The organism is Helicobacter bilis (genome assembly GCF_900198365.1).
GTDB classification, from domain to species: domain Bacteria; phylum Campylobacterota; class Campylobacteria; order Campylobacterales; family Helicobacteraceae; genus Helicobacter_A; species Helicobacter_A bilis_B.
Map to the genome: position 1 here is coordinate 1 of NZ_FZMS01000023.1, position 57,671 is coordinate 57,671.

Sequence of the window (57,671 nt, forward strand, 5' to 3'; positions counted from 1 at the left end):
AACGGATTAAAGGGTTTTTTGAGTATCAACGCTTAAGACTATCAACACAAACACCGCTTAAAATCTATCCCTTGACTGATTTTCAAAGCCTCTTTTTTTTTATTTCCGTAGACTGAAAGCAAACAAAAAGTAAAAATTTTTTGTTTGTGTCCTTAATGTATTCTTTAAAGCAATTGCGTTAGTGTATTATGTTTTGGAGTAATTCAAAATATCGGTTTAAGAATAGTTATGTTTTTGTTACTTTTTTCCTTGTCATGTTGAGCGTAAGCGAAACATCTACCCTTTAATACAAGTAAAGATTTTTCGGCTAAAGCCTCAAAATGACAAGCATAAAGCCCCATTCCGTGCGGCAAGTCTTTAAAAAACAAGGTTTATGCCCTTGCGTTTAAAGATTTTTTAGCAAAGCACACAAGCCCATATTCTAGTATTTGCATTATAGCTTTATGAGTTTTAGCCTTTAAAATAGCTAGGAGTTACCTAAATGCGTAATGACTAGCTATTTTAAAGGCTAATCTCTTAAATGTATAATCAAAGACGAATATCTAAAAAATTAAGCCTTGAGTCCATACTTAAATATCGCATACACTCTCACCGAAGCATACAAAACAAACCGAGTAAAAGCATTCACTTTAATAGCTTTCATGGAATCTAAAAATAGCTTATCCGCCTCACATCTTCTTACAAAGCGATTTTGCAAAGCAATAGGCAATTTATCTTTATCAACAGCTACTTTATTCCATAACTCTTTATTCAAAAAAGCTACACATAATCTATCATGCAATACTGCACACTTTGTATATCTGCCAAAAGGTGGATATATACTCCAAAATATACGAGGCACACTTGCAAAGTCTGTAATAAAGCCTTTTTCTACTTTTAATAACGCTTCTTTATTGCTATCTAAATAGTATGTGAAGGTATCTAGCACTTCATAATGCCTTCCATCATCTCTCACTCTTACATCTAAAGGTTCTCTAAAACTAGACATACATTAACCTTGTGTAGCTTGTGTGCTTGACATGCTTTGGAGGTGTTGTAATGCAAAGTCTTTATCAAACTTTGCATTACGCAAGGAAATTACATCACTAGCACTCTCTAAAGTCTTTATAACCTTTTGTCTATAACCGATTAAAAAGCTACTTGCCATTCTATATTTTTGTGCTTTTTCTATAATCTTATTTGCAAATTCGCTAATATCTCTACCTTGAGTTGTTGCCATGATTACAATATTTGGTGCTTGTGCTACATCATTATTTGCTAAATACGCCTTAGCTTCTTTTTCTTGTGTCTCCCAAGAAATCATTTCGCTTAAAGGTGTATTTTCGCCCATAATGATATTAATCACAGCGTTATAACTCTCATTAGCTAGATTGATATATAAATTACGCACATATTCTAAATCTAGCACAAAGCTTTCAGTGTTCTCATCATAAATATTACCATTACAAACTTCAAAAGATTGATTAGTAGGTATTACAACGACTTTTTCATCATCATTATAAAACTCTTTTTGTTCTTTTGTAAAGCTATATAATAGCTCGTTATTTTCCCCAAGCACACCATAAAGCACATTATCTTTTGTTGCAATCTCTTTTTTAATCACAAAGTCATTATTTATATATTCTGTGCCTATTTTCACTTTATTTATAAGCTTTTTAGGAATGCTTACGACATGCAAATCGTTCTCATTCCATTCAGGCATATCGTTTTTAGTGAAAATCCATACAACCTTGTTGCCAACAATATTGGCGTAAGTGGTATCATCTTTTGCAATCATTTCTTTACCTTTATTGCGTTGTCTTTTTGCAAGTGTGGGCTAGTGCTTCGCACGAGCGGTCGCTTTTAAGTGATTCAGCATAAAAGTCTGCGGCTTATTCTTTTGAAGTAATATATCCAATCACTCCAAAATCTTTCCCATGATAAATAGAATTATGATTTCCACCGCTTTTAATTGCATCAAATACAGCCTTTCTTACACCGATAATCTTATCTGCTGCAACAAGAGTTTTTCTATTCATGTCTGCTTTTTGTGTAAGTAGCCTAATGTTTCCATTATTTGCATAAATACACGCACTAGCACCAAGCAAAAAGCCAATAGAAGTCGCTTGGTTGTTTCCATGATAGTCATTCACGCTCATAAGTTCAGCATCTTTATTGACATACTTTGCAAATTGATTATTATCTACTTCACTATGGAGTAATCCTGCTTGTTCTTTACTCCAAGTAGGAAGCTCCACAATCCAGCAGTTATCAATCTTACCTAAAAAGCCAGTGAAAAACGCATGTTCTAAACCTTGATTATGATTTACTGCTTGCATTTCCCTCCATTCAGGATCGCTTTTTAGTTGTTCTGCTTGATAGCTATCGATAAATAGTAAATACACCTTGCTTGAGAATTGCGTATCGCCAATAGTTTTTACTTGCACTTTAGTAGGTTTGACTACAAAGCTTTCTTTACCATCAAGTCCAATACCATTTTTAGCACAAAAGATAAGCCTACGAATAGACTGCACAGAACACACATCGCCTTTGCTTACCTTAGCACACATACTCTTAACGGTATCATTTTGCGTAAAATTATGCACTCCACCTTGAGCTTTAGCTGCAGCACATACAACATTTGTAAGGTTATTTGTAAGATTAGCAATAATAAATCTATCACTTCTTTCAGCAAACCATTGAATAAGATTTTCTTTACACTCTTTCACAAAGTCAATATTCTTTGTGTTTGAGTAAATATCTATCTCACTTTGAAAACCATTAGCAATAACTTCAGGGCTTAGTGTCCTCGCATACCAATCCATTTCATCTAAGTTATCAGCAATATTTGCATTACCAGTAACACCATCGCCATAACTTTTGCCTTTAAGCCTTGCAGTAAAAGGGCTTAAATCAGTAATTTTATATTGCCTTATCACTCTATCCGCACCACTTCCAGTGTAAAAGTCAAAAAGACTATCAGCCCAATAACCTTTTTCTATATCACTTGCAATCTCTTCATTTACATAAGGGTGTTGTCCTAGACTATTATAGTCGATAAAATCATTAGCCATTTTAATTTCCTTTCAAATTAAGATAAATATTCGCACTTGATTATACATTTTGCAAGTTTTTAAAATTTTGACTAGTCATTATCGCTTAGATAACTCCTAGTCAAAATTTTAAAAAATCACGCACATTGCGTAAGCAATTTGCCCTGCAAAAAGCTATAATACAAATACTAGAATCTGTTTTTGTTTCCACTTTGTCATGTTGAGCGTATAATCCGCAAAAAGCAGCACAAAACATAAACGCACAAAGTAGATTCTCTGTGCGGAAGTATTGCGAGGCAATTTTAAGGGTTATTGAGCTTTTTTGAGAGAGAGTGTATATATAATACATGACCGAACAAAAAAGCGATGATTCCCTTAAAAGTGTCCGCAAGACAACGCACTCATAAGAGCTATACACTAAGTGTATAATCCTTCATTCTCACTTCATTCCCAAACATCTGCATTCTAAACACAATCTTTCCTTTTGTTTGAGCAGCTTTGACATCAAGCACAATAGGATATAACCTACCCTTACTACTCAAACGCACAGAAGAAGCATTGTTTTTAACCACAGTTAAACTCACACCGCCAATAAAGCGATTAGAATCACCTTTTACGCCGACATCAAGCGTTCCAGTCCCAGCTTCTAATACTTCAATATCAATGCCCATACAAATATGATTTTCAGGTATCGCACTGATAATATTTACACCTTGTTTTAAATCTGCTAGATTTATTTCTTTTTCTTCTAAAAAAGAGTTACATCTAACGAATTGTTCCACATATTCTGTAGCCATCTTTTAATCCTTTCTTTTAAATTAAAACGAGATAGAATCTAATTCCTTCTTACTCTGTGCTTGCTTAACCTTAACACTAAGATTAATAAACTGCGTTTCCAAAATCCCTTTAGCCTTAGCAAATTCAACAAGTTTCTTTTTAAACTTTGTCGCCACGACTTCCACGCCTTCACCACTTGCCCCAGCTAAAACCTTAAGTATGGGTGTATGCTCATCATTAAATGTGCCTAAATAGCTTCTAATCTCACTATCTAGCGTGTTTTTCATACCATAATAATCAGTTCCTAAAATCTCTTGTGCTTTATTGAGTTTCCTTTGATATAAATCACTCTGCAAAGCAAATAGCTTTTCTTTACGCTCTGTATCAGTGATAGGCGTAGGCGTATCAAGTGAGATAATAGGGTCTGGCACATTTTGTTTTACTTCAATGACAGGTGTTTGTGCTAAATCAATATTAGCTTCTCTATCTTTATCCAATGTTACCACTTTAGTATCATTATCAATCTTTGCAATCAAATAATCATTACCTAAGATATTTACACTATGTGCGACTTCTAGTGGGTCTATTGTATTAACAACAATTTCTTTTGTAGCATTATCGCCAATAGATTCTATTCTTTGTATAAATACACTAGGTGTATAACTTTGAACAGGCATATATTCTCCTTATAAAATTTAGTTTGAGTGCCTTTATGTGCGTAGCAAAAAACAACAGCAAAATAAAACTACGCACACAAAGACACTCATAACACGCATAAACTACCTTCTGTTAATAGGTAAATCACTATCTCTTAAGTCTAAATCCAACCCTTTTGTAGTGCCAAATTGTCCGCTTGTCTGCTTTGGTAAATCTCTCTTTTTACCGCCTTCTTCAGCCCCACCATTCATATATTGATATACTTTTTCATAGGCTTTAAACAAATCTCCTTCACTCTCTAACTCTTGTTTTTGCTTAGGGCTTAGATTTTCATTATAAAACTTTAATAGGCTATCTAAATCAGCATCAGGGTAAGCCTTAGTAAATGCAGCTTGTGCTTCCCAAATAGCTGCTCCTTGCTTATTTTGCTCAATATTTTGTGTTAATTCCTCTTTTCTTTGCTGCATTGGTGTGATTTTTTCTTGTATATATTCCATTTTAGCTTTTTCTACTTCCATTAAAAAAGCTGCTCTATCTTCAAAAAACAACTCTTCTACATCATCAGGCATATTTTCAGCATAAAAGTTTGCAAAATCACTATCTAAGGCACTCAAACTCTCATTTAATTCAGTTTCTAACGCACCAAGCTCACTTTCTTGCTGTGTTGTATCAAATGGATTTGTAGGTGCAAGGTTAGGTGCAGCTTGTCCTGCCTCTTGCGGTGGGATAATAGGCTCTTGTTCTGCTATTCCTTGTTGTGCTAACATTTCGTCCATTATAAAATCCTTTCTAGTTTATCATTTCTTAGCATTGCATTACCAAAGCTATCTTTTTGTATATAAATCACTTCATTTTGCTTTATTTCATAGATTTTTCCATGTATGCGGATATCTACATTTTCTTTTGCCCTAAAACAATAGCAATTAATCCTATGTATAATCGTATCTTTATCTCTAAAGAATGTTTCTAAATAGGTTATAAAACTATCAAACACAGGACTTGACATAAATCTTTCTAGTATCTTTTTTTCTTGTGGATTTAAAGAGTTTTTATAAGACTCAAGGCTTTTATATTCTTTTTGTGTGTTCTGTGCTATATTCTCATTATTGTCTTTGCTTTCTGTCTTATTGTCTTGTTCTTCTTCTTTGTCATGTTTGGCGTGTGCTGAAACATCTTGCGTATTCTCTACATTTAATAAATTCATCTCTTTTTCTTTTGCCATAACTTACTCCTTATCCTATTTGTGCTATAAGCTTACTTATGGTTTCTATAAAGCTATCATGTGTAATATGTGGTTCAAAGTTATTAATCAGCTTAAACTCATCAACAGCATTTTTAAAAAGCTTTGTATTGTATTTCTCACCCACTAAAGCCTTATCAAGCTCATTTATAAAGCATTCATGTAATAAAGCTTGTTTTAAATACAATAAAGGCTTTAAGGCTAAGTCTAGCGGCAATTTTGTGCTACCATTATGTATATACAAGATTCCTAAATTACTCTCATAGTAATCTCTACATGTATTAATAGGTAGCTTGCTCGTGTTTTCATAAGTGCTTATTTCAGTGCCATAAGCATTTTTTAACACTGCTTTGGTAATGGTAAAATCTAGCTCACGCATTGCAGACATTTCTAGCCTTTTTGTATTTTGCGTGATGATAGCATTATCTATAAATAAAAAAAATATCGGTTAAGAATTTGCTATTTTTCTATAATGTTATGCTTTAATAATCTATAAAAATAATAAAAAGTAGGTTATTATGAAGCGTTTTATAAGCTTTATCGCAAGTTCTGTATTAGCGTTTGGACTACAACAAGATATAAAAACACCATTGCAAAATACAAACTATCAAATATATGTAAAGCAAAGAAGCAACATCACAAAAAGTGATATAGAAATGCTTTGCAATATTATCTATGAAATAAATCAAGCCAAATGTAAAGACATAATACAGCAAAACTACACATTAAATAAAAGCCAAAAACAAAACATAAAAAGCCTATTAAAGATATTAGACAAAGTCATTTTAATTGCAAAAAACGAAATGACAAATAAATACGATGAAAAAGTATATTATTCAAGTCTAGCGTTAAAAAACCTTTTAGAATCTTTGATAAATGATACATATATGCAAATAGTAGGCAACTTTAACGCACTGAATACAAACGATTTTAATTGCTTAGAATATGGTAAAAAAGTCCATGAAATAAATGAGTTATTAAATGTCTAATTTGTATCATATTCAAATTACATTAGCCCAAATCTGTAAAAATCCACACAGAGATAATCCTACAATATTCCAGCGTTATCTATGTGTGCTAATTTTTCCTTATTGGAGTGATTTTTGCAAGTATTATAATGAGTTTTGCAAAGAAAAACACGACAATATAGAATCCTTTTTATCCGCTTTATTTGAGATTGATAACACAAAAGTAAAAAGCATATTGCAGCAGCTAGATATTTACAAAAACTACAAAATAACCGAAAAACAGAGTATGCAAGATTGTTGTAATTTTAAGTTATCTTTGTAACAATTCTACTTTCCCTTGTCATGTTTCCTTTTCCTTGTCGTGTTGAGCGGCAGCGTTACATCTCTAGCTTACTTAAAGTTTAGATTTTTCGTGCTACGCACTCAAAGCGATTTCAAATAACTCACCTTCTCATGTATTGTAGCATTACTCCTTAAAAATCTCTTTTTCTCTCTGTCCCTTGCATACTTAATAATATCATTCAAATCAGCTATAAACTCATTCAAACTTCTATATCGCATAACATATTCATCATTAAATACAATATGAGCTAAAGTATGGTTTAATCTATCTTGCATACAATCTACATAGCTTTCTTCTAAAGGATGAAAATAACTTGCATTTGTATTCTGTCTTAATATCTCTTTATATTCTCTATTATTATAGGCTTCTTTTAGCACTCTTGCCATAGTGAGATTATAGGCTATTATGTTAGGATTATAGCTTGTGTTATTATTTGATGTTGTGTTTATATGTGAGATATTAAAGCCAAATAGCTTGTTTGCGTATTTATTATATTCTAGCCTTATGTAGCTATCTTTAATGCTATTTAAAAATAGGCTTACTTCCTTTACTATCTTAGCCTTATTTTCAATGCTATTTCCTTGTTGCAATCTTTTATATATCTCTTGCAAACTATACGCTATTATAGGCACTCTTTTTACTCTTTTGTTATCTTGTTTTAAGTGAGTAAATATCTCTTTATCTCTTAAAAGCATATCGTTAAAATCTTTTTCTTGTGTGTCTATACGCAATACAAATCAAAAATAACTACTCACACTTAAATACAATGGAAACAATTCAAAATACACAAGCTTTTATTTTTTTCTCCATGATATTTTATACAATGCTAGAATCTAGCCTATATAATCACACCGCCACCCAGCACAATATCATCTTTATAAATCACTAAAGCTTGTCCTTTTGCTACGCCATATACAGGCTCTTTTAATGTCGCTACGATTTTATCATCTTGTATAGTAATGGTCGCATTGCTTGGTGTGCTACGATAACGCACTTTTGCTTTATATTCGCCGTTTCTAAACTCATTTGGTAGAGATTTGTTTAACGCGGTTACACAAAAGGTCTCTAGCTCTTCTTTTTTGCCAACTATGATTTCATTCTCTTTTGGGTTAATCTTTAGCACAAAATGCGGCTCATGCGCACCCTTAACACTAAAGCCTTTGCGTTTGCCAATAGTGTATTGCATGTAACCCTTATGTTCGCCAACGATGTTTCCCTGCGTATCACGCACAACGCCCTTGTTTTCCACGCTGACATGCTTTTTTAAAATATCAATATAATCTGTCTCAACAAAGCAAATCTCTTGCGACTCTTTATAAGATTCCAAATCTCCAAGTATTGGCAAAGCCGCAAACGCCTTAGGTTTCACCTCCTCTTTTAGCATATCGCCAAGCGGGAAAATAAGGCGATTAATCGCATCTTGACTAATGGCGTATAAAAAGTAGCTTTGATCCTTGCTCTTATCCCTTGCCTCTTGTATCCGCTTTATGCCATCTATGCTTGTAATGCGTGCATAATGTCCCGTTGCGATATACTCACAGCCATAGCCAAGTGCCGCATTTAAGGCTAGTCCAAACTTCATTAGTGGATTACACAACGCACAAGGATTGGGTGTCTCACCACGCTTATAAGATTCTACAAACTCATTATAGACTGCTTTTTTAAACTCTTCTTTTGCTTCTATAATCTTAAATTCTAAGCCCAAAAACTCACATACTTTCTCGCAGTTTCTAATAAAAACCGCATGCTTCTCTTCTTTATCATGAAGTTTTAGATAGATTCCCAAAACTTCATAGCCTTGCTGTTGCAATAAGTAAGCAGAATATGAACTATCGACGCCACCACTCATTAATAATGCAACTTTTTTATTATTTTGTTCCATAAAATATAACCTTAATATAATTTAGTGTAAGAAATGTATTCTATCGTATAAAATTGAATAGCATGTAATGCAATGGGCTTAGATTCTGACAATATTAGAATTTACACCCATTTACACCCTCACTCATGCGTTCTAATGTATTTATATAGCACATGGATTTCAGAATCTGTTAAGTAGTATTTTGGCATAACCGCATGTGTTTTACGCAAGGCTTCTGTAAATCTTTGCAAGTCAAGTCCTGTAATATCTGGTGCATTTATCTCTATCGCTTTACCCCTATGCGTGTAGCTTACAAGCTGTTTGCCCTTGCCATATTCTCCATGGCATTTTTTACAGCTAATACCGCGTGGTTCTTGATACAGATATTTGCCATACTCTTCTTCTGTCATAAATTGCTCACTTATTATAGAATCTTTTGTATCAGCTTCTTGATCGAAAGCATATATATACTGAAAACACACAATACATAGCATAAAAGCACAACAATATCTTATCATTTCTCACTCCATAGCTTAAAAAAGGTGTTATTGTAACAAATTATTGTTATGCAATATCACTTCTGCCATTTTTTAATATTGACTTAAAAATGCCTGTAAAAAAGATTCTATATTTTTTTGCAGCGTTTTTAAATCGCTTGTGTTTTCAATGACAAAATCGCTTTTACTTCGCTTTATCTCAATATCAATTTGTGAATCCACTCTTTTTATCGCGTCTTCAAGGTTTAGATTGTTTCTGGCTTGTATGCGTTGTATTTGCATATCCCTTGTGGCATATACACAGATAACAAATCGCTTTTTATACTCATATTTGCTTTCAAAATAAAGCGGAATATCTATGAAGTATGGGCTTTTCTTTTTCTCTAAAATCTCGCACTCTTGTGCGATATACTGCTGAATGAGTGGGTGAAGTATAGATTCTAACTTTGCTTTTTTCTCAGCATTGTTAAATACTATATTGCCTAATTTTTCACGACTAATTATTATTGCTTTAGTATTAGATTCTAAATTGTGTTTTTTGTCATGTTGGTCGTTTAGAAGAGGTGGAATATCTTTATCTAAAATTGTTGCGGATTTTAGAACATTGTCATCTTGAAGTTCAAGCAAAAAATCTGCTTTAGATTCTATACTAGATACTTTGCCTAAAGGCTTAGTGCGATAAGTTATCTTAGAATCAAGATTCTTTTGAGTTTCTAAACACGCTTTGCCTTTACTCTCTAAGTCCGTGCTAGATATTTCCCCTTCGCTTTGCTTAAGGTTGATATGACAATCTTTAGATTCCTTGCTCTCTGCTACTTGAGCGGTAGCAGATTGTATTGAATCTATGAAATCTAACTCCCTTTCATTTTCCAAACACGCTTCATTTTGAGATGAAGTCAAAATAGTGGCTTTAGAATCTATGCTAGATATTTGCTTACGCATAGCATAGCAATCACTAGATTCTAAAATCTCATCACCAAATGCCGCCACAACGCTACTTTTAGCTGCCTCCAATGCTTTTCGTGCGATTATATCCGCATCAATAATCTTAAATCCATGCAATGCTAAAAGCCTTGCTGTTGTGCTTTTCCCACAACCTATACCGCCCGTAAGTATATTTGCGTAATACATTGTTGTCCTTTTTAGATTCTATACCCTTATTATTTTGCACCAAAAGCTCTGCATCCACCCTTAGAAATGTGGCAACCGCTGTGCACTTTGTATGAGATGATAAGTTCTCTTTGAATGTTGCAACCATATATTTTGCTATACTTAAAATAACGCCTACTGAAATCTAAACCTAACTATACACACAAATCATTAAAGCTTATAAGTTACGACTCGCCCATCATGCGTGTTACAAGTCGTTTCATTTTTTCATCAACTTTTTTGCTCGCATTATGAATTTGTGTAGTCATTCTCTCCCATGCTTCTTGCGATGAGAGTCCGCCATCTTTTGCTGGGACTTTTTGATATTCACCATCGCTTTTCAATTCATATCTTTGCATAGTGTCATTTAACTGCAAGGTTAGAATCTGCATGAGTTTTTCTGCTACGCGTTTATTTATCGCTGGTGTGAGTAGCTCCACTCTACGCTCCAAGTTTCTTGGCATAATGTCTGCACTTGCAAAGTAAATGTTTGTTTTTGCATGTTTAAAATAATAGATTCTAGCATGTTCTAAATATTTGCCAACGATTGAATACACATTGATATTTTCGCTCAATCCCGCAACTCCGGGTTTCAAGCAACATATACCGCGTATGATGAGATCTACTTTTACGCCCACTTGTGATGCTTTGTATAACGCATTTATAATGTCAATATCCACACATGCGTTTGCTTTCATAATGATTTTACCTTGTTCTTTATGTGCGATTTCATCATTGATTAATTGCAAAAGGTGCTTTTTTATCTGCGTTGGCGCACTATATAGCGTATCAAGTGTAGCGCGTTTAGAGCTACCTGCAGAGAGTGAGTGAAAGAATTTTACCGCATCTTTTGCAAAGGCTGGATTTGCACTAAGCAAACTCACATCTGTGTAAATTTTTGCAGTTTGTGCGTTGTAGTTACCAGAGCTTAAATGCACATATTCATGCAATTTATCCCCTTTTTTGCGAATGACAAGCGCTATTTTTGCATGCACTTTTAGGTTTGGCACACCATAGATTACATGTGCTCCAGCAGCTTCTAAAGCCTTTGCCCAGTGAAGATTGTTTTCTTCATCAAAGCGCGCCTTTAACTCAACGAGTGCGGTTACTTGCTTGACCTCAGCGGCTTCGGTTAGGGCTTTAACAATGGGCGATTTTGCCCCTACACGATAAAGTGTCATGCGGATAGATAGCACATCAGGGTCTTTTGCTGCTTGTTGTATAAACTGCACGACAGGATCAAAGCTCTCAAATGGGTGAAATAGCAATATATCCTCTTTTTCAATGCAATCAAAAATATTTACAGAATCATCAAGTGGTGGCAGAGTCTTTGCTACATATTGTGGCAAGGTAAGATATGCATATTCTTTTAATCCTACAAGCTCCCAAAAGGCATTCATGCCAATAGGCGTCTTATATGTATAGACATCTTCTTTTGGCACTTTTAGCTGCGTATTAATAAAATCTAGCAATTTTGTATATTCGCTCTCTTTGTTCGCACTGCCGACTTCAAGCCGCACAATCTCGCCTTTTTTCCTTGCCCGTAAGCCCTCGCTCATAAGCGCGATAAAGTCATCTGCCTCATCTTCTTCTATCTCCATATCCGCATTTCTTGTAACTCTAAATGGCAGATACGCAAGTGTCTCATAGCCCTCAAATAGCTCACTTGCAAACTCGCCAACAATGCTTTCAGTAAATACAAAAGAGTCATGATTCACACGCACAAAACGCTTCAAAACGCGTGATATACGCACCATGCCATACTTTATCTCATTTGTTTCCTTATTTTTTAATGTTAGGGCTATGGCAAAGCTTAGGTTATTAAGATGGGGGAATGGATGCACAGAATCTACAACGATAGGCACGATAATGGGATACAAATAGGTCTTAAAATATTTATGCATCTCCTGCTTTGTTCTAGAATCAAGCTCATCAAAATTACGCAAAATAAGCTTTTCTGCCGCAAGTGATTTCTTAATATCATTATACAGATTTGCAATAATATCTTTTTCTTTGTTGATGTATGTGCGTATGGCATTTAGCTGCTCTAAAGGCGTGAGTTTATCAGCCCCGCTCTCAATAACACCATTTGCAAAAAGTCTCTGCAAACCAGCTACCCTTATCATATAAAATTCATCAAGATTTGTGCTATAAATCGCTAGAAACTTTAGTCGCTCAAGTAGGGGCAACTTTGTATTCTTTGCCTCATTTAAAACGCGCGTGTTAAATCTTAGCCAACTTAACTCGCGGTTAAAATACATGTCTTTTTTTGCGATTTCTGCGTTTGTCTGTTTATCCTTTTGCATACCACTCTCCTTGTGTCTTTCTTATATTTTACATTATTTTTTGAATTTCACAGAGATTTTATGCAATTATGACTATTTTATAAGCATATAGTTATAAATTTTGATATGTATTTTAAGAAAATGTGGTAGGGATCGTAGATTCTAAATAGTTAGAATCTTGATGTTTATTGTAAATTTGTAGAGATAACACAGGATTAGAATCTACAAAAAGATTTTACAATTTCTAATTTGCATACTAAAATCTGCTTACACTAGATTCTAAGCATGGAATCTAGTATCATGTAAATATTCACAAGGGACTTATACAATGATGCTTTGCACTAATGCAAACTAGCAACTATAAGTTGAGATAAACTCAAATGGGTGTGGTCTTGCTTCCCAGGGCCAGATTTCTGTTTCAAACTTATATGCTTTATATACTTGTAAAAAGTCTTCGCTAAAGACATTGCCCTCTTTTAGATACTCTCTATCTGTAAGCATTTCTTCAATAGCACTACGCAATGTGTGCGGTAATTGCTTGATGCCTTTATCTCTAATTTCATCAAGGCTTAATTCAAAAAGATTAATATCCATAGGCTCACCCGGATTTGTCTTTTTTATAATGCCATCAAGTCCTGCCATAAATAGACTAGCAAAGGCTAGATAAGGATTACTCGAGCTATCTGGGAATCTAAACTCCATTCTTTTTGCTTTCTCCCCTTGATTGTATGGAATCCTAACACTTGCACTTCTATTTTGCGCAGAATATGTTAGAATGCTTGGGGCTTCAAAGCCCGGTATCAGCCTTTTGTATGAATTTGTGCTAGCATTTGTAAAGGCTGCTACACTTCTTGCATGTTTCAACACACCGCCTAAAAAATGCAATGCCATTTCGCTAAGCCCTTGATATTTATCACCTGCAAAGCAATTTTTACCATCTTTCCATATACTGATATGCACATGCATACCGCTGCCATTATCGCCATATAAGGGTTTTGGCATGAAGGTAGCGGTTTTGCCATTTAGATGTGCTACCATTTTTACGACATACTTTAGCTTTTGCACATTATCTGCTGCTTCTATCATATTGCCAAAACGCACACCGATTTCACACTGCCCTTGTGCGACTTCATGATGCACAACAAATGTTTCTAGCCCCACTTGATTTAGCACTTTTACCATTTCTGCACGAATATCCACTAAGGAATCCACAGGGGCAACGGGAAAATATCCACCTTTTAAGCCGGGTCTATGTCCTATATTACTCCCACCTTCAAATGTCCTATCTCTATTCCATTCTCCATCTTCTGTATCCACCTCATAGTATTGACAATTTACAGAATCTCGCATTTTAATGCTATCAAATACGAAAAATTCATTTTCAGGTCCAAAATACGCACTATCGCCAATGCCTAAATCAACTAAATGTCGCATAGCTCTTTTAACGATACTTCTAGGGCATTTCTCATAAGGCTCATTTTTATAAATATCCCAAATATCACAAAATACCACGATTGTTGTATCCGCAGTAAAAGGATCGATAAAATATCGCACAAGCTCTGGGATAAGTATCATATCAGATTGATTAATAGGCTGCCATGCTGCAAGGCTTGAGCCATCAAATGGAATACCTACTTTAAAAGTATCAGAATCAATAGCAGACATTGAGAAGCTTATATGATGCCAAGTCCCTTTTATATCTGTGAATCTAAAATCTACAAATTCTACTTCATTTGCTTTACAAAAATCAAAAAAAATCTCAATAGATTCTGGTGTGTTATGTGTGCTAGTCATGCTTAAGACTCCTTTTTTATTGCTAAAGCGGGATTATAGCATTTTACATAGAATAAAAAATAAATAGCCTATAAAATGCACTAAAGCCCTAGCAAATAGAGAATTAGACCCTATGATAAAAACTTCTCTTTGAAACTAGCCACAAAGACAACTAAAATGATAATAGGGATAATATATTTCACATATAAGAACCACACATTTACAATACCCGCATATTTTTCGCTTCCTTGCAATATTTCTTGCTTTGCTTCATCTTTAAGCACCCAACCTACAAAGATAGCACAACCAAGGGAAGTAAAGATAAAAAAGATAGTCGCACTAATATCATCAAAGGCATCAAATATACTTTTTCCTAGAATCTTTATATCACTCCATGCGTTATCACCCAAGATTGAGGGGATATTACCAAGCACAAATACCACGCTTAAAACAAGGAATACCGCTACTTTTTTATTCATACCAAATTTCTCTTCTAACACAACGATTAAAACTTGAAAATTTGGCAATGAAGTCGTAAATGCCGTAAGCATAAGCAAGCAGAAAAATGCAACCATAAAAATCGTGCCACCATGCATTTTAGAAAACACAATAGGCAAACTCTCAAATACAAGGCTAGGACCAGCAGCAGGATCTACACCAAAGCTAAAGAGTGATGGGAAAATCATAAAGCCAGCTACAACTGCAATTAAAGTATTAACAACGCCAGTGATGACAGAGGTTTTAATAAGCTGTTCATTCTTATGCAAATGCGATGAGAGCGTAATCATAACGCCAAAGCCAAGCGATAAGGCAAAGAATACTTGCCCCAATACTACAATGAATAAATCAAGTGTGATTTTACTAAAATCAGGTGTTAAGTAGTATCTAATGCCCTCCATAGCACCATCTAAAGTAACATTTCGTATAACCATGCCAATCATAAGGCAGAAAAGAAGCGGCATGAGAATCTTTGCGGCTTTTTCGATTCCATTAATAACACCGCGAGTTAAAACAATGTAGTTTGCTAAAACAAAAAAGAAGGTAGCAATACTTACTGCAAGTGGTGCATGAACGACACTAGATTCCCAAAATGCCTTTGTCTCACTAGCAGAAAGTGTATGCGAGAGAGAAAGTGAGCCTGTTATACTATTAAAAATATAGTTTAAAACCCAACCGCCAATCACCATGTAATACGCCATAATACCAAAACAGCCAATAAGCCCAGTAATGCCTATAATCTTCCAAAGTGGTGATATGGGTTTGCCATTTGCAGTGCCGCTAAAGCAGTCAAAAGAGTTTTTATGCATGCGTCTGCCAATCGCATTTTCAACAAGAATCATAGGGATTCCGATTAGAATCATCGCTATACAAAATGTAAGCACATACGCACCACCACCATTTTGCCCGACCATATAGGGAAAACGCCATGTAGCCCCAAAGCCTATTGTCGCACCAGCAACGGTTAAAATATATGCGAGTTGAGAACTCCAAACAGGTCTTTGCATACTAATCCTTATTATGTAAAATGTCAAATCATTTAAGTAACTTGGTAATCAATCATGATTCATTTATGTAAATAAATATGATAAACAAGATTATCAAAAAATAACAAAAAAGCTTATTTTTACAAAAAGTAACATAATAGAATCTATGTCATAAGAATAATGTTTTATGTAAAAGCAAATCGCTTGATTGCTATCATAAATGTAGAATAAAGTAAAAACTGCATGTTATAAACGCCAATAAGACAAAAGTAATAGATCTATAATATTGTGAATATTGAAAAAATTATTACCAATTTACACAGACAGAAAATATAGATTCTGCAACAAATAAAAATATTCCATCTTCCCAAAGGGTCAATATGGCAATAAACATGTGCTAGATTCTGTAAATTAAAAAATCTATTGTAAAAAGACTTATTGCACATAACCATAATAATCAAATTTTAAACATATGCAGCAAGAAATGTATTCCCATTTTTCATCGAGTTTAATTTTTGACAGCATATAGAGATTTAATAAACTAGTATTCCATAATTTAAAGCTAAAATATCACTTGTTTTAGAATCTCAATTTTACGATTTTTAAAGGAAAGTAACATGGCAATTAAAAAAGTCGTTTTGGCATACAGCGGTGGGCTTGATACAAGCGTGATTTTAAAGTGGCTTGGGGATAATTACAACTGCGAGGTGGTAACTTTCACCGCAGACATTGGGCAGGGAGAGGAAGTAGAACCCGCAAGGGCTAAGGCATTAAAGCTTGGCATTAAGAGTGAGAATATTTTCATTGAGGACTTGAGAGAAGAGTTTATCAAGGAATTTGTATTCCCTATGTTTCGTGCAAACACCATTTATGAGGGTGAATATCTGCTAGGCACAAGCATCGCACGACCCCTAATAGCAAAGCGACTTGTAGAGATAGCAAAAGCCGTTGGAGCGGACGCAGTAGCACACGGAGCAACGGGCAAGGGCAATGATCAAGTGCGATTTGAGCTTGGAGCGTATGCGCTAAATCCTGATATAAAAGTCATCGCCCCTTGGCGTGAGTGGGACCTAAACAGCCGTGAAAAGCTTCTAGCCTATGCGGAATCTGCTGGTATTAGCATTGAGAAAAAGCCAAATAAATCGCCCTATTCAATGGACGCAAACCTGCTTCATATCAGCTATGAAGGGCAGATTCTAGAAGATCCAAATGCTGAGCCTGAAGAGGATATGTGGCGTTGGAGTGTCTCACCGATGAACGCACCAAATGAACCTGAATCTATCAAGCTTGAGTTTGAAAAGGGCGATGGCGTGGCGATTAGTGGAGAGAGATTAAGCCCGGCAAGATTCTGGACGAAACTCAATGAGCTAGGGGGCAAACACGGCATAGGGCGGCTTGATTTGGTAGAAAATCGCTATGTGGGTATGAAGTCTCGCGGCTGCTATGAAACGCCCGGTGGCACGATATATCTAAAGGCTCATCGTGCGATAGAATCTTTATGCCTTGATAGAGAGGAAGCGCATTTAAAAGATTCTATTATGCCTCGCTATGCGGAGTTAATCTACAATGGCTACTGGTTTAGCCCGGAGCGAGAGGCACTTCAAGCCTTGATTGATAAGACACAAGAGCGTGTGAGTGGCGTGGTGTCTTTAAAGCTGTATAAAGGCAATGTGATTGTCGTAGGAAGAGAGTCTAAAAACTCACTCTTTAACGCCGCATACAGCACTTTTGAGGAAGATTCTGTATATAATCAAAAGGACGCCGCAGGGTTTATTAAACTCAATGCCTTAAGATTTATCATCGCAGGGAAAAGCAGGGGGTAGTAGGCTACCTTGCTTGATATATGAAATAAGAGTGGCATAATGTAATGCAATCTTTAGAATCTTGCACTTGTCATACAAAAGCCTTGCCCCCCCCTGCCATACTGATTATTCTTGTCATACCGACTCTCCCCCTTGTCATACTGAGCCTTTAGGCGAAGTATCTAAAATGTATAACGGAGTGTAATAATGGAATCTTGTAATACAAAATCTAGCTTAGATTTACCTTTAGAATCTCTCTCTTTACAACCCTTTCTACAATCTGTCCATAAAGAGCAATGGCAGGAAGTAGGGCTTGGGGAAGTTGCAGAAATCACCTCAAGCAAAAGAATTTTTTATAGCGAATATGTAGAATAAAGGATTTTTTTAGCTTTGCTTTTTTTGTTGCCATTAAAATTTGTCATGTATTTTACCTTTTTTGCTATTTCATAGTTAGTAAAAATCTAGCTTAATATAAATTTTCAATAATTGTTTGTGTCTAATATGTTAAACCAAAAGCTGTATGACAGCATCTCAGCTTTATCTCATATCTCCAATTCACCACAACCAAAAAAATAGATTTTAAATGTATTGCAAAAAAGTATTTACACATATCATTTTAACATGGATATTTAGCACCCAACTACCATTAACTCATGCAAAAAAAAGAGAAAGGATTGCCATCCTTACGTAAGTCTAGTTAAAAGTCAATGTTTAGACTGACATAATATCTTCTGCCTTCTTGAATGACACTATACATGTTAAAAAAGTAGGGTAACCCCTTTTTTGTCGAAGCGTTTGGATAAAAATCAGCATGTCTAAAATCTATAAAATTTATATCAAAAAGATTATAGATGGCAAAGCCAACTTTTAGATTCTTATTGAATCTATAAAGTCCTCCCAAGTGCATGAGAAAAAAGGGTTTATAGTAGTTGCCCAATATGGAATAACGCACAGGGTTTTTGCTAGGATCTAACCCGCGAAATCTCCCTGCTTGTGCCTCTGTCCTCATATATACATGCAGGTTTTTATAATCCCAACTTAGTTTTGAATGAAAAAGGTGTGCTAGCGTGTTTTCCAAAGGATATCCTTGCATACTACCACTTAATTGATTGCTATGAGTAAAGGTATAGTTCATGTCAAAAGCAATGTTGTAAATAGGCTTCATACTTAAAAATAACTCTAAACCCTGAATACTACTTTTATCAACATTTTCTCGTCTAGCACATGCATTACTATACGCATGAGTGCATATCTGGCTATCTTTTGTATAGCTTACATTTGTAATCTTATCCCAAAAGAATGTGTAAAAATATGTGGCTCCCATTTCCACATAATCATTGTCGCTCAATAGAGTTAGCTCTTGACTAAGGCTTGTTTCTGGTTTTAGGTTTGGATTGCCAATTGTTACCCTGCTGCCTTGATTGCCAAGCCCTATTGCTCCATCTACTAGTTCATTAAGATAGGGTGCTTTATAGCCTGATACTATGCCCCATTTTATCGTAAGCCAATCTTGCAGTGGCTCATATACTATATAGGCTTTTGGCGTAGTATGAAAGGAAAAGCGAGAGTTATAGTCTTCACGCAAGGCGAAAGTAAGCTTTAGATTATCCCTTGCCTCCCATTCATTTTCGGCAAACAAAGATATGGTATGTTGTGAAAATGTGCTAGGATTGCCGATTAAATCCTGCATATACGCATACCAATATTGCATACCAACACTCAATGTGTTGTTAAATGCCAAATCCATAAATGCCCTAGATTCTAATATCACATCTCTACCCTGAATATCCCTTGGTGTTGGTGGTGTTGTGAGTGAATTCAGTCTGCCATCATTGTATGCTTGATTGAGTTGTATGGAGTTTTGCATACTCCAATTATGGTATTTTCCCTCATGGGCTAATATTGAATTATTACGCATGATGATATAATTGCTTGCTACACTTGTATGTGGTCCCCACTGCTCTTTGCTGTTATCATATAATTGTTTTGCGAATTGTGTATCAAAGTAAATGTGATTTTGTGAATCTAGATTCCATAAAATCCGTCCACCAATATCAAAGATTAACCCCTCTGTTGTGTTTCCTATCCCACCATCTGGTGTGCTTGTAACAATTTGTCCTAATGTGTAATTATTAAGATTGTTGCTATTGTCGCCTGTTGTTGTTTGTATTGGACCTGATAGCATTATGCTTGATGGACTATGATAATAAAAGCGACTACGCAATTGTATCCCCAATACATCTTTAATAATGGGAATAACACCAAACATATTAGCAACATAATGCCCTCCAAAATACCTATGCTCATTTTGTATTGTCTCAATATTTAAATTCAGTCCATATTTGTTGATATGCCTTTTTGTGATAATATTTATAACTCCACCCATTGCATCACTGCCATACAAGGTGCTTAATGGTCCCCTTATAATCTCGATTCTTTCAATCGCATTTAATGGCGGTAAAAAACCATTATCGATTTGCTGATAACCATTATTGAAAGTGTTTATTGCCCCGCTTACACTTTGTCTTTTGCCATCTATAAGCACTAATGTATAATCGCTAGGCATACCTCGCACAGATATTTCTGCATTGCCACTTCTACCCATACCGCCTCCAATATCAATACCGGGTATGCCTGATAACACTTCTGCCAAATCTTTGTGCGGTTTAGATTCTATCTCTTCTTGTGTGATTATGGTAATTGAAGCTGGTGCATCTTTTTGTAAATGCTCTTTGCCTGTGGCAGTTGTAACGACAGATTGCAGTGTATGTGTTTTTATATCGCCTTTGATTTCTTCTTTAGTTGTATTGCTATCCATTAATGGATAAGCTAAAGCATAACCCAAATGCAATGTTGCAAAAAACGCAAATGTATATAATCTCATTTTAACCTCATATTATGATAATTAATATCATTAACAGGTGGAATTATATACATTATGAACAATTATGTATTATTATAATGATAAATTATATTAAAACTATATGCGATGGTTACCATATTCTACATTATATTTGAAAGCTTTTATAAAAGTTGCTTCTTTGTGTATTTAATAGGAGATTATATAAAATAGAAAGTATGATCAATCGTAGGATTTGTAAAAGATTTGGATGATAGCAAAAAACCAATGATAATGCTTTATATTCTTTATAATCATTTGTATAGAAAATACTTTGTGCTGTAATTGCAAGGTTTTATGTTCTCGCATTGGTTTTACATTTAAACCACCAAACATTATATGTCTTTATCGGTTTGGTTTATACTTTGCATTATTTATGTTAGAATCTGAAAGATAGAAATGGAGCATAAATGGAGTTTTTTACCGCAGTTTTTGATGCACTCACCACTACGCAAATTGATTTAAAATTACAAAAAGTAGAATATTTACAGGCAAATTTCTACACATATAATATGCAACATGATATTGAAATTAAGAGTATAACAACACCTTCTTATTCCCCTTTTTGCAAGGTTATACACCCTACGCGTTTGCAAAGACCAAAGGGCGGAAACTCAAAAGAAGCTCTAGCAAAAATCCTGCATTCAGTCGCACATATAGAATACAATGCGATTGATTTAGGGCTTGATGCGGCATATCGTTTTCGACATTTACCGCTTGAATATTATTATGATTTTATCACTCTTGCTGGTGAAGAGGTTTTGCATTTTAAGCTTTTAGAATCTTTGCTGAAAGAGCTTGGATATGGCTATGGGGATTTTTTCGTGCATGATAATCTGTTTTGTGCTATGCAAAGCACACAGACTTTAATTGATCGTATGGCACTCGTGCATAAGGGCTTAGAAGCCTTAGGACTTGATGCAAATCCATTTGTAAGAAAGAAGATAAAACAAGCACAAACACCGCTAAAATCACAGATTCTTGCTGCACTTGATAGAATCTTATATGATGAAATAGGGCATGTCTCAAAAGGCGTAAAATGGCTCAATTACGCACAAAAGCTTTATAACGACAATCGCAGTTTATGTGAGATATTGCAAGGCTATGACTTTAATATCATAGGCAAGATTCCAAATATAGAGGCAAGACTAGAGGCTGGATATAGTATGCAAGAAATAGAATCTTTGCAGCAAACTTTAAGGTAGTCTAAGAATCTCTAGAGAAATAGCCAAAAGATTCTATAACAATCTATACCAAGCATATAGAAGCAAAAGTTAGGGTTATTTTTCGCCAATATTTTGCATTTTCTCTACTTGTGTTTGTAATGATTGCACTTTGCGTTCATTTCCTGCCACACCACCTGCAATAGTGAAGAGTATGCTAAGATTTAGCGCAACAAAGAAAAAGCAGAGTATGCCAACGCCTATGCTAAGTTTCAATGCATTTTTTGTAGTCTTTTTCTGTGTGTCTAGCTCATTTTGCAAACTCTTTACTTGCTCTAGCAATGCCTTTATATCAGAATCCATATCTATCCCTTTTGTAAATATCCCAAAAACCATCTACATAAATGCACCAAAATAATGCAAATCGTGCCAACAAAGGTGATAGCTGCACCGGGCATAATATTATAAGCATAAGCAAGAAATAAGCCAACAATCATAAACAATAACGCAAAGATTCCAGCAAAAAGCATTTGAGTTTTGAGCGTTTTTGCAAAAATATTGCCCATATACGCAGGGATAGAAAGCATGGCTAATACAAGGATTAAACCTGATATTTGCATACTAAGAATAATCCCAATGGCAATAAACACAAAAATGCTTTGTGTAAAAATATTTGTATGAAGCCCACGAAGCTGACAAAACACAGAATCATAACTCACACTTAGAATCTCTCTATAATACATACCAACAAAAAGCAGCAAAATCACATCAAACACGCCCATAAGCAGCAAAGATTCCATATCCACACTAATAAGTGAGCCAAAGAGATAAGATTCCATATCGGCATTTGCGTTTGGACTAAGATTCATAAACACCACGCCCACAGACATGCCAAGCGCCCACAATATCGCATTAAAAGTATCAATATGTGTATCCCATTTCTTCTGCACAAACGCAAGGCTAAATGCCACAATAATCGCACTGATACTTGCCCCAAGCAACACAGAAAAGCCGAAAAATAGGGCAATGCCAATCCCACCATAAGCACAATGGGCAACACCGCCACCGACAAATACAATGCGATTTGACACAAGCAAAGAGCCAATTATCCCAGCAATTACACTAATAAGCACAATGGCAAGTAAGGCGTTTTGCAAAAAGCTATATTGCATAATGGCTTGCAGAAAAGATTCTAAAGTTGTTAGCATAATGTCCTGTATTTTGTAAGATGTGCGTATTATAATCTTTTAAAGCGAATTTTTATCCGCAAAGATTTATTTTAGAATCTTGTGGAAAGTTTTAAGGGAGTTTTTATGGTAGAATGGACCTGCAACCCAGTTGTTTATTTAAAAACAAGCAAACTTCTTTCTACTACGCCATCAATGCCAATATATTTGTTGGAATTTTTTAAGAAGTTATACATAAAGTCATGATATGTAGACCACGAGGCAATATTTTCAATCTCCATATAAGAATCTACGAGTCCTAAAAGCTTTATATCAAGTAAATAATGATCTATCCATGTTTGTGCCACAGGTAAAAAATCGTAGTTTTGCTTATCAAGTATAAAAAAATTTGCACCATGCTTTGCAAACATAAAAAGCAGTGTTCGAAATGGTAAAAGACTGCTTATATCTTCACTTTTATACTCCTCATCGTCTGTATCAGTAATATCGCCTCTATATCGATATATATGTTTTTCCCACTTTGACGAACCATCTTCTGTTTTAGTATGACCACAATACTGAAGCACAGCCGGGCTATCAAGCAACACGGCATAAGGGATATTATGTTTATATAGTTCTTTGCCAAGCGTAAAATAAGATTCTAACATTTCTTTGCCTGCATGTTTTATACATATAAACGCATAGCTATCAGCTTCTAAAGTATCACAATCACTAAGCCTTTTTACTTGCATAAACTTTTTGTCATTATCAAAACTACTGAATATAATCATGCGCTATTCCTTAAATCATAAATTGAGATTGTGTATTATAGCATTATCATTGGCTTTACTTAGTATTGTTTGGCTATTTGAATCATGCGGTCTTAAAAAGTCTTTATAAACTAAAGTCTAGATTCTAATCTTTTAGAATCTAGTTGGTAAAAACATTTTTACCATGATAGCTACGCAGTTTAACACACAAGAAACTAATCCTTAGCATAAATCTCCATAAGGTCTAAAAGTTTATGTTTATTGGAAAGAAACTCATCTTTTGTAAGCTCAAAAAGATAGTCTATATCGGTTTCTCCAATAATGCGTGATCCACAAAATTTGTGATATTGCACGACTTTCTTATTTGCTTTACGCACTTCAAAGCAATTTTTATTAAAACCTAAGACATAATAGGCATAATGCTTCAAAAGGTATTCACCTTCTAGAGACTGAAAAGTGGTTGCAGACTCCAACATAAGCCAGCTTCCACCTTCAAACTGCTTGCCAGAAACATTATAGATTCTAATCGTCCCAAGTGCCTTGCCTTGCTTGTCTTCTACAATGAAATACCATTCATCATTCTTTTTAAAATAGTTTTCAATGTATTGCTCTTGCAAACCCACATCATTTTTAGTTGGATTTAAAAACTTTGCCTTTGAACTACAACGAAGAGCAACGACAAATGCCGCATCAGCCAAAGTAATCTCGCGTAAATTTACATATTTTCCTTGCAATTCTTCTTCTCTAATGATTTGTGCCATAGTTTTCCTTTCTTCATTTTTAAACATGTCATACTACAAACTCCCGCCGCCATCAATGACGATATTTTGTCCCGTTATCCACCTGCTAGATTTACTCAATAAAAGCACACAAGCGGCGTAATATCACCCACTTCCCCTATGCCTAGCGGGTAGGCTTTATCCATTGCTTCAATATATTCTTTATCATAGATTTTACTCCAAGATTCTATCATCTCCGTTTTGACAAAGCCCGGGTTAATGGCGTTTATGCGGTATTTTGGGGCGATTTCTAGCGCGATTGATTTAACCGCGGCATTCACCCCCGCCTTTGTCGCAGAATAGCTAGATAAGCCCTTTTGTGCTTTTACACTTGCATTTGAGCTAATCCACACAAAAGACGCCTTATCCGCACTTTTTGCCCTTTTATCTAGCAGCCCTTTTAGAATCTGTAAGTTTCCAAAATAATTGACATTAAAAATTGCGGTGGCGTTTTCCACAGACAGCACCGCGCCATCAAAGCTGCCATATTCTTTAGCAAGATTCAAAGCCCACTTATCCAAAGAGACATATTCGCTAATATCCTTTGAAATAGGGATAAACCGCTCTTTATATAGAGCTTTTCCCTTTTAGATTCTAGCTTTTTGCTATCCCTTGCTAGTGCTACAACCTCTGCTCCAAGTGCGTTTAGCTCTAATGCAATCGCCGCACCTAAGCCGCTACTAGCCCCTGTGATTAAAAAGCGTTTATCGCTAAAACAATCTTGTTTAAACATATTTAGCCCTCTAATTTATCTTGTGCTAGAGCGATTATATCGCTTACTCGTTTGCAATTATGCAGGGTATTGCCGCTTACTTGCATAGCAAAGAGATTTTCAAATAGGGCGATGAGTGAGACAATGGCTAGGCTGTCGTATTCTTCAATAGAATCTAAGGGCATATCTGGCGTTAATGGCTCATCTCTTTGTATCGCATCAGCGATGTGTGTCAAAAACTCTTGTTGTGTCATTGTGTATCCTTTAATGTTGAAATTTGAATATTGTTTTATGCAAAGTTGCATAATCTTTAAAGTCAGCTTTTGTAAATCTTTGACTGCAAAGATTATGTAACATTTTTAGATTTTGTGTAGATTGTGTGTTTTTGGATTTTAAAATTTTAGATACTTCGTTTCGCTCAATATGACAAGAGGTAGAATCGACTTGAGAAGCTGCGGCTTTGCCTTGTTTTGCTGCGGTCGCTTCGCCCTCTCGCAATGACGGAGTTAGGGCATTTTTATAATTATTGTGAGATTCTAGGCTCACAGAATCCACGATTCTAGTATTTTGCAAGTATGGACTAGTGCTTCGCGCGAATGCGGTGTGGCTAGTGGGGCTTTTTGTGGATTTTGGGGCAGAGTCTAGGTCAAAAAGGTCTGCGGTTGCCCTAAAACGAAGTTTCTTTAGAAAATCCACAAAATCGCTGCTATGACTACCCAAAGACGAATGGTTATTCGGCATAGATTCCAACCTTTTGACATTTAAATCCTTTATCTAGCGTTACCACCGCATTCCCCCACGCTAATCCCGCACCAAATCCAGCTAAATGCACCCTTAAAGGAGTTTCTAGCCCGTTACTCGCTAACTCTGCTAGAGTGTCGCATATTGTCGCTGGGATTGAACAGCCGCTAAGATTGCCGTATTTATTAGTCGTGGTATTTGGGACTTTCTCTTTTGGTAGCCCTAAACTTCGCGTGATGTTATCTACAATATATTTATTTGCCTGATGAAAAAAAGAAGTAATCAATCGCTTCTTTATCACATTGTGCGTAATCTATAATGCCCTGAAATGTCTTTGGATAAGCAGAAACCGCAAAGCTAAAAATCTCTGCTCCGTCCATATATAAGTCTTTAAGACTTCGGCTCTCGCCTGTCTGCCATACTTTAAAATCTGTGATAATCTCTTTTGTTGGGATTCTACACGCACCTTGTGGGATTATGAGTTGGTGAAATTTAGAGCCATCGCTACCTAACTCAAAATAATGCTCTTTTGGCAATTCAGCTTGCTCTAAAGAAACTTCGTTTTGCGATAAATGTGAGAGCTGCGAAAAATCGCACAGGTCTCCGCTTAGGTAACTCCCTTGTACTTTTTCTTGCAACCCACATTTACTAAAGAAACTGCGGCTTTGCCTTGTTTTCTCATCAAAAATCTTAGAATTGCTGGAATCTAGCTTTGTAGAATCTGCTTGAGATTCTGGGGTCTTGTCATTTTGAGCCTTTGAAAAAGGCGAAAAATCTCTTTTGGATTCTATGTGAGATACTTCGCCTAAAGGCTCAGTATGACAAGGGGCAGAATCGGCGTGAGATTCTGTATCGCTAGAGTCTTGGCATTCTAAGATTGTGGATGAATTTTTGGGGTTATGCAAGGTAAGCGAATGAGGCGATGTAGCCGTAGGCGAAATCCACACTTGCAAATTAGACATACGCCGCAATGAAGTGGGCGCAGCATTCCCCAAAAAGTCGCCACAAGCTGAATGCCTAGCTAAATTGCGTTCTAGTAAAGTCGCACTCACCCCATCCCCCATTATCGGCGCTAAATTAGAATCTAGCGGATTAACAAACTTGCTTAAAGTATCGCCAACGATAAGTAGCACACGATTTGCCCCGCCGCTATCACATAAACTATGCGCCACATATAGGCCATAGAGATAGCCCGCACAGGCTTGATTTATATCAAAGCTAAGGCAGGATTGACTTAAGCCGAGTTTGCCTTGCAAATAGCACGCACTTGCTGGGCAGGAGTAATCAGGGCTTTGCGTTACAAAAATAAGCGCATGAATACTCTCTCTTTCCACATTTAAAGATTCTAAAAGCCTTGTAGCCGCTTACAGTCCTAAATCACTCGCGGTAATGTGTGCTTCAGCGATATGGCGAGTTTGCAAACCTATGACTTTTTTAATCCGCTCTAAGCCCTTTTTATCACCTTTGTAAATGGTGTCAAGCTCGGAATCTATGTCTATAACCTTTGGTGGCACAATGGTGTAAATGCCTTTTATGCTTATGTTATGAAAAGTCGCTTTCACGCCGCCCCCTTAAGCACATAAGGGCTTATGTGTGGGATAGTAAAAGGCGTGGGTAATGTGGGGCTTTGTAAAGGGGTATTTGAGACAGATATAAAAAGGGTATTTACCCCCCCCCCCCCATAGTTAGATTTTCATTCTTTAAAAATTCTAAAAATTCCTTTTCAAGTGTAAGAATATTCCTGCTTCTCTCTAAGATTCTTTTTGCAGGATTTCCAAAGTAGATTCCAAAAGGTTTTGTAGGGCGAGAAACAAGACTTAAAGCCCCTACACTCACACCTTCGCTTAAGCCTTTACTTGAAGGCAATATCACACTTCCAGCGCCCACAATGCAATGCTTTTGTAAAATAATCTTTGAAGTGCTGACACACTTAAAGTTTGATGGTATCATGGGATTTGTCAGGCTTTCCCCACTATAATCATCGCTTGCCACAAACACACTTACGCGATAGGAAAGACCGCAAAAGTCCTCTATTACAATTCCAACTTCACCACCAGACAAGATCGCACCCGCTGCTATATGAACGAAATTACCAATGCTTATATTCCCTGCAAGAATAGCAAAATCATCAATGCGAACATGATTACCTATGCTTATGCGTTCTGTATTATAAAGACTGGCTTTTTTTGAGATAAAAATGTTTGTTGGGTTTTCTGGGATTGTGATTCCCAACTCTTTAAGCTCATCAATACTATAAAAATTATTTGAGTTTTTTGCTTTCATTGTTTGCCTATCCTTTACTTATGGTTTTATTCTCTTAAATCTCTCACTCACTTCTAAAGATTCCACAATGCTTACTTTACTTGGAATCTTAAAGGGGGCGAGTTTGTCTTTGCAGAAAGCGCGGATATGTTTTTTTAGCGTTAAGTTTGAATTAGCGTGAGATTTAGATTCTACTGCTTCTATTTTTTCAGAATCTAACACCACCTTTACACTCACACTTTGCCCTGTAATAGCATTAGATTCCCCATATACAACACAATCACTTATAAATGGAATCTGTAATAGCACCCCTTCAACTTCTTGTGGGATAACTTTCTCTCCACCTACATTTATAACTTCTTTTGCCCTGCCTATGATTTTTATATACTCTTCCCCATTAATAAACTTTGTTTCTACTAAATCTCCTGTTGCAAAGTAACCTTTATTATCAAACACACTATTATCACTATTAAGATAGCCTATTGCGTTTGTGTGGGATTTAAGATAGAGTATATTATCCACTATCTTGTAGTCTGCATTTATGATTCTAAAAAACTCTGCGAAGTCGATCTCATCTGCTTGTTTGGTTTTAATGGCATTTGTCTCACTTGTCCCAAAGCTTTGTTTGAATCTTGTGTGCGGCAGGGCTTGTTGCAGAGATTCTAAAAGTTTTGAAGACATTTTTTCGCTTCCATAAATGACTAGCTTTAAATGAGTTAAATCATAATCACTTAATCCAGCTACAAGTAAAAGTCGCAACAATGTCGGTGAAGCAGGCAAAATCTCTACTTTGTGTTTTTGTAAAGATTCTAGAATCCACTGCGGACTCCGCTCTTTTGGGATAATAAGGCTTCCACCGCTCCCAAAGGTATTTAGCATTACATCAATCCCTGCGATATGGTCTGGCAAATATACACTCATTATACGCAATGGATTTTGCCTTTTATTACAATAAGATTCTAAAAATGTGTTTAGATTATGCACTATGGCTTTGGGTTTGCCTGTGCTACCGCTTGAAAAAAGGATTAGTCCGCTTGTGTGATTTGCCTGTAAAGAGGTGATAATACTATGCTTCTTATCTGTGTTATGCGTAGAATGCAGGGTGTTATCATAAAAAAGATAGTCTATCTGCCCCTCTTTGATATAAGATTGAAGCATAGAAGAGAATATAGAATCCTAGATTCTGCGTTGTCTTTTTAGCACTTTCAAGGGAGTTTGATATTGCAACTGCGTCATTATCGTTTAGATAACTCCTTGTTGCAATATCTACACAACCTGCAAAATTACCTAAAGATACTTCCGCAGTGGGCGTTTTGGTTTTTATAGAATCTTTTGGGGCAAGTGAAGCAGATAGCGGCGTTATAATAAAGCCCTTTTCTACACACGCTAAGAAAAAGGCTAAAGTCTTTAAATCATAATCGCCGATAATGCCAATGACACTATTTGCCTTTATGCTATTGAGTAAATTTAGGGCATTGCGTATAGAATCTAAAAGCTCCCCATAAGTGTGGCTTTGATCTTGTGCAATAAGACATATAGAATCTTGCTCAAAACTTTGAATTTTGCGTAAAAATAGGTGCGTGAAATTATAAGAATCACTACGCATTCACGCCTCCAAGATAAATGACTTGTGCGGTGATAAAATCACTTTTTTCATCTAAGAAAAACTCAATGGCATTTAGCACATCTCTAAACTCACCAAATCGTTTGATGGCTTGTTGATTTAAAAGGGCGTCCATTTTTGCTTTAGGGACATTTTTGATTAAATCCGTTGGCACAGGTGTAGGACCAATGGCGTTTATGGTGATACCAAACTCGCTTAGTTCCTTAGCACATACTTGTGTGAGATTGACTAATGCGGCTTTTGAAGCAGCATAGGCGGCTTCTCCTTCTAGGCGTAAGGGGGTGGCGACTGTGGCGAAATTTACGATACGGTAGGGCATTTGCGTTGTTTGCGTCGGCTTTTTTGCAGGTTTGGACTGGTGCTTCGCACAAGTGGTGCTTTTAGCGGATTGTTCGCTCAAGGCTTGGTCATTACCCCTTAGGTAACTCCCTTCGCCTTTGCTTTGAAAACACTTAAAATCCCTCAAAGATACTTCCGCAGAAGAATCCTTATTGTTAGAATCTAAGATTGCAGATTCTTTAAAATCATCACAAACCGCTTCCGCAATGGCATTTTTCGCATTATTTTTAGAATCTAGCCCCTTAGATTCTAAATCCTTTATACGCTTTTTATAATTTTGCACCATAACCTTTGAGACTTCTCGCAAGAAAAGAAAGCTACCAAATACATTTGTGTTAAAGATATTTTGCATAGTTTTTAGTGGTGTAGTAAGGATATGATTCATAGAAGCAATTCCGGCATTATTGAGTAAAACATCAATTGTGCCAAATTCCTTTTTCACAGCCCTTACCATATTTACAACCGCATTTTCATCGCTCACATCAAGGGTAAAATGTCTGTAATTTTTATGCTCTAAATTGCTTTGTGTCCGCGAACAGCCACACACAATATCGCCTTTATTTAAGTAATACTCGCTTAAATCCCTGCCTATGCCCTTGCGTGTCCCTGTGATAAGTATGACTCTAGGCATTGCTTTGACTTTTTTCTAGGATATAAGCACTTAGGGTAGCGACATCTTTAAATGGTGAGTTTCTTCCGCTCATTGTCTTTTCATCAGCTAGGACAAGATTAATATTAAGCGTTTCAGCTAACATTTCCTCTAAGTCGGCAATAAAGCTTACAAGGGCTAGAGAATCTAAATTGCCCTCAATCCCATAGATTTTTGTTTCAAGTGTTGGATTTTTTAGATTCTCATTTTCTAGCTCATCTGCTAGAGATTGGAGAGTTTTATAGATTAATGATTGTATTTGTGTTTGCATGTTGTGTTCCTTAAGTAGTGTCGATAAAAAATATTTTTACATGTAGATTTGCATTATAATATATGCAAAATCGTTTTTTTTTTTTTTGTAAAAAAAGCGAAATTATTTTAGTTTTGTGTAGATAAAAGTAACATTTTTAAGATTTTATGGCAATAAGTAGTGCTTAAAATAGAGATGATTCTATGTTTTTGTAGGACATGTGGGTTAAGAGTTTTCATATAAAGTAAGGATTTTTAGTTATCACTTATAAAATATTAAACTTTTTTAACTCCAAACACCCTAAATACCGATACTCTAAACACTAAGCAAAAAAGCCCTGTTATAATTCTGTATAACCTTTTAAGATTAAATCAAAAAATCACAAGTAAAATAACACATATTCTAAAGATTTCAGTTTTGATTGTGTTGTACGAATAAGGTTTTAAAGTTTTATTTCTTTCCTGTTTTTTTAAAATACCCTTACATCACAACTTAAAGTACAAGTCTTTTTTATATAGTGATTATATGTTACATTTTCACTTTACAAAGTGTGACAAACTAAGCAATACAAAATTACAAATTACTTAAGCTTTGATACAAATTAAAATTACATAAGCAAACAATACTTTAATTTTTACATTCTCTACTTAATGGAATTTATAAGCCTTTATTGTGTAGTTTTATATATCTTTTAAGCACATAAAACATAGTTTAATAATTTAAAAAATGTATAACCTTTTTTAGATTAAAACAAAAGAATTGTAGCAATCAATAGAGACTTTGCAATAAAACATTATGTTTTATAATTATTTTATTTTTGGTTACAGCAGAATAAAAACTCAAATCCCTTTTAACTTCACCCTTAGATTTCATGTTTTCTTCTTGTGTCTGTAACTCCACTAGATTCACTATATCTCCACCACTAATAGCCCTATTTGCCTCACTCTTTAGCTTTGCTGATACAATGTCTATATTATTGATTTTAGGCACACAAGGCTTTATTGTTCTTGGTGCATTACTTGCAGCACTCTCTATTAAGCCCTGCAAGTTTGCATATTGACTATCTTTTGCAGTTTGCATATCTCTCTTAGCTGCCTTTATGCGTTTAAGCGATATTTTTTCAGCCATTTTTGCACTCTCTGCACTCACACCATCAAAGCCTATGCGGGTAGCTATATCTACAAACACCCCTTTTTCATCATAGACAAAGAGTTCTTGTGTATTATTGATATTAGGTCGCACGATTACAGAGTCATAGTTAAACGCTTGAATGCTTTGATACCACACTCCCCCATGCATAATGCCCTTTTTATTCACTCTTCTTTTTACACTAGGCGATAATTTCATAATGAGTTCATACTCATTCATAGCCACTGCTTCATTTGCTTTTTGATTATAAGCCTCTGTTGGTGTCATGCCTAGTGAATCTAGATAACGATTATTAAGCAGTGTATCTGTATATGTGTCTATTCGCTCTAGCATAGATTCAAAGCTATCTAGCTCTTTTAAGTTTGTTAAAGCCCCTTTTTTCAATCTTCTCTCTTTTTTACTAAAGAAAAACTCTATTGCTTGTCTTTGAGCTACATTATGTCCTATGTATCCTTTACCCCAAGAGATAATCCTATCTTGCAATGCCCTAAAGGTATTCTCTACATAAGGCTTTAACCACCCACTATAACCCCTTACATTCTTATACTCTATATCTAAGTTTTCCATAACAGCCTTAGTGTATTTAGATAGAAAGGCTTTGCCATTATCCCCTTTAATAACTTTTGGCTTACCATATTTAAGGATATATTTAGCCACAGCTCTTGCCACACCTAAGCTATTTTCAGTATCACTGATATGAAATCTAACGACACGGCTATATGTATCTACCAGAGAGATTAAAACATATCTTTTCTGCCAATATTCTATAATCTTGTGATCAGACTCTGTGCTTTATAAAACATTTTCCATAAAGGTATTTGAGCGATGGCACTATCCCTTGCTTTTTCATATTCATCTTTTGGATACATTTTATCCCATGCTTCCATGAGTTTTCTCTCTTGATCGCTTAAGCGGATATTATAGGTTTCACTCATGTAAAGATATGTGCGGGCGATAAGCCCTTTAGAATAGTTTGCAGGATAGAATCTCTTTGCTTTAAAGTCAGTATAAACCTTGCAATTTCCATATTGATTATAGACTATATATCGTGGTGCTTCTGCGTATCTAAAGTTGCTTCTGTCTGCATTTATTTCGCCTATTGCTGGGACAAGGTTTCTTGGGTCTGCTTCCATGAGATTAAAGGTTTTATCATCCCTGCATGCTTTTCTGCCGCCTTTTTGCCAACATGGGAGATGATGTCCAAAGTTATGGGCTGGCATGATATGCTCAAACTCAATATTTTGCGTGCGTTCATTAATCGTCTTTTTCTTTGTGAGTGGCTTTCTGGGGGTGTAGTGTGGAGATTCTATTAGCTTTATACCATTATCTGTGATTTGAAATGGTGCTTTGCAATAAAACTCGGTTGTAAAGCCTTTAGATTCCCATATTTTTGTCAATATCTCTTTAGTTTCGCGGAATGTTTGCGGTGGCTTTAATCCATCAAAAAGCAAGTAAGCAAATAAGGTTAGTAGAGAAGCAATACTTATAGTTTTTAATCTACGCACAAAATACCTTTCATATTTTTATAAAACATATAAAACTTGTTGCAAAACATTGACTACAACACTAAAAGATTCTAAAAATCACACTTTAAAATCGCACAATCTACTCAAGGCTATAAATATTCTAAGATTCTAGATTCTGTGCTAAATTTGGGTGGGCTACGGGGTTTAGGGCGTAATTTACAGAATCTAGAATCTAACACAATAGCCCATCATGTTGAGCGTAAGCAAACATCTAGCATAGAATCTAGAAAAGATTCTATGAATACACAAAATAAAGAAAATTTAGATTCTAAAAAGAATATGGATAAAAACTCTGCGGAAGTATCTTTGAGTGATTTTAGTGGTTTTCAAAGCAAAGGCGAAGGGAGTTACCTAAAGGTAAGTGAGCGAGCCTTGAGCGAAGAATCCACTAAAAGCAGCAAAGAGACAACGCAACCAAACAAAAACCCCACCCCAATCGGCGTAGCACTACTCCTACACGACATCACAGAAAAAGCACAAAGAGAGCAGTTAAGACGAGAATTTAGCGCAAATGTATCACATGAGCTAAAAACCCCACTCACAAGCATTTTAGCCGTGCTTGAAATGCTGCAAAACAATACCATTAAACAAGAAGACATTCCAAAATTTCTTTGCAATATACATAAGGAAGCAAGGCATTTAATGGCCTTGATTGAAGATATAATTATCCTAAATGAGCTTGATAATGACTACACTTTTACGCCTTATCCGCTTTCCATGCGAAATCTTTGTGAAATTACTCTATCTATGTTTAAAGATTCTATCCGGAAAAAAGGGCTTTCTTGTGCTATACAAGGCGATGATTTTTTGGTTATGGGAGAGCAGCGACTACTTCTTGTTATGCTTTCTCATCTCTGTGAGAATGCTATAAAATACAATAAGGATAAAGGCAGTATAGAGATAACCTTTGATGCGACACACAAAACATTGCATATCAAAGATAGTGGCATTGGCATACCAGAAATGTATCATGAGAGAGTGTTTGAGCGATTCTTCTGTGTGGATAAAAGCCACTCAAGTATGATAAATGGCACAGGACTTGGCTTAAGCATAGTTAAACATGTAGCACACCTGCATCATGCAAAAATCAATCTTAATAGCACCACCAACATAGGCACTAGCATTTCTCTTTGCTTTAGTTAGAATGAGATTGCAACTTATTTAATGCAAATTTAAGGCAAAGCACGATCAAAAGATTTCACACAATCGCAACAGTATGTTTTTGAACCTAAGTTAAGCACGGGAACATGCTTTTTATTCAATCCTATTTCACCCAAACTTCAAAACACTTTAGAATCTCAATAATCTCATGCTATAATTTTACTCCTAAGATTCACTAAGATTCATTAAAATTAAGATTATTTGTATTTCGAGTTTTGTATCAAAAGTAAGGTTATTTATGCTTGATTTTCTCCCCTATATTACGAACGCAAATGTTATGGCATTTTTAATGCTATTGTTGCGTTTTGGCGGTATTCTTGCATTTTTCCCTTTTTTTGATAATCAAATCTTGCCTGTAAGTGTTAGAGCTGCTCTTGCCTTTGTGCTTGCGGTTGTGTTTATGCCGATGGTAACACATATTATTTCTTATCCTAGTCTAACGGCGTTTATGATTGGTGGCTTGTTTGAAATTCTTTTAGGTTTTACTTGTGGGCTTGTGTTGCAAATCATCTTTTCATCTATCGTATTTGCGGGGGATTTGACAAGTTTTTCTATGGGTTTGACTATGGCTAGTGCGTATGATCCTATGAGTGGGACTACAAAGCCTATAGTCTCTCAAGTTGTGGTGTTTTTATCGATCCTTATGGCATTGCATTTTAATTTTCACTATCTTTTGCTTGATATTATTGCACGCACGCTGAATGATACGCCACTTGGTGGCTTTATGCTAAGTGATAATATTGTCGCATATTTTACAAAGTCGTTTGCAAATATGATTCTAATCGGCTTTTCTATGGCGTTTCCTATTATTGCGGTGCTGCTTTTGACTGATATTATTTTTGGTATGATTATGAAAACTCACCCGCAATTTAACCTACTTGTGATTGGTTTCCCTGTGAAAATTGGCGTGGCTTTAGTGATTTTAGCCATTATTGTGCCGAGTATTATGCAGCATTTTAGATATGATTTAAGTGAGGGTATGAAAGTATTATGGAAGATTCTAAGTCAAGATTAAAGGGGTAATATGCTATATATTATGATACTTTTTATAGCCTTGCTTACGGCATTAACAAGGTTTTTGCCATTCTTTATTTTTCGCAATAAAGCCCCAAAAGTTATCACAGATTTAGGCATTCTTTTGCCCCCTAGTCTTATTGCTATGATATTTGTGTATTCATGTAAGGATATGTTGGGCTTAGATAATATTGATAATGGGGTCTATGGGCTTATTGGCATTATTTTTGTGCTGTTTTTACATATTATGTTTAAGAATATTTTAGTGAGTATTTTTTGTGGCACACTCTTTTATCTTGTTTTGCGTAATTATGATTTAATATCTAGTTTAATGGCTTCTTGATGTTATCCTATCTTATTTTATCCCCAGCATATTATGCTGATGATACATTATATACAAAGCTACAATATGCTTATACTATGTTAGAATCTAAGGACATGACGCTAGATTTTATCGCATTTCGCTATGATAATAATGATATTTTATCTGCGAATGAATATCATAAACTATTTGAAGCATATAGATTTGCTAAAACTCATAACATAGTATTATTGCTTAATCTCTCTAGCTATAAACTTGAAACACTCGTCCTTTTATGGTTGCATGGCTTTAACTTAGGCATACATTTTAAAGAATCTGATATGCCTCTTTTGCGTGATAATATCTGTAAAGATTTAAAGCAAAGCCATGCTTTAATACATTCTCTGCAAGATAACATAAGTTTGCATGAAAAAGTAAAGATTCTTTATAGCGCACTTTCTCATACAGGTATCGCAAAAAGTTTAAAGCTATTATGTGATATAGAATCTTTTTCATACTTTCTAACTCCATTCAATCAAGCCTTAAATACTTATGAAAACTTAAGACAAGAAAATAGGCTAGATAAAAGATTCTATCCTATTTTTGTAAGCACACATAATTCGTGCGATTTATCTAAAGTCCTATCACTTGGGGCTAACTACGCTACAATCAGCCCTATATTCTATGATAAGGGCAATAAGGCTTTAGGTCTGCCATATCTACAAAAACTACCTTTGCGTGTAAAAGAAAGGGCATTTGCATTAGGTGGTATAAATAGTGATTTAAGAGTGCATGAGATTAAGTCATGTGGCATGGCTGGATTTGCTTCAATTAGCTATTTTTTACAATGATGAGTTATGTTTTTAGCTATTAGCTTACAGAGTGAATTAACCCTTTTTATGCTTAGATATGTTAGAATATTGGGCTTATTAAACAAAATTATTAAGGGTGTAAAGATGAAAAAACTTTTTACTTTCATGCTTTTTTGTGTGATTCTTCAAGCAAAGGAATATGTTATCGATGAGACGCATTCAAGCGTGAGTTTTAGTGTAGAGCATTTAAGTGTTGCCGATACCATAGGGCATTTTCAAGAGTTTTCTGGCACACTTGATATTGAGAATAATGCGATTAAGAATCTGCAAGGGCAAGTTGAAATCAAAAGTATTAATACCTACAATGCCGCACGAGATGAAGAGCTGCTTTCAACAGATTTTTTTCACACCAAAAAAGCCTTTTTACAATCTATCTCATATAAAAATAACATTTTACGCACAAAACTTACAATAAATAATATTACAAAAGAAGTAGCCTTTAAGGTAAAAATCACAGGACCAATACGCAATCCAAGTCTATCTTTAAAAGAAAAAAGCACAAATACTAATCCTTTCGCATTGCAAACAACAGATATGCCGTTACAAAATCCGCATTTAAAGACAAATGATTCTAGCACAGATTGTGGCTGCTATGTCAGCTATGGTGATAATGTCATCGGCGTAGAATTACATGGCAAGATTAATCGCTTTGACTTTAATATCGCTACAACCACCCCAAAAGAGCTTTTAGGCGAATATGTCAATATAAAAATCATATTAGAAGGGTCTAATTAGATTATAAAGATTCAAATATCACATAGACTGCATACAAAAGATAAAAATAGAATCTTTATAGCTATTTCTCCGAACGCTTTGTAGTATAGTATAAAACCACAACACTCACGCATAAAGCACAGCATTGTGATATAGGATAGGCGATCCATGCACCCATGATTCCATAATAATGTGTCATAAGTGGTAGCAGCACAACAATGAATGCAAGTGTGTAAGCTATCGTTACGACAAAAGAAGCTAGGGCTTGTTGTAATGCTTGCAAGTAAAATGCAATAATTAAATTCACACTCAAAAAGACATAGCCAATAAAGTAAATATTGAGTGCCACCCCGCTTTGTGCCTTAAGCTCTAAATCCTTTAAATATAAGGACACAACAAAATCACTAAAAGTAAAGAATAAAGCGTATAGAACACAAGATAGCCCCAACGCTACATAAATATAGAATCTTAGAATCTCTCTCAAACGATTAAAAAGTCTCATGCCATAGTTAAAACTTGCAATAGGCTGTATAGATTCTGCAAGGGCTATCATAATGGTAAAAAAGTTAAATCCTGCATAAAGAATAACACTATATATCGCAAGGGCAGACTCACCGCCAATATCTTTTAGAATCTGATTATAAAGCCACATGACAATGCCTACACTTGCTTCACTTGCCGCATAAGGTGAGCCATATTTTATCGCTCTTCCAAGCAGATTCCAATTAAATACTTTTACAAAATATAACTCCCCGCTTTTCTCACAGATAAAGGGTAGTGCTGTGCGTATTTTATTGGCTAGATTTTTATTAAAAAAGCCAAGTAATAATGCCCTATGTTTAGATTCTATATAATGCCACAATAGCACAAGAGAGCCGATAATATGCCCTAAAGTCGTAGCATACGCACTGCCGATAATGCCAAACTCCCATACAAATAAAAAGAGATAGTTAAATATCACATTGCAAATCGCCCCAAGAAACATAGCAAACATAGCAAGGCGAGGGCGTTTATCATTGACCACGCATATATCAAGCACAGGATGTAATATGATTCCAAAAAGTCCCACACAAGTCCCACGCAGATAATCGACCGCCATATCATGCACATTTTGTGTTAAACCCTGCGCAAAAAAGTCAATTACAGAACTAGCATACGCATAGCACAAAACACCAACTAAAAGCGATAAAGGAAAAAGCAAATACACAATACTACTAAAAATAGCCCTAGCAATATTTGCCCTACCTTTTGCAAGATAGTAGCTAATAAGACTTGCTCCACCTAAAGAAAACATAAGCGAACACGCCATCATAGAAGGAAATAGGGGCCATACTACAACGATTGCTTTCATAGCGTCATCACCAAGCTTTTTATTAACAAAAATGCCATCAATGGTGGAATAACTAGCCATTGCAAGCATGGCTAAAAGCATGGGGATAAAGTAGTTAAAAAAGAGTTTTGGGATACTATCACTTGCTAGATTGAGATTACTCTTTGCGTTCGCCATTATCCCCCTTTATCTCTTCAATATCTTTCTTTTTCATTGTGATTCTAAAAAGCACGATAAAAATCCATCTTATAACACCATAGATTATATACGCACTTAAAAGCACACAAAGGGCTAAAGATGGCTGGGCGATAACAAATGCAAGGGCTATTAAAAGCATGATGAAATATTTTAGATTCCATTGCACCTTTTTAAAGCTTGGATAGCGGATATTACTCACCATAAGAATAGCAATAAAGAACGCAAAGATAAGAAAAACATAGGTATTTGTGCGTAAAAACTCAATCCAGCCAAAAAAACTCACCTTTTGATGTTCCACCACAATAATCCATAAGCACACAATAGCCGCTGCTGAAGGGATAGGAAGCCCAATAAAAGAATTTGTCTCAACATTTGTTGTAATATTAAATCGTGCAAGTCGAATAGCCCCAAGCACCACAAATAAACCGCTAATTGCCACACCATAGCGACCATAATCATGCCCTACATAAAAATACAATAGCACCGCAGGGGCAACACCAAAGGCAACAATATCAGCAAGAGAATCAAACTCTACCCCGAACTTACTCGCTGTGTTTGTAAGACGGGCTACACGACCATCAAGCCCATCTAGCACCATAGAAAATAAGATATACCAACAAGCCGTTGTAAAAGCCTTAGAATCTGCTTGCACCAAACCCTTATGTGCCATAAAAATAGCCATGACACCTAAGAATATGCTACCTGCTGTGAAAAGATTTGGCAGGATATAGCGGGGACTAATTTTCATAAATATTTCCTTTTATAAGCATATAAATACATTGAATCTAAAGAGTTTTAAAAAGCTTAATTTTAGCATAGTTTTAGATAAGTTGTTACTATTTCTTATAGTCCTAATTTTTATAACACAAGGATTCTATATTATGTTATAATCAGCATTTTAATTTGCAGAAAAGGAAAAATATGACAATAGGTATTATTGGGGCTATGCGTGAAGAGATTGTGCCGCTTTTAACACTTTATAAAGAATATGAAAGCATAGAAATCGCTGGAAATGTGTATTACAAAATCACATATAAAAACGCAAATATTATTATCGCTTATAGCAAAATAGGCAAGGTGCATGCAGCAATAAGTGCGACTACCATGATACTACGCTTTGGCTGTGAAAAGATTATTTTTAGTGGTGTTGCTGGGGGATTGGCAAAGGGGCTAAAGGTTGGAGATTTATTACTTGCAACAAAGCTATGTCAGCATGATGTGGATATCACTGCCTTTGGACATGCTATGGGCTTTATACCTGAAGGTAAGCTTTTTTATGAAAGCGATAAGCATCTATGCGACATGGCAAAAGAAGTGGCAAAAGATATGGGGCTTAGTATAAAAGAGGGCATTGTGGCAAGTGGAGATCAATTTATCGCAAATCAGCAGATAAAAGATTCTATCGTAAAAGAATTTAATGCAATCGCAGTAGAAATGGAGGGTGCAAGTGTAGCCTGTGTGTGTGATAATTTTAAAATCCCATATTGTATCTTCCGCTCTATTAGTGATAGTGCCGATGGAGAAGCTAGTCAAAGCTTTGATGAGTTTTTAGAATCTAGCGCAAAGATTAGTGCTGATTTTGTTTATAAGATTGTGGATAAAATCCTGCTTTAACAACCGATTGTTATAGTTTAGCCTTGTTAAGATTCTGTAATATCATGAGAGTGAATTTGTATAATTTCAAAGGCTAATCATGTCAGACAAAGTCTAAAATGAGCAGAGTTAAAGCTAAATTATGAAGTTTAATATTTAAATTCATAAAATATAGGAATTTACACAATCATAAAGCACAAATAGTTATAAATAAAGACAGATTCCGCATTATTTATCCTAAAAATACACACCTACACACTCTATCACGGCTATTTTAAGTAAATTTTAATAAAATATTGAGTACGCTATACTTTTTTTTACTTTAAGATAAAGGGGCTTATAATGAGCAAAAAGCAAATTGTCGTTCGACCTGAAGAGTCAATGGATCCACAAGAAGTGTATAGCAAAAAAAAGGTGATTAACAAACGCCATTTGTTTAAAAATGACTTTTATGAGAAAGAGTTGCGTAAGCTAGAAATCGAGCTTGTGAAATTGCAAAATTGGGTTAAAAAGACAAATCAAAAAATTGTCATTATAATGGAAGGTAGAGATGGTGCTGGTAAGGGTGGCACGATAAAAGCGCTTACTTCTCACCTTAATCCTCGCGGTTGTCGCATTGTCGCACTCAATAAGCCCACAGAGCAAGAAAAAACTGAATGGTATTTTAAGCGTTATATCACTAATTTGCCATCTGGTGGTGAAATCGTATTTTTTGATAGAAGTTGGTATAATCGTGCTGGTGTTGAAAAAGTTATGGGATTCTGCACACAAGATGAGTATAAAGAGTTTATCTATCAAGTGAGTAATTTAGAGCAAATGCTTGTCGCAAGTGGCACAATGATTTTTAAATACTTCCTTAATGTTTCGCAAGAAGAGCAAAAAAGACGCATTGAAAGAAGAAAAAATGATCCATTGCGCATGTGGAAATTAAGCCCTATTGATGCAAAGTCTTTGAGCTTATGGGACGACTATACAGAAGCATTTGAAAAAATGTTTTCACGCACACATACACCATATAGCCCTTGGATGATTGTAGATTCTAATGATAAAAAGCGTGCAAGACTAAATATCGCAAGGGATTTGTTAAGCAAAGTGGATTATGAAGATAAAGACCAAAACTCTGTATGTTTGCTTGCTGACCCAAATATCGTGCATTTATATTCGCAACAATCAAGCTTTATTAAGAAGAATAAAGACTTTAAAATCTTTGATAAAGAGAAGGATAAAAAAGATAAAAAAGACTCTAAAGATTCTAAAAATGATGAGAAAAAGTAAATCTCATTTACCTAAAAAACGCGTTATGAAAGCATTTTCTAACGCACTTAAAGCATTCAATACAGAATCTTCATCAAGTGAAAATAGGCTGGGTGGTAGTATCTCTAGCCACCATAAGAACAAACAGAGAGACACTTCTTTATCGCATTGCACCATAAAAGATTCCAATATGCAAACCCACACAATTGATAATAATGAAATATACTTTGAGATTATAGGCTTTGAGCAAAGTAGTGCTATGCAGATAATCTCACATTATGCTATGGATTGTTCTGTATCCTTGAGGCTTGCAGATTCTGTGCCACTGCATTCTAGTCTTATGAGTGAAAATTGCGATAAGTTAGCAAATAAAGAAAATCTAGCCAAAAATAGCAACAACGCGCTACCCGCCATATTATCGCAAGAATACGGCATAATAGCACAAGGTTCTACACAGAATCTAGACACATTTTTTAAGATTCTAGATTCTCTATTTGCAGAGCGACTTGTAAAGGGCGATATCGCAACTTTTGTGGTAAAAAAACTACAACAGCATAACTACAAACTCTGTGTTGCTGAATCTTGCACAGGTGGAGTTTTGAGTGCGATGATTACAGCTATTAATGGTGCGAGTTCTGTTTTTAAAGGCGGGATAACGACTTATAGCATTGAATCTAAACAGCAGATTCTGGGCATAAAAGATTCTGTATTTAGAGAGCATAGCGTGTATTCACAAGCTTGTGTAAATGCGATGGCAAGAGGGGCGATCGACTTATTTCAAGCCGATATTGCCATTGCTACAAGCGGATTAGCCACACGCGATGATAGCCCTAATAATTTCTTGCATTTACCCGCTGGTATGGTTTTTACCTGCATTCTCATACGCGATAGATTGCCAATAAATATTGCCTATAACTATTTATTAGATGCAAATATGGGGGGCAAAGATTCTAAAAACCCCACCCTTTACACTCCGCACACACATATAGATTCTAGAATCTTCGTGCAGAAAATGGCTAGTTTGCAAGCCTTGCGTTTGCTTTTAAGCGCCCTTGCGAGTTAATATCAAGATTTTGACATACCCAATGAAATTTCATGTTATTTTATTGTGGTTTTTCTGTTAATATTTAGCAAATTTTAAGGTAAAAAAAGATAGAATAACCCCCATGCTTTGCAAGTAGGGGGGCATATCCGAAAACAAAAGTGTGAGTTTATTTTATTAATAAGGAATGAGTATGAAAAAGCTTCTTTTATTCTTTTTCGCATGTGTTGGTTTTGCACTAGCTGCTGATGCAAAAGCTGGTGTAGATGGTATTAATGGTGCTGATTTAGTAATGGCACTTTCTGTTCTTGCTGGTGTTGTTGGCTTGGGTATTGCAGCCCTTGGTGGTGGTATCGGTATGGGTCATGCTGCTGCTGCGGCAATCTCTGGCACTGCTAGAAACCCTGCATTAGGTTCTAAATTGCAAACAACAATGTTTATTGCAATCGCTTTGATTGAAGCACAAGTTATCTATACGCTTGTATTTGCTGTTATTGCAATTTATGTGAATCCTTATCTTGCATCTTAATTGTTTGTATAAAGATTCTTAAAACTTTTTAGTCTCCCTTTGTTCTAAAGGGGGATTTGTGCGCTGGTGGTGGAATGGTAGACACACCATCTTGAGGGGGTGGCGGGGCGACCCGTGTGAGTTCAAGTCTCACTCAGCGCACCATCTTCAAATAGAATGATTAAAACCACCATATAGCCGGAGTGGTGAAACTGGTAGACGCGCTAGACTCAAAATCTAGTAAGGGCAACCTTGTGTCGGTTCGAGTCCGACCTTCGGCACCATTCAATTCAAACTTCATTAATTTTGTCCTGATAGCTCAGCTGGATAGAGCGTAAGATTCCTAATCTTAAGGTCATGGGTTCAAATCCCTTTCGGGACACCACTTGATTTATATAGCTTATCGTAACTTTTTCTTGTTTTCAGTCAAAGCAATTTTGTTGATTTTAATATGGGTTGTGTTACTTTATCGACTACATTTATATCTTTCCATGTTTCAGGAAATAGCTATCTCTATATTCTTTCTTTTACATCTTTATAATTGCTTTTAGCTGGATTATTAGCCTTATCTAATTGTTCTTTTGTTAATAAACCATTGCCTACTGACGCTTAACCCGGCCTTATTTCGTTCTATATTGCAGTATTATACAAATGCTTATAGTGTTCTTTACAAAATCCAGCTTTTCTTACATAAACTTAGCAATACTATCATTCTTTTTTGTATATAGGCTATCTTGTTTATTGTTGTCTTACAATCTAAACTCTAAAAAATCGATTCAAGCGATATGGAGTCTGGATTCTAGTAATTGTCATGTTGCGTGCAATAAAACAACTAAGATTTTAGAATCAAAAGCGATATTTTGCAGACGCTCAAATCATGACAAAATTTGGGTTTTAATTCAAGGCTTAAAACAGAATTTAAGTTTTAGCTAAAGTTAAATCTAGCGAGTGTTAAGATAGCTTTAAAATCAAGCGTTATTTAGAATCATTACTAAGGCATATTTCTTGTAAATACGCAATTGATTTGCTAATACTATTAAATCTATCAATCTCTTCTAAATCTTTATTTGTTAAGGTTTTATTATTAAAGCTTACCGCTTATAAACTTATCACTATCTGCTTTAATCAGGGCTAGTAGCTTTTTATCTTCTGTGTAGAGTTTTATATCCCATTTCTGCTATTGTTTTTAAATGGTGTTTTGTTTTAGATTACCATTTTCAGAATCATATTTTTCAACACATCCTTGCATCTTATTCTCTTCACTTTCACATTCCTTAAGATTCTCTGCATAGCCTATGCTGCATGTAATGATAGCACTTAGACCAAGTTGTATAAAATATCTCATAGTTTTCCTTTAAAGTAGCCTATCTCGCTAGAATGCGTGCCATTTTACAAAAAAAACAAATCAAGGTATTTTATCTACTTGTTTAGTTTTGTATGCTTGAGTTCAGGCGTCCATAAAAGCTATCTTATATGTTAAAAGTGTGGAATCTTAGCTAATCTTTAGAGTAGCTACTAAAGATTAAAGGGAGATTTATCTATTGTGTATAAGTCGCATTAAGCTTTGTGGTGAATGTTACATAGGTTATTAATAATATGTGTTACAGGGCAATCCACTTCTCAGCGATACGCACGGCATTTGTCGCCGCGCCAACACGCACTTGGTCTGCTACGCAAAATAAATGTAAAATGCGTTTATCATAGTTATCCACTCTTATCCTACCTACAAAGGTCTCATCGGTATCTGTGGCGATGAGTGGCATAGGGTATTCATTATCACTTGGGCTATCTATCACTACGACACTTTCAGCCTTTTTTAGAATCTCTCTCGCCTTGTCTGCATTCACTTCATCTTTAAAGCGAATACTTAAAGTTTCGCTATGACTGCGTAAAATCGGCACTCGCACACAAGTCGCTGAAATCTCAAAATTTGCGTGCATAATCTTTTGACTTTCATTTATCATCTTCATCTCTTCTTTTGTGAAGCCATTGTCAAGGAATGTGTCAATATGGGGGATAAGATTTAGAGCGATTCGGTGTTGAAAGGCTTTTGGGATAACAGAATCAAGCTCAAAAGCAAAGAATTTCTGCATTTGCATGATGAGTTCTTCCATACCTTTTTTACCCGCTCCGCTTACCGCTTGATAGGTGCTAACATCCACTCTCTCAATGCCAAATGCCTTATGCAAGGGGGCTAATACATGCACCATTTGTATGGTAGAGCAATTTGGATTTGCAATAATTGTAGAATCTTTTTTAATATCCTCTGGATTTACTTCAGGCACAACAAGCGGAATAGAATCTTGCATACGAAAAAAGCTCGTATTATCAATCACAATTGCCCCAGCTTTTACCGCACTCTTAGCAAATCTCTCGCTCACACTCCCCCCAGCACTAAAAAACGCAATCTCTACACCTTCATCTTTAAATACAGAATCTGTTGTCTCTAAAACCTTTATTTTTTGATTTTTAAACTCTATCCTATCACCAGCACTACGCGCACTAGCAAGTGGGACTAGCCTTTTCACCGGGAAGTCTCTCTCATCTAAAATCCGCAACAACTCTTCGCCAACCGCACCTGTAACGCCTACAATGCCTACTACATATTCTTTTTTTGTCATATTTATCCTTTAATGTATTGCTGTGTTTTATGAATTTTATAATTATAACCACAAATAATGCAAATTGATTTTACTTTTATGCGACACAATTGGTGTAGCATGTTTATAAAAGTCATATCCTTATGCTTCAATTTGTTAAAAACTTGCATAGATTCTATTAATGTATCATTATCGCTATATAGTCACTCGTATTGTTAGTCAATAAATCTTCTTCTGCGATGTGCTATTTTGCTTTTACAAATCTTCGTGATGAAATGCGACAAAATAAGTAAGATTCTCCATGTAAAATCCTCTGCAAATTATTGCAACTCTTTTTTACTAAGTCCTGCATTAAGTTTTTTACCCACACATTACATAGCCCTGCAATCCTTTTTCATCATCTCTTCAAACATCGCCCTATTCATATATTCGTGCAAAATTTGCCCATCTTTCGCACACCATATTTGCCAATCTTGCCCCGCTTTTACAGGCAGATAAAAAATATATACCGTGATTTACTCGCACTTAAATATGCTTGTTTTAGCCTTTGTATCTTTTGTTTATAGGCTTCTTTTTCTATGTTTTGAGATTTACTCACATTCACACTTTTTACTTCAAAAATGTGGATTCTATCTCCCCTGTCTTTAAATATAAAGTCTGGGTAGCTTGCGCGTTTTCTCTCATCATAATATTCATATTTTATATTTGATTTATCTATAAAGTTTTTGCCAAAAAGATAGATTTCTCCTCATTATCTCTATGCCTTTAGCACAATCTTTAGCAAGGCTTTTAAGGGTTTGACACCACTCTTTTTCCGCTTGAGAATCAAGCCCAAATTCATCATTTTCACTGCCCCATATCCAGTCTCACTCCCTGCACTCTCTTCATAGAAGCTATACGCATATTCGCGTATTTCTACACACTTAGATTAAATATTCACCATAGTTTTCTACCGCTCTTTTTACTTTATTTTTAATAGAATCTAAATTGAGAGACTTTAAAGGTAGAAAAGATTTTTTGTAAATTTAAAGCATGTTGTGTTATTGTTGGAATATAGTGATTGATAGGGAATATAGTGTTATTGTTGATTGCTGTATGGTTTATCAGCGATATTATAAGTTGTTGGGGTGCTTCGTAAATTCTGTGTTTGTAGGCTTTTTATGTGCTTGTGTTTAAGTTTTATTATGTCGCGAATATCTTCAAAAATAGCATACAATACTGGATCTGTTGCGTGATTAATGAAATTTCCCTCTGCATATTCGCACAAATCTGTGGAATCTATATAGTGAATTTGATATGCATCAAGCAGATTTTTTGGAACATAAGCTTTAACTTTTGTGTAAGATTCTAAAGACAAAGTTTGTTTTAAAATTGTATTGTTTTGGATAGTTTTTAATAGTGTTTTTGCATGAAATTTATTAAATTCCATGCATGCAGGATAATTATTAAAAGTGAAAAGCAGCTCTTCTTTGTCTCGTCTTGATGGCATGATAGCAATAATATACTGACGCATTTGTGGTATAATGAAGTTTTTCAACAAATGCAAATTATATGAGTTTTGCAAAAATAGTAGTGCGTTTGGGGCAATACACTTTTCTTTAACTTTATTTGCATTTTGTGTCAGCAATATATCTTTAAAGGTTTTCATAGTGCGTATTATAACACATTTTTTTTCTGTATTTTTACTTTGTAGTGCAGTGTTTTTCTTACATGCTTGTGGATATAAGAGCGATCCATTTTGGAATGAGGCTGAAAAGCAGGATCTATTGTTACCTTAATTGAAATTGGGTGCTTTTGGTTATCGAGAATTTGTCCATTTATCATGAAAACTATAGGGCTTGTTTGCACACTCTCTTATGAAAGTTTCTTAGCATTGCAATGTCATTTTTACTTTTTTCTCGATTATATATTACAAATACTCTAAACATTATTACGACACAACAATTTTTAATCATCTGTGAATCTACACACAACAACATATAGAAAGCAGACTGCTGTCTATCAAAACAAAAATTAAATACAACAGATTAAAACAAAACAAATAAAATACAAAAAGCTAAAATAAAAAAGTAGTATATGAAAGATTTTAAGCGAAATAAAACACCTCAAAACAACATGTTACAAATCAAAGCCCTAGATTTTCGAGAAAATCTAGAATGGCAATGCGAATCAACAAGTCTTTAAAGAGGCAATAGCATGGGGATTATCTTGTGCCACACTCAAATACATTAGCATGGATTCTGTAAGTGAGAATTTTGCCATTTTGAGGAATTTTTTCCCAAGCTGTACAATCTTTCTCTTCGTATTTACCATCACTTACTCTCATTTCACAAGTCATAGCTTCTTTTGTCAATTTAAGTAAAATTCTGCTGTCTTCATTTACCAATTCAGAAGCGTGATTTCTTAAATCATTTGTTGCACCTTCTCTAATATCTTCGAAAGAAGGTGGAACTTTACCATCAGAGCTATCTTTACCTTCAACCTCACCAAGTAACTTACAAGTATAAGGAATGCTATATGCTACAGCAATCCCTCTTGCTTCCTCATTCAATCTCTTAGGCTCATACGCTGGAAGTTGAGGCACCTTAACATAAGGTGCAACTTTTGTTACAGTAATCTCTCTTGCAGCATTCACTGTAACTTCAACTTCTTTGCTATAATTCACCTTACCTTTTGAACCGCTGTAATTTCCACCTTTCTGCTTTGGTTGAGAAGAACAAGCAACCAAAAGAGAAACAGCACCTACTGCCAAACCTACTTTAGCAAAACTATTAACTAATTTCAACATTTTTCCACCTTATAAAAATAAAATCAAAGATCATCTTGCACCGCAATCAAAAACATTAGCATGGATTCTGTAGTATAGAATCTTACCATTACTTGGTATCTGTGTCCATGTTGTGCAGTCTTTTTCATCAAATTGATCGCCCTCATTGCGAAGTTCGCAAGTCATAGCTTCTTTAACTGGGGTAAGCACTATTCTATCTCTTGAATCTACAAGATCCATAGTGCCGTTTCTCAAGTCATTCAAGGCACCTTCCCTGATCTGCTCGAAAGAGGGAGCAGCTTTACCATCAGAGCTATCAATGCCTTCAGCCTCACCCAACAACTTACAATTCAAAGGAACGCCATTTACAACAGCTATACCTTTTGCATCATCAATAAGTGGTTTTGGCGTATATTGTGGCAATCTAGGTAACTTATAGTATGCATCACTTGAACTTTTTGTAATCGTAAGCTCTCTAGCAACATCGATATTTTCGTTTCTTTCTTTCAACGACTTTGAATCTGTTGTTTGAGTAGAATAAGACTGCGCATCACTGTCTGCCTCGACACCAACAACTTCATCTGCCAGAGCAACACAAGAAACAACACTTGTAGCAATCAAACCAGCTTTTAGCAAATCTTTAACCAACATATTAACCCTTTATATTTAAATTTTCAATTACTCTACCGACATAGACTCCCACATTTACTGGGAATCTACGCAACCAAACACAAGTAATACTTACTTCTCGCCACACTCAAATACATTAGCATGGATTCTGTAAGATAGAATCTGCCCATTGTCCGGTAGTTTATTCCAAAGAGTGCAATCTTCTTCTTGATACTTATCTTTCTTTGTTCTCATTTGGCAAATCATAGCTTCTTTAGTAACAGAAAGCATTAATCTTTGACCACCTCTTACAAGATCAGCAGCTTGATTTCTCAAATCATTAGTTGCACCCTCTCTGATTTGCTCAAAAGTTGGTCCAGCTTTACCGCTTGCTTCATCTTTACCTTCAACCTCACCCAATACCTTACAATTGTAAGGAACGCTATACGCAACAGCTATGCCTCTTGCATTCTCATTAAGAGTTTTTGGCTCGTATGGAGGATGCTGAGGATCAATAGCATAACCTACTGCCTTATAAACAGCAAACTGACGAGCATTAGGCTCAAGTTCTTGAGAAGCATACTTAGCATTTTTGCTTTTCTTTGGATCTCCAGAGCAAGCCGCCAACATTAAAACAGAACCTGCCACTAAACCAACTTTTACAGAATGGTTCAAGACTTGTTTGTAATTCAACATTTTTACACCTTTTTAGTAAAATTAAAAACATGATAAGCATGACTAGCACACAGCACAATGTTTTTTATCCCGTTATGCTATCAAAAAAAATAAAAAAAATCAAGTAAAAGCTATAAAAAATATGTAGAATAGCTGAAATTTACAACCGATTAACACAAAAATGCTTTAAACATAAAATAATTTATCTAAAGTCATCGGCTTTAATCTTAATGTTATCTAGGATTATCCTGGATAATAAAGTCAATTTCTCTCGCAATATTGCGGAAACAATAATAATGTAGCAAAACTGCGCTAAAAAATAAAATTTAAATCTCACATAAACATAAATTAAAACAAATTCCAAAACACAATTCCTCCCAACCCCTTTATTAAAAACATAAAATTATTATGTATAATGCAAAGATCTAGTGAAAATACAAGAAACAAAAGGATAAAAAGTGTTTCAAAGAAAAAGGCGATTGCGTTTAAATAATGTTATGCGAAATCTTGTGCGTGAAAATGCCTTGAGTGTCAATGATTTTATCTATCCCCTATTTATAGTGGAAGGTAAGGGTATTAGAAATGAGATAGATTCTATGCCCGGCGTGTTTCAAATGAGTTTAGATAATATCCTAAAAGAATGTGAAACTTTACAGAATCTAGGCATTTATGCTATCTTATTATTTGGTGTGCCACCGCAACATAAAAAAGATTCCAGCGGCTCTTACACATGGGATAAACACGGCATTATCCCGCAAAGCGTCCAAGAGATAAAAAAGCATTTTCCACAAATGTATGTTATCGCTGATGTTTGCTTTTGTGAATATACAGATCATGGGCATTGTGGCATCTTAGATTCTAAAATACAATCTGTTGATAATGATGCTACTCTTTTGAATCTTGCTAAGCAAAGCGTGGTATTAGCACAAAGTGGAGTAGATATGCTTGCCCCAAGTGCTATGATGGATGGGCAGATTCTAACTATGCGTAATGCCCTAGATTCTAATGATTTTGTGAATCTTCCTATTATGAGTTACTCTACAAAATTTGCTAGTGCATATTATGGTCCTTTTAGAGAAGTCGCACAAAGTAGCCCTAGCTTTGGCGATAGAAAGAGTTATCAAGAAGATAGTGCAAATGCTAGAGAAGCTATCCTTGAAAGTCTAAATGATGAGAATGAGGGGGCTGATATACTCATGGTAAAACCTGCCTTAGCCTACCTTGATATAGTAAAATCAATACGAGAAAAAAGCTTATTGCCCCTTGCTGTATATAATGTGAGTGGTGAATACGCTCTGCTTAAAGCTGGAGAAAAGCTTGGCATTATCGATTACGAAAAAGTCATGCTAGAAACCCTGCTTAGCTTTAAAAGAGCAGGAGCTGATATTATCATTACTTATCACGCAAAAGAAGCAGCTAAGATTCTAAAAGGCAATTAAGCAAAATATAATGAAACTATATGATTTACAATATTAAAATATTGTGTATTTTTACGAAAAAATATTACTTTTTAAAGAATATGCAAATAAAAATATTATAGAATCTTGCTTTGTAAAGTGAAGCGGAAAAACGAAAGAAGTTTAAGAAAAATCTTAAGCTATTGAAAGAAGTTTTAAAGGTCGTATCACTTATAACAAGCATAGCCTACATGCTAAGACTATTATTGGGATACTAAAGAAAAAGCCCCTCTTAGGAGAGGGGCAAGGGAATTATAACATAAAAGGGCTTAATATGGATTTTCTATTTTGGTGTATGGGTATTTTTATATGTTGTTAGCTATTTTTTAATTGGTATAACGACAGAGAAATCAAGGCATTAAAAGATAGAATCAACAAGCTAGAAAAAGGAGCTAACAATGTGGAAGCTACTTGAGAATATAGGCTTAGGTTTGTTTGTGAATGCCTTGTATTCTATAATGAATCTAAATTTTGAAACAGCACCTTTTATAGTGCTAGTGTTAAGTGTGATACTTATGAGTATGTCAATTTATAGTCAAAGGAAAAATAAATGAGTGCATGGGATATAACAGCGATTATAACCGCAATTATTACGGCTATGGCAGGGATAAAGTTAGTAATTGACTTGAGAAAGGAGAAATAAATGAACAATAACATGAGACAACAACGCAAAAACGAAGTTATGGTTTTGCTTGAGAATAAACAGATACAAGAGCGATTATGTGCTTTATGAAGAAAGGAATGCAATGTCTATAACAACAACTACATGGAATAAAAGCAGTTGGAGAGATTTTCCAATCAAGCAGCACCCAATCTACACAGATAAAAATGCCATAGAATCTGTAGAGAAAGAGCTATCAGGCTTACCACCATTAGTATTTGCTAAAGAAGCAGATAGTTTGAAAGAAAAGTTTGCAAAGGCTAGTCGCGGCGAAGCATTTGTATTGCAAGGGGGCGATTGTGCGGAGAGTTTCTCACAATTTAATGCAAATAATATTAGAGATATGTTTAAGATTATCTTGCAAATGAGTGTGATTCTAACCTTTGCTTCAGGCTGTCCAATAGTGAAAGTCGGTCGTCTAGCAGGGCAGTTTGCAAAGCCTAGAAGTAGCGATACAGAAACAATTGATGGCATAAGTTATCCTAGCTATCGTGGTGATTTAATCAATTCTCAAGAGCTTGATAAAAGAGAGCCAGATCCCACAAGGCTATTAAAAGGTTATCATCAAAGTGCAAGCACACTCAATCTTTTGCGTGCGTTTTCACAAGGTGGATTTGCAAATTTAGAGCAAGTGCATTTATGGAATCTTAGCTTTGTTGAGAATAATAATTTTGGTAAAAAATACGCCGAATTAGCAAGTGATATAGCAAAGTCCCTGCGTTTTATGAAAGCATGTGGCATTGATACAAATAATACTCGACAGCTTAAAGAAGTATCCTTTTATACTTCACATGAAGCCCTTGTATTGCATTATGAAGAGGCTTTAACGAGGCAGGATTCACTCAGTGGCAACTGGTATGACTGCTCTGCACACATGCTATGGATAGGGGAGAGGACACGCGATATTGACCACGCGCATTTAGAGTTTTTACGCGGTGTTAAAAATCCACTTGGGGTAAAAATAGGACCAAATGCTACAAAAGATGATATTCTAAAAATTTGTGATATTTTGAATCCAAACAATGAAGCAGGGCGACTGAATCTTATTGTGCGTATGGGAGCGGATAAAATCGGGGATAAATTCCCAAAATTGCTTAAAGAAGTATGCAGTGATGGGCGTAATATCTTATGGAGTTGCGATCCAATGCATGGTAATACAAAAGTAGCAAGTAGCGGTTATAAAACCCGTGCGTTTGAAGATATTGTAAGTGAAATCGAGCAGTTTTTTGCTATACATGCAGCACAAGGTAGCATTGCAGGTGGTGTGCATCTTGAGATGACTGGCGCTGATGTAACAGAATGCGTGGGGGGAATACAAGCCATTGCGGAAGATAAGCTGCATACAAATTATCACACGCAATGCGATCCAAGGCTAAATGCTACACAGGCACTTGAGCTGAGCTTTATGTTAGCACAAATACTTGCCAATCGAGCTGTATGATATTTCATATAAAATGTTATATAAGTGCATAAAAATTATAATAAGAATTAGATGGGTTATATGCTTATGTTTGTAGTCGTTGCGATCAAAAACAATGAGATGTATCTTAATGCACTTTGATATGTGGGGTTAAAATGCTAAGATACTTTGTATTTCCTGCATACTTATTTTATAAATATGGAGTTTGTGTATCTATGTGTAAGATAAGATATATTTTTATTGAAAGGTGATTAATGGATACAGAAGATGAGCGGAGGCTAGAAGAGTTTGTTGCACAAAGTTTTGATTTTGCAAGGCAAAATGATAAGGAAGCATTAGAGATTATGATTAAAGCTGGATTAAATGTTAATTTGGCTAATCATCATGGAAACACCTTGCTTATGCTTGCTGCCTATAATAATAGCTTGGAAACTGCAAAAATGCTCTTAGAATATGGGGCAGATGTCGATAAAAGAAATGATAAGAATCAAACGCCTTTGGCTGGAGTGTGTTTTAAGGGATATTATGAGATGGCTGAACTTCTCATACAATATGGTGCGGATGTAGACGCAGATAATGGGCGAGGATTAACTCCTATTAATTGCGCCGTTATGTTTAGAAGAAAGAATATCATTGAACTTTTGCTTAAATACAAAAAACAAAGATTGTCTTTTATGCAAAAGATTGCTATTTTTCTCTTTAATAGATGAATGTTTTGAACAACTTTGATTTTGTTAATTTGCATTTATTTTAATATGATAGTGTGTCTAGCAGAGTAATATGGTTATAGACTATATGCTCTGAAAGGATTTAATATGAGCAAAAAGCTTACAACAGCAACAGGCACACCAATCGGTGATAATCAAAACTCGATTACAGCAGGTAGTAGAGGTCCCACACTTTTACAGGATACTTGGCTTTTAGAAAAGTTGGCACATTTTGATCGGGAGAGAATTCCGGAGCGTGTCGTGCATGCTAAAGGAAGTGCAGCTTACGGAGAACTTACAATCACTAACGATATTACCATGTATTCCAAAGCAGATATTTTTAGTCAAGTAGGTAAGAAGACAAAAGCATTTTTACGTTTTTCGACTGTCGCAGGAGAAAGAGGAGCGGCTGATGCAGAACGCGATGTGCGTGGATTTGCATTAAAATTTTATACAAATGAAGGCAATTGGGATATTGTAGGAAATAACACACCTGTCTTTTTTATTAAAGATGCAGTAAAATTTCCTGATTTTATTCATACGCAAAAAAGGGATCCAAAGACAAACTTACGATCTGCAACGGCAGCGTGGGATTTTTGGAGTTTGCATCCAGAATCACTCCATCAAGTAACAATTCTTATGAGTGATAGAGGGATCCCAAGAAGCTATAGGGAGATGCATGGATTTGGTAGTCATACCTATAGTTTTATTAATGCAAAAAATGAGCGTTTTTGGGTAAAGTTTCACTTTAAATCTATGCAAGGAATCCATAACCTAACTAATGCAGAAGCAGAGGCAATTATAGCAAAAGATAGGGAGTCTCATCAAAAAGACTTGTTTGAAAACATTGAAAAAGGAAATTTTCCTAAATGGAGATTCTGTGTGCAGGTTATGCCTGAAAAAGAAGCTCAGAATTACAAGGTAAATCCTTTTGATTTGACAAAGGTATGGAGTCACAAGGATTATCCACTTATTGAAGTGGGAATTTTAGAGCTAAATAAGAATCCAGAAAATTATTTTGCCGAGGTAGAACAAGCCGCATTTAATCCAGCCAATATTGTCCCAGGTGTTGGGTATAGTCCAGATAAGATGTTACAAGGAAGACTTTTTAGCTATGGTGACACGCAGAGATATAGGCTTGGAATCAATCATTCCCAACTTCCTGTAAATGCTGCTATTGCATCTGTGAGTAATACACACAGAGATGGTTACATGCAAAGAGGAAGTTTTGGTGGAGAGAGAAACTATAATCCAAGTATATTTAATGATTATGTGGAAGATTCTAAAGCAATCGAGCCTCCATTGCATATTCAAGAGGGCAATGTTATAACAAGATATAATCATAGAGATGATGACAATGACTACTATAGTCAAGCAGGAGATTTATATCGTCTTATGAATGCTGGTCAAAAAGAAGTGCTTTGTCAAAATATTAAGGAAGCAATGGAAGGTGTGCCAGTTGATATTCAAAGACGACAGATTGAGCACTTCACGAAAGCAGATGCAGCCTATGGTAAGAGAGTGGCCGAACTTTTAGGCTTATAGCCTAAATTCTCTGTGAGCTTGCATGAAACATGACGCAGTGTCTTTAGATATGTGCAGATTATTTGAGTGTCATTGCACTCACATAGAATATAAACTTATTGCAATGGGAAACAATTTAGGAATATGAAGATTTCTGCTATGTGGTTTTTATGATTAAGATTAACCCTTTAGTTGGCTGCATTATATTTTATACAACAAGATGTATGATTATTTAGTAACAATTAAGATTATAATTAGGTTATAGCCCAAGAGCTTGTAAATGCAGACAGATTTCTAAACTTACTTCAAGCTTTGTGCCTTGTATATATTTTTCAGAATCTTTTGTAATAAGATAAAGTTTATTATGTGTAGCTCCAAAACCCATATTAGATTCACTAATAATATTTAGACACATCATAGAGCATTGTTTTTTAATAAGTGCATTTTTTGCGTTAATCTTCGCATTTTCTTTGTCGCATTCTGCTTTAAAGCCAATCTTTATAAGATTAGTAGCATTAAGTGAGGCTAAAATATCTTTGTTTTCATATAAATTTAGGGTCATTGTATCGCCTAAATCTTTCTTTTTTAACTTGCCCTCTCTTTTATGCGGGATATAATCGCTTATTGCTGCTGCCATGAAGAGATAGATTTTCTCATTCTTTATAGAATCTATTGTATGTTTAAGTGCGTTTTCATAATCTTTTGAGCTTTTTACTTGTATGTGTTTAATGCTTGGTGGTAACGTTATCGGCGTTTTAGAGCTAATGAAAATGACTTTCGCACCTAGATAATAGAGCACTAAAGCAAGATTGCTAGCTTGCATACCGCTTGAGTGATTGCTAATACATCGCACAGAATCAATCTCTTCAATACTGCCACCACCTGTAACAATGGCGTATTTATCCTGCCAGTATGGATTGTTAAAAACCGCTTTCTTTAAGGCAAAAAGCATAGTTTCAGTGTCTGCCATCGCCCCATTGCCTATATCACCACATGCTAGCATGCCTAAGGCTGGGTTAATAATCTCATAGCCGCTATTTTTTAGAATCTCTATGTTTTTCTGCGTAATGGGATTTTCTAGCATGAGAGTATTTGCGCTTGGGGCGAGAAGCTTTGGGATATTTGGCAGGGCAAGGGCGGTTGATAGGTAGATATTGTCAGCAATGCCATTTGCGAGTTTATTGAGACTATTTGCAGTGAGTGGTGCAAAGAGAGCAATATCAGCCCATTTCGCATAGCCAATGTGATTTTGCGGTGGGTTGGAATCGTTTTGCATATTGGATTCTAAAATGTTTGAATCCGTGTAAGGCATACTAGCCCAGCATTCATTACTATCATGAAGCAAGGGCGTATTGCTTAGCGTCTCA

General features: G+C 35.5%; 57 protein-coding genes, 3 tRNA genes and 4 pseudogenes (1 of these 64 running past the window's edge). 22 read left to right on the forward strand and 42 right to left on the reverse strand.

Annotated features, from left to right (window positions below; all coding sequences use genetic code 11):
• Positions 1 to 550: 550 nt before the first annotated feature.
• The 9 genes from C6H08_RS03525 to C6H08_RS03565 all read right to left on the reverse strand — a co-directional run bounded on the left by C6H08_RS03525 (position 551) and on the right by C6H08_RS03565 (position 6,094).
• Entirely contained in the window at positions 551 to 988 is a 438-nt protein-coding gene (locus C6H08_RS03525) for a DUF1353 domain-containing protein (RefSeq protein ID WP_052093014.1), read from the reverse strand.
• 3 nt (positions 989 to 991) lie between these two features.
• The gene (locus C6H08_RS03530; RefSeq protein ID WP_034565661.1) at positions 992 to 1,777 is read right to left on the reverse strand and encodes a hypothetical protein; all 786 of its coding nucleotides are present in this window, start codon (positions 1,775 to 1,777) and stop codon (positions 992 to 994) included.
• Positions 1,778 to 1,871: 94 nt separating this feature from the next.
• A complete protein-coding gene (locus C6H08_RS03535) occupies positions 1,872 to 3,053 on the reverse strand; it encodes a phage capsid family protein (protein ID WP_034565662.1) in 1,182 nt (393 codons plus the stop codon).
• Between the two features lie 100 nt (positions 3,054 to 3,153).
• On the reverse strand, positions 3,154 to 3,450 hold the full coding sequence (locus C6H08_RS03540) for a hypothetical protein (RefSeq protein WP_138154551.1): 297 nt from the start codon (positions 3,448 to 3,450) through the stop codon (positions 3,154 to 3,156).
• Entirely contained in the window at positions 3,443 to 3,829 is a 387-nt protein-coding gene (locus C6H08_RS03545) for a hypothetical protein (protein ID WP_034565664.1), read from the reverse strand. The genes C6H08_RS03540 and C6H08_RS03545 overlap by 8 nt, the downstream gene beginning before the upstream one ends.
• Before the next feature lie 21 nt (positions 3,830 to 3,850).
• Positions 3,851 to 4,486 (reverse strand): hypothetical protein, encoded by a 636-nt coding sequence (locus C6H08_RS03550; RefSeq protein WP_034579156.1) that lies wholly within the window; start codon positions 4,484 to 4,486, stop codon positions 3,851 to 3,853.
• Between the two features lie 102 nt (positions 4,487 to 4,588).
• Positions 4,589 to 5,242, reverse strand: a complete 654-nt coding sequence (locus tag C6H08_RS03555; protein ID WP_034565667.1) for a hypothetical protein — start codon at positions 5,240 to 5,242, stop codon at positions 4,589 to 4,591.
• Positions 5,242 to 5,688 carry a hypothetical protein gene (locus C6H08_RS03560; RefSeq protein WP_034565668.1) on the reverse strand — a complete coding sequence of 149 codons (447 nt, stop codon included), beginning with the start codon at positions 5,686 to 5,688 and terminating at the stop codon, positions 5,242 to 5,244. The genes C6H08_RS03555 and C6H08_RS03560 overlap by 1 nt, the downstream gene beginning before the upstream one ends.
• A gap of 10 nt (positions 5,689 to 5,698) precedes the next feature.
• Positions 5,699 to 6,094 carry a hypothetical protein gene (locus C6H08_RS03565; protein ID WP_034565670.1) on the reverse strand — a complete coding sequence of 132 codons (396 nt, stop codon included), beginning with the start codon at positions 6,092 to 6,094 and terminating at the stop codon, positions 5,699 to 5,701.
• 130 nt (positions 6,095 to 6,224) lie between these two features.
• Here C6H08_RS03565 and C6H08_RS03570 point away from each other — a divergent pair, with 130 nt between their 5' ends.
• Together C6H08_RS03570 and C6H08_RS03575 are read left to right on the forward strand one after the other, a co-directional pair.
• Positions 6,225 to 6,695 (forward strand): hypothetical protein, encoded by a 471-nt coding sequence (locus C6H08_RS03570; protein WP_034565672.1) that lies wholly within the window; start codon positions 6,225 to 6,227, stop codon positions 6,693 to 6,695.
• Positions 6,688 to 6,996: a hypothetical protein gene (locus C6H08_RS03575; protein WP_034565674.1), complete on the forward strand. Its 309-nt coding sequence runs from the start codon at positions 6,688 to 6,690 to the stop codon at positions 6,994 to 6,996. Before C6H08_RS03570 ends, C6H08_RS03575 begins: the two co-directional genes overlap by 8 nt.
• Before the next feature lie 101 nt (positions 6,997 to 7,097).
• Here C6H08_RS03575 and C6H08_RS03580 read toward each other — a convergent pair whose 3' ends face one another.
• From C6H08_RS03580 to C6H08_RS03610, 7 genes are all read right to left on the reverse strand, one after another.
• Positions 7,098 to 7,748 (reverse strand): hypothetical protein, encoded by a 651-nt coding sequence (locus tag C6H08_RS03580; protein WP_138196175.1) that lies wholly within the window; start codon positions 7,746 to 7,748, stop codon positions 7,098 to 7,100.
• A gap of 107 nt (positions 7,749 to 7,855) precedes the next feature.
• On the reverse strand, positions 7,856 to 8,917 hold the full coding sequence (gene mnmA / locus C6H08_RS03585) for a tRNA 2-thiouridine(34) synthase MnmA (protein ID WP_267892870.1): 1,062 nt from the start codon (positions 8,915 to 8,917) through the stop codon (positions 7,856 to 7,858).
• Positions 8,918 to 9,018: 101 nt separating this feature from the next.
• On the reverse strand, positions 9,019 to 9,396 hold the full coding sequence (locus tag C6H08_RS03590) for a c-type cytochrome (protein WP_034565677.1): 378 nt from the start codon (positions 9,394 to 9,396) through the stop codon (positions 9,019 to 9,021).
• Between the two features lie 72 nt (positions 9,397 to 9,468).
• Complete coding sequence (gene coaE, locus C6H08_RS03595) at positions 9,469 to 10,506, reverse strand: dephospho-CoA kinase (protein WP_052093017.1); 1,038 nt, start codon at positions 10,504 to 10,506, stop codon at positions 9,469 to 9,471.
• Between the two features lie 203 nt (positions 10,507 to 10,709).
• On the reverse strand, positions 10,710 to 12,830 hold the full coding sequence (locus C6H08_RS03600) for an RNA degradosome polyphosphate kinase (protein WP_052093019.1): 2,121 nt from the start codon (positions 12,828 to 12,830) through the stop codon (positions 10,710 to 10,712).
• Positions 12,831 to 13,160: 330 nt separating this feature from the next.
• Positions 13,161 to 14,603, reverse strand: coding sequence for a type I glutamate--ammonia ligase (glnA, locus tag C6H08_RS03605; RefSeq protein WP_034579160.1), 1,443 nt, complete (start codon positions 14,601 to 14,603; stop codon positions 13,161 to 13,163).
• Positions 14,604 to 14,713: 110 nt separating this feature from the next.
• The gene (locus tag C6H08_RS03610) at positions 14,714 to 16,087 is read right to left on the reverse strand and encodes a sodium-dependent transporter (RefSeq protein ID WP_104686105.1); all 1,374 of its coding nucleotides are present in this window, start codon (positions 16,085 to 16,087) and stop codon (positions 14,714 to 14,716) included.
• Positions 16,088 to 16,683: 596 nt separating this feature from the next.
• Between C6H08_RS03610 and C6H08_RS03615 the strand changes: the two genes are divergently transcribed.
• Together C6H08_RS03615 and C6H08_RS03620 are read left to right on the forward strand one after the other, a co-directional pair.
• On the forward strand, positions 16,684 to 17,889 hold the full coding sequence (locus tag C6H08_RS03615; protein ID WP_034565682.1) for an argininosuccinate synthase: 1,206 nt from the start codon (positions 16,684 to 16,686) through the stop codon (positions 17,887 to 17,889).
• A gap of 186 nt (positions 17,890 to 18,075) precedes the next feature.
• Entirely contained in the window at positions 18,076 to 18,243 is a 168-nt protein-coding gene (locus C6H08_RS03620) for a hypothetical protein (RefSeq protein WP_233708465.1), read from the forward strand.
• Positions 18,244 to 18,565: 322 nt separating this feature from the next.
• Here C6H08_RS03620 and C6H08_RS03625 read toward each other — a convergent pair whose 3' ends face one another.
• On the reverse strand, positions 18,566 to 20,752 hold the full coding sequence (locus C6H08_RS03625; protein ID WP_034579162.1) for a TonB-dependent receptor domain-containing protein: 2,187 nt from the start codon (positions 20,750 to 20,752) through the stop codon (positions 18,566 to 18,568).
• 425 nt (positions 20,753 to 21,177) lie between these two features.
• Here C6H08_RS03625 and C6H08_RS03630 point away from each other — a divergent pair, with 425 nt between their 5' ends.
• Positions 21,178 to 21,972: a ferritin-like domain-containing protein gene (locus tag C6H08_RS03630; RefSeq protein ID WP_034565685.1), complete on the forward strand. Its 795-nt coding sequence runs from the start codon at positions 21,178 to 21,180 to the stop codon at positions 21,970 to 21,972.
• Between the two features lie 75 nt (positions 21,973 to 22,047).
• Here C6H08_RS03630 and C6H08_RS03635 read toward each other — a convergent pair whose 3' ends face one another.
• From C6H08_RS03635 to C6H08_RS03705, 16 genes and pseudogenes are all read right to left on the reverse strand, one after another.
• Positions 22,048 to 22,293, reverse strand: a complete 246-nt coding sequence (locus C6H08_RS03635; RefSeq protein ID WP_034565686.1) for a hypothetical protein — start codon at positions 22,291 to 22,293, stop codon at positions 22,048 to 22,050.
• A gap of 2 nt (positions 22,294 to 22,295) precedes the next feature.
• Entirely contained in the window at positions 22,296 to 23,138 is an 843-nt protein-coding gene (locus tag C6H08_RS03640) for a metal ABC transporter permease (RefSeq protein WP_052093021.1), read from the reverse strand.
• A gap of 134 nt (positions 23,139 to 23,272) precedes the next feature.
• Positions 23,273 to 23,887 carry a hypothetical protein gene (locus C6H08_RS03645; RefSeq protein WP_034579165.1) on the reverse strand — a complete coding sequence of 205 codons (615 nt, stop codon included), beginning with the start codon at positions 23,885 to 23,887 and terminating at the stop codon, positions 23,273 to 23,275.
• A gap of 194 nt (positions 23,888 to 24,081) precedes the next feature.
• Positions 24,082 to 24,627: a GNAT family N-acetyltransferase gene (locus C6H08_RS03650; RefSeq protein WP_034579168.1), complete on the reverse strand. Its 546-nt coding sequence runs from the start codon at positions 24,625 to 24,627 to the stop codon at positions 24,082 to 24,084.
• Between the two features lie 95 nt (positions 24,628 to 24,722).
• Positions 24,723 to 25,151 (reverse strand): SDR family NAD(P)-dependent oxidoreductase, encoded by a 429-nt coding sequence (locus tag C6H08_RS11825; RefSeq protein WP_233708466.1) that lies wholly within the window; start codon positions 25,149 to 25,151, stop codon positions 24,723 to 24,725.
• Positions 25,148 to 25,378, reverse strand: coding sequence for an SDR family NAD(P)-dependent oxidoreductase (locus C6H08_RS11830; protein WP_233708467.1), 231 nt, complete (start codon positions 25,376 to 25,378; stop codon positions 25,148 to 25,150). The genes C6H08_RS11825 and C6H08_RS11830 overlap by 4 nt, the downstream gene beginning before the upstream one ends.
• Before the next feature lie 2 nt (positions 25,379 to 25,380).
• Complete coding sequence (locus tag C6H08_RS03660) at positions 25,381 to 25,611, reverse strand: phosphopantetheine-binding protein (RefSeq protein ID WP_034565690.1); 231 nt, start codon at positions 25,609 to 25,611, stop codon at positions 25,381 to 25,383.
• A 10-nt stretch (positions 25,612 to 25,621) separates the two neighbouring features.
• Positions 25,622 to 26,098: a hypothetical protein gene (locus C6H08_RS11835; RefSeq protein ID WP_034579171.1), complete on the reverse strand. Its 477-nt coding sequence runs from the start codon at positions 26,096 to 26,098 to the stop codon at positions 25,622 to 25,624.
• Positions 26,088 to 27,660: pseudogene (locus C6H08_RS03670) on the reverse strand (3-oxoacyl-[acyl-carrier-protein] synthase III C-terminal domain-containing protein). The gene C6H08_RS11835 and the pseudogene C6H08_RS03670 overlap by 11 nt, the downstream one beginning before the upstream one ends.
• A 103-nt stretch (positions 27,661 to 27,763) precedes the next feature.
• Complete coding sequence (locus C6H08_RS03675) at positions 27,764 to 28,381, reverse strand: acyltransferase (protein WP_104686106.1); 618 nt, start codon at positions 28,379 to 28,381, stop codon at positions 27,764 to 27,766.
• A gap of 18 nt (positions 28,382 to 28,399) precedes the next feature.
• Positions 28,400 to 29,966 (reverse strand): annotated as a pseudogene (locus C6H08_RS03680) (ANL family adenylate-forming protein).
• Positions 29,959 to 30,309 (reverse strand): annotated as a pseudogene (locus tag C6H08_RS12515) (SDR family oxidoreductase); the annotation flags it as partial. The pseudogenes C6H08_RS03680 and C6H08_RS12515, both read right to left, overlap by 8 nt.
• Positions 30,310 to 30,651: 342 nt before the next feature.
• Positions 30,652 to 30,954 (reverse strand): annotated as a pseudogene (locus C6H08_RS11855) (SDR family NAD(P)-dependent oxidoreductase); the annotation flags it as partial.
• Positions 30,947 to 31,243 (reverse strand): hypothetical protein, encoded by a 297-nt coding sequence (locus C6H08_RS03695; protein ID WP_034579530.1) that lies wholly within the window; start codon positions 31,241 to 31,243, stop codon positions 30,947 to 30,949. The gene C6H08_RS03695 and the pseudogene C6H08_RS11855, both read right to left, overlap by 8 nt.
• A gap of 747 nt (positions 31,244 to 31,990) precedes the next feature.
• Positions 31,991 to 33,028, reverse strand: coding sequence for a Mu transposase C-terminal domain-containing protein (locus C6H08_RS03700; RefSeq protein ID WP_138196173.1), 1,038 nt, complete (start codon positions 33,026 to 33,028; stop codon positions 31,991 to 31,993).
• A gap of 107 nt (positions 33,029 to 33,135) precedes the next feature.
• Positions 33,136 to 33,822 (reverse strand): endonuclease, encoded by a 687-nt coding sequence (locus C6H08_RS03705; protein WP_052100008.1) that lies wholly within the window; start codon positions 33,820 to 33,822, stop codon positions 33,136 to 33,138.
• Positions 33,823 to 34,014: 192 nt separating this feature from the next.
• Here C6H08_RS03705 and C6H08_RS03710 point away from each other — a divergent pair, with 192 nt between their 5' ends.
• From C6H08_RS03710 to C6H08_RS03730, 5 genes are all read left to right on the forward strand, one after another.
• Entirely contained in the window at positions 34,015 to 35,040 is a 1,026-nt protein-coding gene (locus tag C6H08_RS03710; RefSeq protein ID WP_233708471.1) for a sensor histidine kinase, read from the forward strand.
• A 256-nt stretch (positions 35,041 to 35,296) separates the two neighbouring features.
• Entirely contained in the window at positions 35,297 to 36,073 is a 777-nt protein-coding gene (gene fliR, locus C6H08_RS03715; protein WP_104686108.1) for a flagellar biosynthetic protein FliR, read from the forward strand.
• Between the two features lie 9 nt (positions 36,074 to 36,082).
• Positions 36,083 to 36,415, forward strand: coding sequence for a branched-chain amino acid transporter permease (locus C6H08_RS03720; protein ID WP_034565795.1), 333 nt, complete (start codon positions 36,083 to 36,085; stop codon positions 36,413 to 36,415).
• A complete protein-coding gene (locus C6H08_RS03725) occupies positions 36,415 to 37,224 on the forward strand; it encodes a beta/alpha barrel domain-containing protein (RefSeq protein WP_034579566.1) in 810 nt (269 codons plus the stop codon). Before C6H08_RS03720 ends, C6H08_RS03725 begins: the two co-directional genes overlap by 1 nt.
• A gap of 105 nt (positions 37,225 to 37,329) precedes the next feature.
• Entirely contained in the window at positions 37,330 to 37,980 is a 651-nt protein-coding gene (locus tag C6H08_RS03730; protein ID WP_034566033.1) for a YceI family protein, read from the forward strand.
• 61 nt (positions 37,981 to 38,041) lie between these two features.
• On the opposite strand, the gene C6H08_RS03735 is transcribed toward C6H08_RS03730, so the two are convergent.
• Both C6H08_RS03735 and pssA read right to left on the reverse strand, forming a co-directional pair.
• A complete protein-coding gene (locus C6H08_RS03735; RefSeq protein WP_199773189.1) occupies positions 38,042 to 39,466 on the reverse strand; it encodes an MATE family efflux transporter in 1,425 nt (474 codons plus the stop codon).
• A complete protein-coding gene (gene pssA, locus C6H08_RS03740; RefSeq protein WP_034565801.1) occupies positions 39,447 to 40,235 on the reverse strand; it encodes a CDP-diacylglycerol--serine O-phosphatidyltransferase in 789 nt (262 codons plus the stop codon). The genes C6H08_RS03735 and pssA overlap by 20 nt, the downstream gene beginning before the upstream one ends.
• Before the next feature lie 173 nt (positions 40,236 to 40,408).
• Between pssA and C6H08_RS03745 the strand changes: the two genes are divergently transcribed.
• The 7 genes from C6H08_RS03745 (at position 40,409) to C6H08_RS03775 (ending at position 44,269) form a co-directional block, all read left to right on the forward strand.
• The gene (locus C6H08_RS03745; RefSeq protein WP_034565803.1) at positions 40,409 to 41,101 is read left to right on the forward strand and encodes a 5'-methylthioadenosine/adenosylhomocysteine nucleosidase; all 693 of its coding nucleotides are present in this window, start codon (positions 40,409 to 40,411) and stop codon (positions 41,099 to 41,101) included.
• Between the two features lie 321 nt (positions 41,102 to 41,422).
• On the forward strand, positions 41,423 to 42,355 hold the full coding sequence (gene ppk2 / locus C6H08_RS03750; RefSeq protein WP_034565804.1) for a polyphosphate kinase 2: 933 nt from the start codon (positions 41,423 to 41,425) through the stop codon (positions 42,353 to 42,355).
• On the forward strand, positions 42,339 to 43,397 hold the full coding sequence (locus C6H08_RS03755; RefSeq protein ID WP_233708472.1) for a CinA family protein: 1,059 nt from the start codon (positions 42,339 to 42,341) through the stop codon (positions 43,395 to 43,397). The genes ppk2 and C6H08_RS03755 overlap by 17 nt, the downstream gene beginning before the upstream one ends.
• Positions 43,398 to 43,569: 172 nt before the next feature.
• Positions 43,570 to 43,905: a F0F1 ATP synthase subunit C gene (locus tag C6H08_RS03760; RefSeq protein WP_005217561.1), complete on the forward strand. Its 336-nt coding sequence runs from the start codon at positions 43,570 to 43,572 to the stop codon at positions 43,903 to 43,905.
• A 60-nt stretch (positions 43,906 to 43,965) separates the two neighbouring features.
• Positions 43,966 to 44,049 (forward strand) — tRNA-Leu (locus tag C6H08_RS03765).
• A 32-nt stretch (positions 44,050 to 44,081) separates the two neighbouring features.
• Positions 44,082 to 44,168 (forward strand) — tRNA-Leu (locus tag C6H08_RS03770).
• A 24-nt stretch (positions 44,169 to 44,192) separates the two neighbouring features.
• Positions 44,193 to 44,269, forward strand: a tRNA-Arg gene (locus C6H08_RS03775).
• Positions 44,270 to 45,070: 801 nt separating this feature from the next.
• On the opposite strand, the gene C6H08_RS11860 is transcribed toward C6H08_RS03775, so the two are convergent.
• The 6 genes from C6H08_RS11860 to C6H08_RS03805 all read right to left on the reverse strand — a co-directional run bounded on the left by C6H08_RS11860 (position 45,071) and on the right by C6H08_RS03805 (position 50,556).
• Complete coding sequence (locus C6H08_RS11860) at positions 45,071 to 45,229, reverse strand: hypothetical protein (RefSeq protein WP_158656798.1); 159 nt, start codon at positions 45,227 to 45,229, stop codon at positions 45,071 to 45,073.
• 256 nt (positions 45,230 to 45,485) lie between these two features.
• Positions 45,486 to 46,505, reverse strand: coding sequence for an aspartate-semialdehyde dehydrogenase (locus C6H08_RS03785; protein ID WP_034565805.1), 1,020 nt, complete (start codon positions 46,503 to 46,505; stop codon positions 45,486 to 45,488).
• A 1,057-nt stretch (positions 46,506 to 47,562) separates the two neighbouring features.
• The gene (locus C6H08_RS03790) at positions 47,563 to 48,132 is read right to left on the reverse strand and encodes a hypothetical protein (protein ID WP_034579568.1); all 570 of its coding nucleotides are present in this window, start codon (positions 48,130 to 48,132) and stop codon (positions 47,563 to 47,565) included.
• A 555-nt stretch (positions 48,133 to 48,687) separates the two neighbouring features.
• Positions 48,688 to 49,272 carry a hypothetical protein gene (locus tag C6H08_RS03795; protein WP_004088416.1) on the reverse strand — a complete coding sequence of 195 codons (585 nt, stop codon included), beginning with the start codon at positions 49,270 to 49,272 and terminating at the stop codon, positions 48,688 to 48,690.
• Positions 49,273 to 49,302: 30 nt separating this feature from the next.
• Positions 49,303 to 49,902 carry a hypothetical protein gene (locus tag C6H08_RS03800; RefSeq protein ID WP_034565808.1) on the reverse strand — a complete coding sequence of 200 codons (600 nt, stop codon included), beginning with the start codon at positions 49,900 to 49,902 and terminating at the stop codon, positions 49,303 to 49,305.
• A 90-nt stretch (positions 49,903 to 49,992) separates the two neighbouring features.
• The gene (locus C6H08_RS03805; protein ID WP_034565809.1) at positions 49,993 to 50,556 is read right to left on the reverse strand and encodes a DUF4156 domain-containing protein; all 564 of its coding nucleotides are present in this window, start codon (positions 50,554 to 50,556) and stop codon (positions 49,993 to 49,995) included.
• 437 nt (positions 50,557 to 50,993) lie between these two features.
• Here C6H08_RS03805 and hemB point away from each other — a divergent pair, with 437 nt between their 5' ends.
• From hemB to C6H08_RS03825, 5 genes are all read left to right on the forward strand, one after another.
• Positions 50,994 to 51,974: a porphobilinogen synthase gene (gene hemB, locus C6H08_RS03810; protein ID WP_034565810.1), complete on the forward strand. Its 981-nt coding sequence runs from the start codon at positions 50,994 to 50,996 to the stop codon at positions 51,972 to 51,974.
• A gap of 416 nt (positions 51,975 to 52,390) precedes the next feature.
• Positions 52,391 to 52,546, forward strand: a complete 156-nt coding sequence (locus C6H08_RS11475) for a hypothetical protein (RefSeq protein WP_020995487.1) — start codon at positions 52,391 to 52,393, stop codon at positions 52,544 to 52,546.
• Positions 52,547 to 52,738: 192 nt separating this feature from the next.
• Entirely contained in the window at positions 52,739 to 54,094 is a 1,356-nt protein-coding gene (locus C6H08_RS03815) for a class II 3-deoxy-7-phosphoheptulonate synthase (RefSeq protein ID WP_034565811.1), read from the forward strand.
• Positions 54,095 to 54,327: 233 nt separating this feature from the next.
• The gene (locus tag C6H08_RS03820) at positions 54,328 to 54,783 is read left to right on the forward strand and encodes an ankyrin repeat domain-containing protein (RefSeq protein ID WP_034565812.1); all 456 of its coding nucleotides are present in this window, start codon (positions 54,328 to 54,330) and stop codon (positions 54,781 to 54,783) included.
• A 105-nt stretch (positions 54,784 to 54,888) separates the two neighbouring features.
• Entirely contained in the window at positions 54,889 to 56,325 is a 1,437-nt protein-coding gene (locus tag C6H08_RS03825) for a catalase (protein WP_034579571.1), read from the forward strand.
• 238 nt (positions 56,326 to 56,563) lie between these two features.
• Here the strand turns inward: C6H08_RS03825 and coaBC are convergent, their stop codons facing one another.
• Positions 56,564 to 57,671, reverse strand: partial view of a bifunctional phosphopantothenoylcysteine decarboxylase/phosphopantothenate--cysteine ligase CoaBC gene (gene coaBC, locus C6H08_RS03830; RefSeq protein ID WP_034565815.1) — the 3' portion only. 152 nt of this gene lie beyond the right edge of the window; 1,108 of the gene's 1,260 nt are visible here — the last part of the coding sequence; its start codon lies off the right edge, out of view — the gene reads right to left on this strand; its stop codon occupies positions 56,564 to 56,566.

What these genes read in the sequence shown, in the direction of transcription:
- C6H08_RS03525 (WP_052093014.1), bottom strand. Translation starts at nt 988, where the DNA reads ATGTCTAGTTTTAGAGAACCTTTAGATGTAAGAGTGAGAGATGATGGA.
- C6H08_RS03530 (WP_034565661.1), bottom strand. Translation starts at nt 1,777, where the DNA reads ATGATTGCAAAAGATGATACCACTTACGCCAATATTGTTGGCAACAAG.
- C6H08_RS03535 (WP_034565662.1), bottom strand. Translation starts at nt 3,053, where the DNA reads ATGGCTAATGATTTTATCGACTATAATAGTCTAGGACAACACCCTTAT.
- C6H08_RS03545 (WP_034565664.1), bottom strand. Translation starts at nt 3,829, where the DNA reads ATGGCTACAGAATATGTGGAACAATTCGTTAGATGTAACTCTTTTTTA.
- C6H08_RS03550 (WP_034579156.1), bottom strand. Translation starts at nt 4,486, where the DNA reads ATGCCTGTTCAAAGTTATACACCTAGTGTATTTATACAAAGAATAGAA.
- C6H08_RS03555 (WP_034565667.1), bottom strand. Translation starts at nt 5,242, where the DNA reads ATGGACGAAATGTTAGCACAACAAGGAATAGCAGAACAAGAGCCTATT.
- C6H08_RS03560 (WP_034565668.1), bottom strand. Translation starts at nt 5,688, where the DNA reads ATGGCAAAAGAAAAAGAGATGAATTTATTAAATGTAGAGAATACGCAA.
- C6H08_RS03565 (WP_034565670.1), bottom strand. Translation starts at nt 6,094, where the DNA reads ATGTCTGCAATGCGTGAGCTAGATTTTACCATTACCAAAGCAGTGTTA.
- C6H08_RS03570 (WP_034565672.1), top strand. Translation starts at nt 6,225, where the DNA reads ATGAAGCGTTTTATAAGCTTTATCGCAAGTTCTGTATTAGCGTTTGGA.
- C6H08_RS03575 (WP_034565674.1), top strand. Translation starts at nt 6,688, where the DNA reads ATGTCTAATTTGTATCATATTCAAATTACATTAGCCCAAATCTGTAAA.
- C6H08_RS03590 (WP_034565677.1), bottom strand. Translation starts at nt 9,396, where the DNA reads ATGATAAGATATTGTTGTGCTTTTATGCTATGTATTGTGTGTTTTCAG.
- coaE (WP_052093017.1), bottom strand. Translation starts at nt 10,506, where the DNA reads ATGTATTACGCAAATATACTTACGGGCGGTATAGGTTGTGGGAAAAGC.
- C6H08_RS03600 (WP_052093019.1), bottom strand. Translation starts at nt 12,830, where the DNA reads ATGCAAAAGGATAAACAGACAAACGCAGAAATCGCAAAAAAAGACATG.
- glnA (WP_034579160.1), bottom strand. Translation starts at nt 14,603, where the DNA reads ATGACTAGCACACATAACACACCAGAATCTATTGAGATTTTTTTTGAT.
- C6H08_RS03610 (WP_104686105.1), bottom strand. Translation starts at nt 16,087, where the DNA reads ATGCAAAGACCTGTTTGGAGTTCTCAACTCGCATATATTTTAACCGTT.
- C6H08_RS03615 (WP_034565682.1), top strand. Translation starts at nt 16,684, where the DNA reads ATGGCAATTAAAAAAGTCGTTTTGGCATACAGCGGTGGGCTTGATACA.
- C6H08_RS03620 (WP_233708465.1), top strand. Translation starts at nt 18,076, where the DNA reads ATGGAATCTTGTAATACAAAATCTAGCTTAGATTTACCTTTAGAATCT.
- C6H08_RS03625 (WP_034579162.1), bottom strand. Translation starts at nt 20,752, where the DNA reads ATGAGATTATATACATTTGCGTTTTTTGCAACATTGCATTTGGGTTAT.
- C6H08_RS03630 (WP_034565685.1), top strand. Translation starts at nt 21,178, where the DNA reads ATGGAGTTTTTTACCGCAGTTTTTGATGCACTCACCACTACGCAAATT.
- C6H08_RS03635 (WP_034565686.1), bottom strand. Translation starts at nt 22,293, where the DNA reads ATGGATTCTGATATAAAGGCATTGCTAGAGCAAGTAAAGAGTTTGCAA.
- C6H08_RS03640 (WP_052093021.1), bottom strand. Translation starts at nt 23,138, where the DNA reads ATGCTAACAACTTTAGAATCTTTTCTGCAAGCCATTATGCAATATAGC.
- C6H08_RS03645 (WP_034579165.1), bottom strand. Translation starts at nt 23,887, where the DNA reads ATGATTATATTCAGTAGTTTTGATAATGACAAAAAGTTTATGCAAGTA.
- C6H08_RS03650 (WP_034579168.1), bottom strand. Translation starts at nt 24,627, where the DNA reads ATGGCACAAATCATTAGAGAAGAAGAATTGCAAGGAAAATATGTAAAT.
- C6H08_RS11830 (WP_233708467.1), bottom strand. Translation starts at nt 25,378, where the DNA reads ATGTTTAAACAAGATTGTTTTAGCGATAAACGCTTTTTAATCACAGGG.
- C6H08_RS03660 (WP_034565690.1), bottom strand. Translation starts at nt 25,611, where the DNA reads ATGACACAACAAGAGTTTTTGACACACATCGCTGATGCGATACAAAGA.
- C6H08_RS11835 (WP_034579171.1), bottom strand. Translation starts at nt 26,098, where the DNA reads ATGCCGAATAACCATTCGTCTTTGGGTAGTCATAGCAGCGATTTTGTG.
- C6H08_RS03675 (WP_104686106.1), bottom strand. Translation starts at nt 28,381, where the DNA reads ATGAAAGCAAAAAACTCAAATAATTTTTATAGTATTGATGAGCTTAAA.
- C6H08_RS03695 (WP_034579530.1), bottom strand. Translation starts at nt 31,243, where the DNA reads ATGCAAACACAAATACAATCATTAATCTATAAAACTCTCCAATCTCTA.
- fliR (WP_104686108.1), top strand. Translation starts at nt 35,297, where the DNA reads ATGCTTGATTTTCTCCCCTATATTACGAACGCAAATGTTATGGCATTT.
- C6H08_RS03720 (WP_034565795.1), top strand. Translation starts at nt 36,083, where the DNA reads ATGCTATATATTATGATACTTTTTATAGCCTTGCTTACGGCATTAACA.
- C6H08_RS03725 (WP_034579566.1), top strand. Translation starts at nt 36,415, where the DNA reads ATGTTATCCTATCTTATTTTATCCCCAGCATATTATGCTGATGATACA.
- C6H08_RS03730 (WP_034566033.1), top strand. Translation starts at nt 37,330, where the DNA reads ATGAAAAAACTTTTTACTTTCATGCTTTTTTGTGTGATTCTTCAAGCA.
- C6H08_RS03735 (WP_199773189.1), bottom strand. Translation starts at nt 39,466, where the DNA reads ATGGCGAACGCAAAGAGTAATCTCAATCTAGCAAGTGATAGTATCCCA.
- pssA (WP_034565801.1), bottom strand. Translation starts at nt 40,235, where the DNA reads ATGAAAATTAGTCCCCGCTATATCCTGCCAAATCTTTTCACAGCAGGT.
- C6H08_RS03745 (WP_034565803.1), top strand. Translation starts at nt 40,409, where the DNA reads ATGACAATAGGTATTATTGGGGCTATGCGTGAAGAGATTGTGCCGCTT.
- ppk2 (WP_034565804.1), top strand. Translation starts at nt 41,423, where the DNA reads ATGAGCAAAAAGCAAATTGTCGTTCGACCTGAAGAGTCAATGGATCCA.
- C6H08_RS03755 (WP_233708472.1), top strand. Translation starts at nt 42,339, where the DNA reads ATGATGAGAAAAAGTAAATCTCATTTACCTAAAAAACGCGTTATGAAA.
- C6H08_RS03760 (WP_005217561.1), top strand. Translation starts at nt 43,570, where the DNA reads ATGAAAAAGCTTCTTTTATTCTTTTTCGCATGTGTTGGTTTTGCACTA.
- C6H08_RS11860 (WP_158656798.1), bottom strand. Translation starts at nt 45,229, where the DNA reads ATGAGATATTTTATACAACTTGGTCTAAGTGCTATCATTACATGCAGC.
- C6H08_RS03785 (WP_034565805.1), bottom strand. Translation starts at nt 46,505, where the DNA reads ATGACAAAAAAAGAATATGTAGTAGGCATTGTAGGCGTTACAGGTGCG.
- C6H08_RS03790 (WP_034579568.1), bottom strand. Translation starts at nt 48,132, where the DNA reads ATGAAAACCTTTAAAGATATATTGCTGACACAAAATGCAAATAAAGTT.
- C6H08_RS03795 (WP_004088416.1), bottom strand. Translation starts at nt 49,272, where the DNA reads ATGTTGAAATTAGTTAATAGTTTTGCTAAAGTAGGTTTGGCAGTAGGT.
- C6H08_RS03800 (WP_034565808.1), bottom strand. Translation starts at nt 49,902, where the DNA reads ATGTTGGTTAAAGATTTGCTAAAAGCTGGTTTGATTGCTACAAGTGTT.
- C6H08_RS03805 (WP_034565809.1), bottom strand. Translation starts at nt 50,556, where the DNA reads ATGTTGAATTACAAACAAGTCTTGAACCATTCTGTAAAAGTTGGTTTA.
- C6H08_RS11475 (WP_020995487.1), top strand. Translation starts at nt 52,391, where the DNA reads ATGTGGAAGCTACTTGAGAATATAGGCTTAGGTTTGTTTGTGAATGCC.
- C6H08_RS03815 (WP_034565811.1), top strand. Translation starts at nt 52,739, where the DNA reads ATGTCTATAACAACAACTACATGGAATAAAAGCAGTTGGAGAGATTTT.
- C6H08_RS03820 (WP_034565812.1), top strand. Translation starts at nt 54,328, where the DNA reads ATGGATACAGAAGATGAGCGGAGGCTAGAAGAGTTTGTTGCACAAAGT.
- C6H08_RS03825 (WP_034579571.1), top strand. Translation starts at nt 54,889, where the DNA reads ATGAGCAAAAAGCTTACAACAGCAACAGGCACACCAATCGGTGATAAT.